The sequence below is a fragment of the Streptomyces sp. TAA040 genome, from assembly GCF_000424845.1.
This window is the reverse complement of sequence record NZ_AUKR01000011.1, coordinates 56,460-114,130: the sequence shown is the minus strand read 5'-3', so window position 1 is coordinate 114,130 and position 57,671 is coordinate 56,460. Positions and strand designations below refer to the sequence as shown.

Here is a 57,671-nt window from a genome sequence, read left to right as displayed (position 1 = left end):
TCGCCGGGGTGCCCGCTCGCTCGCCGCGCGTTCCCGATCCGATGCTGCCTGTGCCGCGGGACGGGGGTGTGCTCCCGGTCGTCGCGCGGCTCCTGAACTGCCGCTTCCTGCCGCCCTCACGGTCACGCCGCCGCCCCAGTCGGCTTTCAGCGCCCCGCTGATTCCCCCGGCGGAAGAAGCCGTGGTGGCCTCTGCCGTCACTTCTGCCACACCTTTCCCTGTTTTTCCGACGAGTACGGGAACCCTTGCCAAGATATTTTGTAGAGATCCTTAACCTGGGGAAGAGCGGCAGATGGCGGCATCGCGTCCTTCGCGAGAGGGAATTCGGTGACCTGATTTCGTCCGCGCGTTGCCGCTGCGGGACACATGCTGTGTGCGCGGTCTGTTTTGCATCCGATCAGCTCCCTACAATCCGTCCACACCTTTGGATCAGGACGCCTGAGCGTGTGCTTGCGCGCGCCCATGTGCCACACGTCAAGGAGGACGAATGGCGGGCCAATCCATCCCCCCACTTCAGGACGGCCACCTGTTGGCCGAGGCAGTGCTCACCTCGGGCAACCGGGTCTGGGTCCTGGTGATCGCCGCGGTCGCCCTGGCGGCCCTGGCGGTGGCCGTGGTGCTCGTGCGCCAGGTGCTCGCGGCCGACGAGGGCACCGCACGGATGAAGGAGATCGCCGGATCGGTGCAGGAGGGCGCGAACGCGTACCTGGCGAGACAGTTGCGCACCCTGGCCATCTTCGCCGTGGTCGTGTTCTTCCTGCTCATGCTGCTCCCGGCGGACGACAACAACCAGCGTATCGGCCGTTCGCTGTTCTTCCTCGTCGGTGCCGGCTTTTCTGCGGCAACGGGGTATATCGGCATGTGGCTGGCTGTGCGCAGCAATGTGCGCGTGGCGGCTGCGGCGCGTGAGGCGAGTTCTTCGGACGGTGAACCGTCGAAGGATCTCACCGCGGTTTCGCACCGGGCGATGAAAATCGCTTTCCGGACCGGAGGCGTGGTCGGCATGTTCACGGTCGGCCTGGGACTGCTCGGTGCGGCCTGCGTCGTCCTGGCCTACGCCGCGGACGCTCCGAAGGTGCTGGAGGGTTTCGGGCTCGGGGCGGCGCTGATCGCGATGTTCATGCGGGTCGGCGGCGGCATCTTCACCAAGGCCGCCGATGTCGGCGCCGACCTGGTCGGCAAGGTCGAGAAGGGGATCCCGGAGGACGACCCGCGCAACGCGGCCACCATCGCCGACAACGTGGGCGACAACGTGGGCGACTGCGCGGGCATGGCAGCGGACCTCTTCGAGTCCTACGCCGTCGTCCTGGTGGCGGGACTCATCCTGGGAACCGTCGCCTTCGGGGACGCCGGGCTGGCCTTTCCGCTGATGGTCCCGGCCATCGGTGTCCTCACCGCGATGATCGGCGTCTTCGTCGTCGCCCCCCGGCGAAGCGACCGCAGCGGGATGACGGCGATCAACCGCGGGTTCTTCGTCTCCGCGGTGATCTCCCTGGCGCTGGTCGCGGTGGCCTCCTTCAGCTACCTTCCCGCGACCTTTGCGGAGCTGGACGGTGTCACCGACGTCGGCATCGCGGCCCACGACGGTGACCCGCGGGTCTTCGCGTTGGTGGCCGTCGCCATCGGCATCGTGCTCGCCGCCCTGATCCAGCAACTCACCGGGTACTTCACCGAGACCAGCCGCAAACCGGTACGGGACGTCGGCCGGAGCTCGCTCACGGGTCCGGCGACGGTGGTGCTCACCGGGATCTCGCTGGGTCTGGAGTCGGCGGTGTACACGGCGCTGCTGATCGGTCTCAGCGTCTACGGGGCCTTCCTCCTGGGCGGCACGTCCATCATGCTGGCGCTGTTCGCGGTGGCGCTGGCCGGCACGGGCCTGCTGACCACCGTCGGCGTCATCGTGGCGATGGACACCTTCGGTCCTGTCTCGGACAACGCCCAGGGGATCGCCGAGATGTCCGGGGACGTGCAGGGTGAGGGCGCGCAGGTGCTCACCGACCTGGACGCCGTCGGCAACACCACCAAGGCGATCACCAAGGGCATCGCCATCGCCACCGCGGTCCTGGCCGCGGCGGCGCTGTTCGGCTCCTATCGGGACGCGGTCGCCACCGCGGTGGCCGACGTCCAAGCCAGGGCGGGGGAGCTGGGTCTGAGCCTGGACATCTCGCAGCCGAACAACCTGGTGGGACTGGTGCTCGGCACCTCCGTGGTCTTCCTCTTCTCCGGCCTGGCCATCAACGCGGTCTCCCGGTCCGCGGGTGCGGTGGTCTACGAGGTGCGGCGGCAGTTCCGCGAGCACCCGGGGATCATGGACTACACGGAGAAGCCCGAGTACGGCAGAGTCGTCGACATCTGCACCAAGGACGCGCTGCGCGAGCTCACCACGCCCGGTCTGCTCGCTGTGATGGCGCCCATCGCGGTCGGCTTCTCGCTGGGAGTCGGCGCACTGGCCTCGTTCCTCGCCGGTGCGATCGGCACCGGTCTGCTGATGGCCGTCTTCCTCGCGAACTCCGGAGGGGCGTGGGACAACGCGAAGAAGCTGGTCGAGGACGGCCACCACGGCGGCAAGGGGAGCGAGGCACACGCCGCCACCGTGATCGGCGACACCGTCGGCGACCCGTTCAAGGACACCGCGGGGCCCGCGATCAACCCGCTGCTGAAGGTGATGAACCTGGTGGCGCTGCTGATCGCACCGGCCGTGGTGACGCTCTCCTACGGGGACGAGGCCCATACCGGCGCCCGCATCGCGGTCGCGGTGCTCGCCTTCGCGGTCATCGTGGGCGCGGTGTACGTCTCGAAGCGCCGGGGCGTGGCCATGGAGGACGGCGGCGGCGACCGCGGCGCGGACCGGGAGGCGGGTTCGCCCGACCCGGCGGTCGCCCCCTGAGCCGTCCCCTCCCGGGTCGGCCGATCCGCGCTTGCGGCTCACCGCCCCGCCTACCGGGCCGTCCGGGCACTCCGCTCGGACGGCCCGGTGTCGTGTGCTGTGTGCCGCGCTGCGCACCGCCCGGGAGTGTGACGTCTGCGGCATTCGCCCGTGACGCAGATGGATGTTTCTGTGCCGAATCGGATCAAAAACCACGAGGTCCCCGTCGCCGCGACGCCTCCTGCGTGTATCTTCCGGGCCGGTAGCCACGAAGGGACGAATCCGGTGAACGAGAAGCTTGCCACGATGCTCTGCGGCGGCGCAGTCCTTGCTCTGGCGCTGACCGGGTGCGGCAGCGACGACAGCGACGAGCAGGCCCAGGAGTGGGCGAAGAAGGTCTGCGACCAGGTCCAGCCCCAGGTGGCCAAGATCCGTGACGCCAACACCAGCATCTCCGAAGCGGGCGGCAAGGACAGCTCCTCGGCGGATGTGCAGGAGGCCGACTCGGCCGCCTTCGAGCAGATCTCCGGTGCCTACGAGTCTCTCGCCCAGGCGGTGGACAAGGCCGGTGAACCGCCCGTCGAGGACGGCGCGCAGCTCCAGAAGGACGCCGTGAAGGAACTGAACGGCATCTCCGAGTCCTACGCGGGACTGAAGGAGAAGATCGATGGCATGGACACCAAGGACCAAGCCGCGTTCGCGGACGGGCTCAAGGAGATCGCCTCGGACCTGGACGAGCTCGGCAAGAGCGGGGACCAGGCGCTGAACACGCTCCAGGCCGGCGACCTCGGGAAGGCCATGGCCGAGCAGGACGGCTGCCGCAGCCCCGAGCAGGGCGAGGCTTCCCCCTCCGCCGCCTGAGTCCGCACGCCGCGTACGGCGGCACCCGCCCCCGCCCCGCCCCGCCGTCCCGCGCGACGGGTGCGGGTGCCCGACGGCGACCGCTGCCGTCCCGGCTGCGGAAGGGTGAGGCTCCCGCCCACGTGGCTTGACCGCGTGAAAGGCGCGCGTGACGGCCGGGTGCGGGGCGAACAGGAACCGCCGAGCGGCAGCGGCCACAATGGAGTGGTGAGTACCGATCTCCCCACCGTCAACAGCGCCGGGACCCCTCGGCTGCGCGAGGCACTGCTGGCCGCCGGCTTCACCGCCGACGGTTTGCTGGAGCTCCTCGGCGCGCCCGCCTATGCTGCTCTGGCCCGCAGCGAGACCGTGCCGGCGCTGCGGGCCACCCGCGGCGCCGGGCCGCTGGAAACACTCGTCCGGCTCTTCCTCCTCCAGTGCCCGGTCTCCCGGGCACGTGCCCACGCGGCCCTCCCGGTGGACGACGCCCTCGTGGACGGCTGGTTGTCCGCGGTTCCCGGCGGCGAGGTGGCGGCGACCGTCGACATCCGGCCGTACAGCGGACCGGAGGGCGAGGACTGGTGGGTGGTCTCCGACCTGGGATGTGCGGTCGGCGGGGCGGCCGGCGCGGCCGACCGCCGTGCGGACGTGGTGCTCGGCGTGGGCGGGGCCTCGACGACCCTGGCCGGGCTGACGGTCCGCACGCCGGTGGGCCGGGCCCTGGACATCGGTTGCGGTTCCGGCATCCAGGCCCTGCACGCCTCCCGGCACGCCACCCAGGTCACCGCCACCGACGTGAACCCGCGGGCGCTCGCCTTCACCGGGCTGACGCTCGCGCTCTCAGGTGCCTCCCGGCCCGACCTCCGGCGCGGCCCTCTCTTCGCCCCGGTCGCGCAGGACGAGCCCTACGACCTGATCGTCTCGAATCCGCCCTTCGTCATCTCCCCCGAGCCGGCGGCCGAGCCCGCCTCGGAACCGGGCGCCGAGGACGCCGCTGCTCCGGCCGCGCCGCGCGCCGGAGGCCCGGTCGAAGGCATCCCGGGGCAGGGCGCCCCCGGTCGGGGCCGCCTGACCTATCGCGACGGCGGCATGCGCGGGGACGACCTGTGCCGCACGCTGGTGCAGAACTCCGTGGACCACCTCGCCGAGGGCGGCCACTGCCACGTGCTCGCCAACTGGGAGCACGTCGCGGGTGAGGACTGGCGGGATCGGCTGCGGTCCTGGGTACCGCGCGACTGCGACGCCTGGATCGTCCAGCGCGAGGTCCAGGACGTCGCGCAGTACACCGAGTTGTGGCTGCGCGACAGCGGGGACCACCTGACGGGTCCGGAGGAGTACCGGGCCCGGTACGAGTCCTGGCTGGACGCCTTCGAGGAGCGCGGCACCGAGGCGATCGGCTTCGGCTGGATCACCCTGCGCAGGTCCGGCGCCGAGGAGCCCTCGGTGGTGGTGGAGGAGTGGACACATCCGGTCGAGCAGCCGCTGGGCGAGGCCGTCCGTGAGCATTTCGCGCGGCAGGACTTTCTGCGGCGGCACGACGACGCCGCGCTGCTGGACACCCGCTTCAGGCTCGCCGAGGGAGTCGTGCAGGAGCAGGTGGGCCCGCCGGGGGCGGAGGATCCGGAGCACGTGGTGCTGCGCCAGCAGCGCGGGATGCTGCGGGCCACCCGGGTGGACACCGTCGGGGCCGGCTTCGCCGGGGTGTGCGACGGCTCCCTGCCGGCCGGCCGGATTTTGGACGCGATCGCCCAACTGGTGGGCGAGGACGCCGTGCAGTTGCGGGACCGGACGCCGCAGGCGATCCGGTTGCTGGTCGAGCAGGGTTTCCTGCTGCCGGACGTCCCGCACTGATCCCGTCCGGAACCGCCGAGGTTCTCCCCGTCCCCCGCCCGGGCGGGGGACGGGGAGAACCTCGGCGGTCGTTCACCCGGCGTTCGCCCGCCCGCGGCCGCCCTTTGGCAGGCTCGGGGCCATGGACAGCACTCCCGCCGTTTTCGCCGGTGTCGTCTGCGTGCTCTTCGGCGCGGCACTGCTGAGTTGGACGACGGTGCGCGTCCGGCACGGCCGTTCGGTGGCGGTCGTCGCGCACCCGGGCACCGCCGTGCTGCTCGCCGTCGTGTTCGGGGTGGCGTCACTGGGCTGCGGGCTCTGGCTGCTCCGGGTGCCGTTTGCCTGATCCGGCCCCGGGTGCCCACCGGGGCCCGTCCCCGGATACCTGCCGGGGCCCGTCACCGAACACCCACCGGGACCCGGGGCACCCGTCTTCGGAGCCGACCACGGCGTGGAGTACCGGAGGCCGGCGGACGGCGGTGGCCCGGGCACCCGGTACCCGGGGGTGCGCGTCCGGCCCGCTGCCGTCCCGCTCCGGAATCAGCCGCGGAGCACACGGCCCTGCGCGTCGGTGCGCTCGTCGCTGGTGAAGAACAGGAAGGCGTCGATCAGGGCCCAGATGCCCAGACCGCCGCAGGTCAGGAGCTGGGCGATGGCCATACCGGTGTGGCCGGTGCAGACCGGCCGATGCCGAGGCCGCCCAGGAAGAGCTGCAACAGGCCCGCGACGACCTAGGACTTGTCGGAGTAGGGCTGACCGTTGGGTGCGGTTCCGGCGGACGACATGCGGGGTGGCTCCTCTTGAGTGGGTGAAGGTTTCTGCCGCCCGTGGACGGTGATCCCTCTGACTCCCCAAAGGGTGTCGAGGGTTGCGCACTCTGGCGAGAAGCAATCGAAAAGTGATCCGAATCAGCCGGTCAGATTGCGCACAACCACCCACGTCGCCGCGACTACCAGCACCGCCGCGACGGCCCGGCCGTCCAGGGCGGGGCGGTAGCGGCGTCCGCGCAGCCCTTCGACCAGCCAGCGCCCGCCGAGGTACGCGGCCAGCGGTGCGCCGAGGGCCAGCAGCACGGAGTTGTCCGCGAACGCGGCGCCGATGTCGCCGTGCATCAGGTCGTACGCCATCCGGGTGCCGCCGCACGCAGGGCAGAGCAGTCCGGTCGCCCAGTTGAAGGGGCAGCGGGGCAGCCACTGCCCGGCGTCGTGCGGGTCGGTCCTCCAGAGGTACGCCGCTCCCGCCGCGCCGGCGGCCAGGACGGCCAGCGGCGCGAGAGCGGGGTGTGCGCGGCGCACGGTGTCGATCACGTCAGCTCTTCAGGACCCGACCCTGGGCGTCGGTCGCGCCGTCCTTGGTGAGCAGGATGATGCCGTCGATCAGGGCCCAGATGCCCAGACCGCCGCAGGTGAGGAGCTGGGCGATGGCCATGCCGATGTGGCCGGTGTAGAAGCGGCCGATGCCGAGGCTGCCGAGCAGGAGCTGGAGCACGCCGGCGACGATCTTCGACTTGTCGGAGTACGGACGGCCGTACGGGTCGTAGCCGTAGGGCGCGTTGGGGTCGCCGGTGTACATGCCCGGCGGCGGGGGCATCGGGGGCGGCGGCGCCTGCGGGTAGCCGTACGCGGGCTGGCCCGCCTGGCCCTGGCCGTAGGGGTTCTGCGGGTCCTGGCCGCCGTAGGGGTTCTGCGGGTCCTTGCTGTACGGGTTCTGGTTCGGATCGGACACGGTGCTTCCCCCGAAGTAGGAGTATGTCGAGCGTTACGCACGACATACTGCCAGCACCCCGGGGCCCGCAGGAATGGCGGTTGTCCGATTGCCCGCCTCGCGGCAGCGCTGGCCGCGCCGACTGCTCGGGGTGTCCGGATTCCTTCCGCCGAGCGGAGCGCTCCGACGCCGGGCGGCAGGAATACCGGTTGTCGGGTTACCGTTCGAGTGGCGTTGCGGAGTTTCGCCGTTTGACACGGCACCGGCAGGTACGGTCACACTCCGCAGCGTCACCGCAGCGCAGAGACTGCCGACCGTCGACCGGAGAAGAGCGAGAAGTTGTCCCCGACCAGCGAAACCTCAGACGGCGGACGCCGACTTGTGATCGTCGAGTCGCCCGCCAAGGCGAAGACGATCAAGGGCTACCTCGGCCCTGGCTACGTCGTCGAGGCGAGCGTCGGGCACATCCGCGACCTGCCGAACGGCGCCGCCGAGGTCCCCGCCAAATACAAGGGCGAGTCCTGGGCGCGTCTCGGCGTGAATGTGGATCACGATTTCGAGCCGCTGTACGTGGTGAACAGCGACAAGCGGGATCAGGTCAGAAAACTCAAGGAGTTGCTGGCCGATTCGGACGAACTCCTCCTCGCCACCGATGAGGACCGGGAGGGCGAGGCGATCGCCTGGCACCTCCGGGAGGTGCTCAAGCCGAAGGTTCCGGTCCGCCGGATGGTCTTCAACGAGATCACCAAGGACGCCATCCGCTCCGCCGTGAACAACACCCGCGATCTGGACCAGAAGCTGGTCGACGCCCAGGAGACCCGGCGCATCCTGGACCGCCTCTACGGCTACGAGGTCTCGCCCGTACTGTGGAAGAAGGTCATGCCGAAGCTCTCGGCGGGCCGGGTCCAGTCGGTGGCGACGCGGCTGGTCGTCGAACGGGAACGCGAGCGGATGGCGTTCCGCTCCGCGGAGTACTGGGACCTGACCGGCGTCTTCCAGACCGGCCGGACCGGCGACGCCTCGGACCCGGGCAGCCTGACCGCCCGGCTGAGCAGCGTCGACGGGCGCCGGATCGCCCAGGGACGCGACTTCGGTGCGGACGGTCGGCTCAAGGAGCGCTCCGAGCAGGTGCTCCACCTCGACGAGGAGAACGCGCGGGCGCTGGCCACCGCGCTGGCCGACACCGACTTCGCGGTGCGTTCGGTGGAATCCAAGCCGTACCGCCGCTCGCCGTACGCGCCGTTCCGCACCACCACCCTCCAGCAGGAGGCGTCGCGCAAGCTCGGCTTCGGCGCGAAGGTGACGATGCAGGTGGCGCAGAAGCTGTACGAGAACGGCTTCATCACCTACATGCGTACCGACTCCACCACGCTCTCCGACACGGCGATCGGCGCGGCACGCGCTCAGGTCACCCAGCTCTACGGGGCCGAGTACCTGCCGGACAAGCCCCGCTCGTACGCCGGCAAGGTGAAGAACGCGCAGGAGGCGCACGAGGCGATCCGCCCCTCCGGCGACCGTTTCCGCACCCCGGCGGAGACCGGTCTCACCGGTGAGCGCTTCAAGCTCTACGAGCTGATCTGGAAGCGGACGGTCGCGTCCCAGATGAAGGACGCCGTCGGCCAGTCCGTGACGGTGAAGGTCGCCGGCCGGTCCGCCGACGGGCGGGACGCCGAGTTCTCCGCCTCGGGCAAGATCATCACCTTCCACGGCTTCATGAAGGCCTACGTCGAGGGCGCGGACGACCCGAACGCCGAACTCGACGACCGCGAGCGCAGGCTGCCGCAGGTGAGCGAGGGCGACGGGCTGCGCGCCGAGGAGCTGACCGTCGACGGCCACGCCACCAAGCCGCCCGCCCGCTACACCGAGGCCACCCTGGTCAAGGAGCTGGAGGAGCGGGAGATCGGTCGGCCGTCCACCTACGCCTCGATCATCAGCACCATCCTCGACCGCCGGTACGTGTTCAAGAAGGGCACCGCCCTCGTCCCGTCCTTCCTCTCCTTCGCGGTCGTCGGCCTGCTGGAGAAGCACTTCGGGCGGCTGGTGGACTACGACTTCACTGCCCAGATGGAGGACGACCTGGACCGCATCGCCCACGGCGACGCGGAGTCCGTGCCCTGGCTGCGCCGGTTCTACTTCGGAGTCGGCGAGGCCACCGGAGCGGCCGAGGCCGGCAACGGCGACGGCGACCACCTGGGCGGTCTCAAGGAGCTGGTCTCCGACCTCGGTGCGATCGACGCCAAGGGCGTCTCCTCCTTCCCGGTCGGCGACGGCATCATGCTGCGGGTCGGCCGCTACGGCCCGTACGTCGAGCGTCCGGGCCCGGAGGGCGAGACCGGCCACCGGGCCGACGTGCCCGACGACCTGCCGCCGGACGAGCTGTCTGTGCAGCTCGCCGGGGAACTCCTGGCCAAGCCCAGCGGCGACTTCGAGCTCGGCACCGACCCGGACACCGGCCGGCCGATCGTTGCCAAGGACGGTCGCTACGGCCCGTACGTCACCGAGGTGCTGCCGGAGGGGACGCCGAAGACGGGCAAGAACGCAGTCAAGCCGCGGACGGCTTCGCTCTTCCAGTCGATGTCGCTGGACACGGTGACGCTGGCGGAGGCGCTGAAGCTGCTCTCGCTGCCGCGCGTGGTGGGCACCGATCCGGAGTCGAACGAGGACATCACCGCGCAGAACGGCCGGTACGGCCCGTACCTCAAGCGGGGCACCGACTCGCGCTCCCTGGAGAGCGAGGAGCAGATCTTCGGCATCACGCTCGAACAGGCGCTGGCCATCTACGCCCAGCCCAAGCAGCGCGGCCGTGCCGCCGCCAAGCCCCCGCTCAAGGAGCTGGGCACCGACCCGTTCAACGACCGTCCGGTGGTGGTGAAGGACGGCAGGTTCGGCCCGTACGTCACCGACGGTGAGACCAACGCCACTCTGCGCCGGGACGACGAGGTGGAGTCCATCACCCCCGAGCGCGCCTTCGAACTGCTCGCCGACAAGCGGGCGAAGGGCCCCGCCAAGAAGACGGCCAAGAAGACGGCCGCGAAGAAGAGCACCGCCAAGAAGGCGCCCGCCAAAAAGGTCGCAGCGAAGAAGACGACGGCGAAGAAGACGACGGCGAAGAAGACGACGGCGAAGAAGACGACGGCGAAGAAGACGACGGGGACCACGGCCACGAAGGCCGCCGGCACCAAGAAGTCCACGGCGACGGCGAAGGCCGCGGCGGAGGCGACCACCGACTGAGGGCTGTCCCGCGATCCCCGCCGTGCGCCCGTCGGGGACTGCGGAACAGCCCTCAGCTTGCCCTCCGCGAGCCGGGCTTGCAGTGCCCATCGGGAGCGGCGCAGGCCCCGCGGGAGCGGTGCCGAGGCGCGACCGCAACAGGGTTACCGGCCAGATGTTCGGGCGTCGGCACCGGGAGTCGGTGCCTCCCTATACGCTGGCCCATATGACCCGTGCAGAGCAGCAACCGGTTGTGCCATCCGCCTCCGACGCACTGGCCGCCGACTCGCGTGAGCGTGCCGTGGGGGCACTGTTGAGGTACGCGCCCCTCCGGCGCCTGTGGAGTGCCCACTGCGTCAGCGGGATCGGTGACGCACTCTCCCTGCTGGTGCTGACCCTGCTGGCGACCCAGGCGACCCTCGCCGTCGCCCTCACCGGCGGCGAACCGGTGTTCGGCGCCGGATACCGCGGCGTAGCGCTGGCCGTGGCCTGCGTCTTCGCCACCCGGGTGCTCGCCACGCTGCTGTTCGGCGCGGTCCTGCTCGGACCCCTGGCCTCACTGGTCGCACCCGGCAATGCCCTCGACCGCCGCTGGACGATGATCGGTGCCGACGGCCTGCGGGTCGCGCTGCTGATCATCGCGCCGTTGTGGATCAACTGGACCCCGGACAACGCCTACGCGTTCCTGCTCATCACCGTCTTCGTGTCCGGCGTGGCCGAACGCTTCTGGACGGTGGCCAAGGACAGCGCCGCGCCCGCGCTGTTGCCTGTACCGCCTCCCGAGGGTTCCGCGGTCCGGCCGCTGCCCGACCACCGGGAGGGGCTGCGTCGGCTCTGGGCCCGCACCGCGTTCCTGGCGGTCCCGGCGGCGGCCGCGCTGCTGCTCGTCGTCACCCTGGTCAGCAACCTCCTCGGCACCGGCATCGTCTGGTTCACCGGGCACCAGGCCGCGCTCGGCTCCTACGTGGCCGCCGGGCTCTTCGCCGCCTCGATCTCGGTGCTGTACTTCCTCCAGCTCCCCGGCGACCCGGCCCCCCGCCCGCACTCGCCCCTGGAGGGGTTGCGCAGGCCCCGCGGCGCGGCGCGGACCAAGAAGGGCCGGCCCGCGCCGGAAAAGGGCCGGACGGGCGCCGTCGCCCTGCTGGTCGCCACCGCTGCCGCGGTCGCCGCGGCTGTCGCGGCCGGTGCGTCCGTCGGGGTCCTGCACGCCATGGACCTGGGCGGCGGACCGGTCACCTTCGCGCTGTTCGTCCTCGCGCTGACCGGGGGCACCGCCGCGGGCATCCGGCTGGCCCCCCGGGTCCTGCCCGCGCTCTCCCGCCGTCGGCTGCTGGCGCTGGCGGTCACCGCCACCGGCCTCGGCCTGCTGCTGACCGGTCCGGCCTTCGACACCAGCACGGTCCTGCTGCTGGCGCTGCTCACCGGCGTCGCGGCCGGCGTCGCCGCCCACACCGCGCACGTCCTTCTCGACCAGGAGGTCGAGGAGGACCGGCGGCTGCGGACCACCGAACACCTGCACGCCGTCGTCCGTCTGACAGTGGCACTGACGGCGGTGCTCGCCCCGACGGCTGCCGCACTCATCGGTGCGCACCGACTGGAGAACGGCAGCTTCGTCATCGACCAGGGCGGTGCCGCCTTCACCCTCATGCTGGTCGGCGCAGCCCTGCTGCCGCTCGCCGCGCTGGTCCTCGTCCGGAGCGACGACCGCGGCAGCACGTCCCTCCGCCGCGACCTGCTGGACGCCGTCCGCGGCGGCGACCCGGCCACGGCACCGGCTGCGGACGGCTACTTCATCGTGCTGGAGGGCGGCGACGGCGCCGGGAAGTCCACCCAGGTCGAGACGCTGGCCGAGTGGATGCGGAACAAGGGCCACGAGGTGGTCGTCACCCGCGAGCCGGGCGCCACGCCGCTGGGCAAGCGACTGCGGTCGATCCTCCTCGACGTCTCCTCCACCGGCCTGTCCGACCGTGCCGAGGCCCTGCTCTACGCGGCAGACCGGGCGGAGCACGTCGAGTCCGTGGTGCGCCCGGCCCTCGAGCGCGGGGCGATCGTCATCTCCGACCGCTACGTCGACTCCTCCGTCGCCTACCAGGGCGCGGGCCGGGAGATGTCGGCCACCGAGATCGCCCGCATCTCCCGCTGGGCCACCCACGGCCTCGTCCCGCACCTCACGGTGCTGCTGGACGTCACCCCGGAGACCGCCAGGGAACGTTTCACCGAGGCACCCGACCGGCTGGAGTCGGAGTCCGCCGACTTCCACAAGCGGGTGCGCGCCGGCTTCCTGGCGCTCGCCGCCGCCGATCCGGCCCGTTACCTCGTGGTGGACGCCGGCCAGGAGGCGGACGCCGTCACCACCGTCGTGCGGCACCGGCTCGACCAGGATCTCCCGCTCTCCGAGCAGGAGATCCAGGCGCGCGAGGAGGCACGTCGCCGTATCGAGGAGGAACGCCGCCGCAAGGAGGCCGAGGAGGCAGCCCGCAAGGCGGAGGAGGAGCGGCTGGAGCGCGAGCGACAGGAGCAGCTCGCCAAGCTCCGGGCCGAGGAGGGGGAGCGCCGACGCCAGGAGGCGGAGGCCGCGCGCCGTGAGGCGGAGGCCCGGCTCGCGGAGGAGACCCGCCGGCGGGCGGAGGAGGCGGCCCGGCAGGCCGAGGAGGAGCGCCACCGCCGGGAGGCCGAGGAGGCAGCCCGCGAGGCGGAGCAGGAGCGCCTGCGCAGGCAGGCGGCCGAGGAGGCCCGGCTGCGTGCCGAGGCCGAGGCGCGCCGGCTGGAGAAGCAGCGGCGTGCCGAGGAGGCGCTGCTGCGTTCCGAGCAGGCCCGGGCCGAGGCGGCGGCAGCGGCCGAGGCCGACCACACGGCCCGTACCTCGGGCACGGACGGCGGAAACGGAAACGGGGCCGAAGCCGGTTCGGACACCGGTTCAGGCACCGCGAAGGGGGCCGTCGCGGGGCCCGCTGCGGAGGGCGCTTCGGAGCCCGGCTCGGGCGAGGGCGAGCAGCGTCCCCGCGCCCGCAAGGGAGTCGAGGAGGACACCCTCCAGGTTCCCCAGGTTCAGCAGCCGACCCGGACGGAGGAAGAGACCGCGGTCATACAGGCGGTCGGCCCGGACGGTTCCGACCGCTCCGGTCGCACAGCCGGGGCCGACCGTGCGGAGGAGCCCGGAGGCCCGGCGGAGACCTCGGTGCTCCCCCGGGCGACGGAGGACGGCCCGCGAGGGCGCGGACGCGAGCAGGGCGCCCCCCGCGAGGACGCAGCCCGAGGCGAGGAGGAGACCTCGGTGCTCCCGCAGGTGCCTCGGAACGACGAGCGGGACGCGCGCACCGGCCGGGGTGACCGTCCGGACCGTACGGCGGAGATGCCGCAGCTCGACTCCGGCGGGCGGCCGCGTCGCCGCTCGGACTGGGCCGAGGAGACCCCGATGGACGACCTTCCCACCCTGGCCGACGAACTGCTCGGCGGCTCCGACCCGGAGGACGACGACCGCCGCCGGCGGCGCTGAGGCCACCGGCGCCCGGCCCGTGATGCCGGCCCGGCGTCCCCCTACGCGGTCCGGCGCTCCGTCTCCTCCCCGTCCCGGCCCCCGCGGCCGGTGTCGGAGCGCGGGATGTGGAACGGTCCGACCTTCGCGCTCTCCCCGGCTGCGACCGTCACCTCCCGGCACGGCTCCGCAGGCAGCCGGTGCTCCGTCGGGACGACCGTGACGCAGATCCGGTACCGCCCGGGGTCGAGGGATTCGAGAGTGCAGGCGCCGGAGGGACCGGTGGCGCAGTCGGTCGCCAGCAGACCGGTGAACGCCGCCTTGGCCCCGGCCTGCCGACCTCCGGTCGGCCCGGTGGTGGCCTTCTGCTGCCCCGGTTCCCCGTCCCCGGGCTTCTCCCTGCCGGCTCCGGAGGCATCCTCCGTCCCCTCCGAGGACACCGCACCCGCCGTCGTGACCTCCGCGTCCTCCGTTTCCCTGGCGTCCTTCGAACCCGCGGTGCCCTCCGCGTCCTTGGCGCCCTCTGCGCTCTTCGCCACGTCCGGCTTCGGGTCCTGCGGTGCGTCTGCCGGCGCCGTGTCCAGGCGGGTCGCCTCCAGGAACACCTCGCTCAGCGGCTCGTCCGAGGTGGCGTCGCGGACGGTGGCCTCCACGGTTGCCTCGTCCACCTCGCCCGCGTCACAGTGCACCGAAGCGACCGTCAGGCCGCCGGTCCACGGGGCGGTGCCCCGGTGGCGCGGTCCCGTGCCGCCGGTCACCGTGCCGCTTCCTGCCCCGCCCGGCTCCTCTGCCAGCTCCAGCCGGAGTGCGTTCACCGTGAGTGAGCCGTTCTCGTCCTCGTGCTGCTCGTTGAGGAAGACGGTGCCGAGTCCGCCGGGCAGCGGGACGAGGGTGTCGGGTGCGGGCTCGGACGCCAGTTTCACGGTGGGCAGTCCGGCCACGGTGAAGGTGCCCTCGGTGATCTTCACGGATGCCGTAGGCCGCTTTCCCGGCTCGGCCTCGCAGGAGGCGCGCACCGCTTCGGTGCGCAGCCGGGAGACACCGGAGTCGAGGTCGAGGAGGTCGAGCGAAGCGGCCGAGCGGGTGGTGCCGAGCGGGTCGGCGCCGGAGGCGTCTGCCCGCAGTCCCGCCGCCCTGCCCGCGTCGCCGAGCCGGGCGGACGGCACTCCGACCTTCGTGGTGCTGCCGGGGTGCCGGGCCTCGGCGGCGGTCACCCGAATGTGCTCGCCGCCCGTGGTCAGCCGGGCGGTGAGCCCGGTCGCGGTCGCGCTGCCGGGCACCGCCTGGGCGGGTGCCGCGCTGCCGAGCGTGCCGGCGCCGGCGAGCACGGCGACGGACACCAGCCCGCAGAGGCGACGCATGGGGTCGACGTTCATGGCCGGCCTTTCGCTGGTCCCGGGCGGGCGAGCCCGGTGTCGGGGGAGGCCGCCGGGGCGGCCCGCTTTGCGATGAACGTGACATATGACGAACAGGCGCCGGTCCCGACGCGCGCACCCCGTGGCCCGCGACCCCACGAACGGACCAAGCACCGGCCGCCCGACGCGGCTGCCTCTCACCTCCGTGCCCGTACCCGCCCCCGTGCCCGTACCCGCCCCCGTGTCCGGGGTGCGGATCGGAGTGCCGGACCGGAGTGTCACTGCCGTCGCGGACAATGGAGCGGTATGACACGAGCCCGTACGGTGGGGCGGTCGACGCCCGGCACGGGTGGACAGTGAGAGGACAACCATGGCGGTGTGGGACGACCTGGTCGGACAGGACCAGGTGGCGGCGCAGCTCACCGCGGCCGCCCGGGATGCGGACGCCTACGTGACGGCTGCCGCCGCAGGGCTGCCCCCGCAGACCACCGGCTCTGCCATGACCCACGCCTGGCTCTTCACCGGGCCGCCCGGGTCCGGCCGGTCCACCGCCGCCCGTGCCTTCGCCGCCGCCCTCCAGTGCGTCAGCCCCGACCGCGCGTTGGGCGCCGCGCCCGGCTGCGGCTTCTGCGACGGCTGCCACACCGCCCTGATCGGCACCCACGCCGACGTCGAGGTCATCAGGACGGACCTGCTCTCCATCGGCGTCAAGGAGACCCGGGACCAGGTCCGCCGGGCCCAGCTCTCGCCGTCCGCCGGCCGGTGGCAGTCCATCGTGCTGGAGGACGCCGACCGGCTCACCGAGGGCGCCGGCAACGTCCTGCTCAAGGCGATCGAGGAGCCCGCCCCGCGTACCGTCTGGCTGCTCTGCGCGCCCTCCACCGAGGACGTGCTGCCTACGGTCCGGTCCCGCTGCCGCCACCTCTCGCTCCGCACCCCGCCGGTGGGGGCGGTGGCCGACATTCTGACGCGCAGGGACGGTGTCGCCCCCGACCTCGCCAGGGAATGCGCCCGGGCCACCCAGGGCCACATCGGACGGGCCCGCAGACTCGCCACCGACGAGCGCGCCCGCGCCCGGCGCACGGCCGTACTCACACTGCCGCTGCGGGTGGACAGCGTCGGGGGGTGCCTCAAGGCCGCCCAGGAACTCATCGACGCCGCAGCCGAGGACGCCAAGCAGGTCGCCGAGGAGCTGGACGTCAAGGAGACGGACGAACTGCGCACCGCCCTCGGCGGGACCCAGGGCAAGCGGATGCCGCGCGGAACGGCGGGAGCCATGAAGGAGCTGGAGGACCGGCAGAAGCGCCGCTCCACCCGTACCCAGCGGGACTCGCTCGATCTGGCCCTCACCGAGCTGACCGCCTTCTACCGCGACGTGCTGGCCCGCCAGTTGGGCACCCAGGTGGGCACCGGAGGCGGCGGCGAGGCGGCCGTCGCCCGGCTCGCCGACCAGACCCGTCCGGAGCAGACCCTGCGGCGAATGGAGTCCATCCTCGACTGCCGACGCGCCCTCGACCGCAACGTCGCCCCGCTGCTGGCAGTGGAGGCCATGACGATGTCCCTCCGCGCCGGCTGAGGCCCGCCACCCGTCGGTCGCCCCTCCGTCCCACCTGCTCGCCCTGCTGCCGTCGCTCCTCCGCCGGCGACACCCGGGCGGGTTCCCGCCCCCCGCGCAGGGTGCCCGCTATACGCTGCACTGACCGTTTGCATCCTCGTGCACTGTCGCGACGGCCGTACGCCTCCCGCGGGCGCGACGTCCCCGCACCGGCGCATCCGTGCATCGGCACCGACCCGCTCGTACCGACCCGGCAGTGAGGCCCCCACGATGGACACCCGGCGGCTGTTCCGCACCTCAGGCGTCTTCCTCGGAGCGGCGGTGCTGCTCGTCGCCGGCTGCACGTCCGGGGGCTCCGACGGGGACGGCGGCACCGCGCCGAGCGCGTCGCCCGGACGCGGCACCGACGAGGCGCTCCAGGCCCTCCCCACCGAGGTGCCCGAGGAGCTGAACCGGTACTACGAGCAGGAACTGCGCTGGCGGGACTGCGGCGTTCCCGGCTTCCAGTGCGCCACCCTCCGGGCCCCGCTCGACTACGAGGAGCCGGACCCGGAACAGGACCTGGAACTCGAGGTCGTCCGCAAACGGGCCGAGGAACCCGGCGAGCGCATCGGCTCGCTGATGGTCAACCCCGGCGGCCCCGGAAGCTCCGCGGTAGAGTTCGTGCAGATGGCCGCAGGCATCAGCTTTCCCGAAGAGGTCCGCGCACGCTACGACATCGTCGGCATGGACCCGCGCGGCGTCGCCGGGAGCGAGCCCGTCGAGTGCCTCACCGACAGCGAGATGGACGCGTACACACAGGTCGACATCACCCCGGACAGCCAGGGAGAGGTGCGGGAACTCGTCTCCTCCAACAAGGAGTTCGCCCAAGGGTGCCAGGAGCGGTCCGGCGAACTGCTCGGCCACGTCTCCACGGTCGAGGCCGCACGGGACATGGACGTCCTGCGCGAGGTCCTCGGGGACGACAAGCTCGACTACGTCGGGTTCTCCTACGGCACCTTTCTCGGCGCCACCTACGCCGCGCTCTACCCCTCCCGCTCCGGGCGGCTCGTCCTGGACGGCGCGCTCGACCCCTCGCTCTCCTCCGAGCAGATCAACCGCGACCAGACGGCCGGTTTCGAGACCGCCTTCACCGCCTTCGCCGAGGACTGCACCGCCCGCAGCAGCTGCCCGCTGGGCACCGAGGGCGCCGCGGACGCCGCCGACCGGCTGATCGCCTTCTTCGAGCAACTCGACGAGGAGCCCGTGGAGACCGGTGAGGAGCGCCCACTGAACGAGGCGCTGGCCACCACCGGTGTGATCAACGCCATGTACGCCGAGGGGAGCTGGTCCCTGCTGCGCGACGGCCTGACCGAGGCCATGGACGGCGACGGCTCCACGCTGCTTTCCATGGCGTCGGACTACTACCAGCGGGACCCCGACGGCAGTTACAGCAACATCATGTACGCCAACGCCGCGATCAACTGCCTCGACCAGCCGGCCGCCTTCAGCGGTCCGGACGAGGCGCAGGAGGCCGTCCCGTCCTTCGAGAAGGCCTCCCGGGTCTTCGGCCGCGGCTTCGCCTACGCCTCCCTGAGCTGCTCCACCTGGCCGGTCGAGGCGACCGGTGAGGCCGCCCGCACCGAGGCGGAGGACGCCGACCCGATCCTCGTCATCGGCACCACCCGCGACCCGGCCACCCCGTACGTCTGGTCCCAGGGGCTCGCCGAGCAGCTCGACACCGCCTCGCTGCTCACCTACGAGGGCGACGGCCACACGGCCTACCTCCGCGGCGACGCCTGCGTCGACGATGCCGTGAACACCTACCTCCTGTCCGGCGAGCCCCCCGAGGACGGCAAGCGCTGCTCCGCCTCCTGACCCCGCCCGGCGCCCCCGCCTCCGCGGCCCCCGGCCCTCCTCGGCTCGGTCGCGCCCGACTCGTCGCGCCGGTCGCCGTCCAGCCGGGGAGCCCCGGCCCGGGCGTGCGGAGTACCCGCCGAAACTGTGTAGACTTGTCCGCGCTGCGGCTGCCGGTCAGGCTGCCGCCGTGCACGTGCCGCCTTAGCTCAGTCGGCCAGAGCGACGCACTCGTAATGCGTAGGTCAGGGGTTCGACTCCCCTAGGCGGCTCACCTGAAACCCCAGGTCACATCTCGTGTGACCTGGGGTTTCGTCGTCAGCGGATACGCCGATGGCGTCGTGCGCGGGCGGTGCGGGAGTCGGCGGTCTCAGTTGCGGTCTCAGTCGGGGCCTGCGGGCGCGGGCGGAAGGCGTCTCCCATGCGGCGCATGGCCTCCTTCGAGAGGTGGGACCGCCCCTTGACGTAGCGGCGAGTCTGGCTGATCTGGGTGTGCCGCAAGATCTCCATGATGGTGGGCATGTCGACGCCCAGCTCGTTGAGGATCGTGCCGGCGGTGTGGCGGCTGCCGTCGTAGAGACGGCGGTAGTCGATCCCGGCCTCGGTGAGCAGCTCCTTGAACTCCTCCCAGTCGTGTCGTGGGTCGATGGGACGGCCGTCGGGTCGGGCGAACACCACGTCGTGCTCTTCCCACAGGTCTTCCGCGGCTTCCCGCTGGGCTCCCTGCTCCGCCTTGAGGTCGCTCAACAGCGGAAGGAAGGCCGGGGGGATGGGCACGGCGTTCCGGCTCTTCTTGGTCTTGGGACGGGTGAATACCAGCCCGCCGCCCTTGCGATCCGGGCAGACGCTCGCGTGGCGGGTGCAGCCCCTCGGGCAGGGTCTCGGGCAGCCCCGCTTGTACCCTGCGTGCTGGGTGCAGTCGGTGAGGCAGGGTTCAAAACGGTGCAGACGTTCGCCGCATGCATGCGGGTCCGTGCAGCCGTGGCGCCAGGTGAGGCGCTGGAGCTGCCACTCCGGGTGGAAGAGGCCGTTGTCCAGGTCCACGTAGGACCAGCGCAGTCCGAGCGATTCGCCTTGCCGGAAGCCCATCCCGACTCCGATCACCCAGCGGACGAAGGTGGGCCGTCGCAGGGCGGCTTCGAGAAAGGCTTTTGCCTCTTCCTGGGTGAAGGGGTGTAACTGTTTACGGCCGCCGGTGACCTGCGGTGACGTGGAATTGAGGCTGGTGATAGCCGCGCAGGCCGCGACGATTGAGCGACTTGAAGCTCGGATCGTTGAGCAGGACGCCGAGATCGCGGAGTTGAAGCGGCGGCTGGCTGCTGATTCGCGCAACTCCTCCAAGCCGCCGTCCAGTGACGGGCTGGGCAAGAGGCCCACACCGAAGTCGCTGCGCAAGGCGTCGGGGCGCCGGCCGGGCCAAGGGCGATCCCGGTGGCCGACTGGAGCAGGTCACCGACCCGGACGTGATAGTCGATCATCATCCCGCCGCGTGCGGCGGCTGTGGGGGCGGTCTGTCCGACGCGTCGGGTTCGGGCTTCCGGGCCCGGCAGGTCTTCGATCTGCCCGAGATCCGCCCTCAGGTGATCGAGCACCGGCTGAACCGGGCGGTGTGCGGATGCGGGTACACCACCACGGCGACGGCTCCGGACCTGATCACGGCGGCCGCCGTGTACGGACCCGGCGTCCGAGCCGCGATCGTCTACCTGCCGGCCTATCAGCACCTGCCGGCCAAACGCCTCGCCGAGGCCATGGACTGCCTGTTCAGCCTGCCGATCTCCACCGGCACCGTCTTGTCCGTCCTGGCTCGCGCCCACGACGGGCTCGAATCCTTCGAGGCCCACGTCAAGGACCACCTGGCCACCGAGCCAGTCGCGCATGCGGACGAGTCCGGGGTCCGGGTCGCGGGGAAGCTGAGGATGTGGGAGGGGGCGCGGCCGGCGTCGAGCATTCTGCGGTACATCCGCTCCAGGTGTTCGGGAGCGAGCTTGTCGAGCCGGTGCTGGCCGATGCCCGGGACGATGTCGTTCCGCGTTTTCGACCAGTAGTCGTCCAGAGAGCGGGGTCGCAATTTGAGGCTGGCGATGTCCGTGAGGTACGTCGTCATCCACTGCTCGACAGTGGCCGCGCGGCCGGCCTTGGGCGCGTGACCGGCGTCGCGCTGCTTCTCCAAGGCGCGCACCTTGCGCCGGATTTCGGGTTCTGAGCCGGCACGACGGTGACGACGGTCCGGACTTCCGTCCTCTTTGATGCCCATCGTGACGCGGCCGTGCCACCAGCCGTCCGCCCCGAGGTAGATGCTCGATTCCATGTTGGCCTTGCGTGGGCTCACGTGCAGGTTCCTCCATGCGCAAGGGGCGGCCCCCAGCGGGGCCGCCCCTTGCAGATGAGTGGTGGTGTTCAGCGGGTCACGAGCGTCAGATTGGCGACGTAGCGTTCGAGGTCGCTGCGGCGGATGCGCAGAGAACCGCGGACCTACGTGGACTTCAAGGCGCCTTCCGCCATCAGTTCGTAGACCGTGGACCGGCCGACGCTGAGCCCCGATCCACCGGCTTGATTCCGGAGTGATCATTTCGGGGGTTTCGGGGCCTGGCTGACGATCTGACCGATGATGGACGTGTGGTATCCGCTGGTCTGCCCAGTTCAACCACCGCCCCATCCCACCATCCATCCCCCACCAGGCATGGATCAACGACCCCACCAAGCGACACCAAAAAGAACAACAGATCTCATAGCAAAACATTCGTTTCATTTGACTTGACAGGCACCGGCGCCAGGCAGTCGGCCAGGCGTTTGCAGTCGTCGAGGTCCGTGCCCTGCTGTCCCAAACGGTCGCCCAGCTCGTCGACGCCGACGCCGAGGAGTTCCCTGGGCTTGGGCCCGAGGTGGTTCAAGTGCCGACAGTCCGGTGCCCACGTCCAGGAACTGGCCTACCCGAGCCCGGTCAGGTAGCGGACCGCTCGGGCCTGGAAGGGGCGTGAGGCCTTGGCTATGTCGACAATCTGCGGGTAGGTCGAGGCAACCGCTTCCGCCAGTTCCCGGTCGGCGACGTAGTTTTCCCTTCCGCCGAACGAGGCGTTCCACACCCGCGGCGAGTGCGGGATGTCCGACCGGACCCGCTTGCGGAACCCGACGTCGTCAGAGGTACCGAAATCGTACTCGTACCGTAGGCAGCACGGTTGGTCAGCCGGCCGGCCAGTCGCACCCACGACACGACCGTACCTCCACCGCGGCCGGAAGTCTCCGGTGGAGGTACGGTTCACGGTCCGGCCGCCGTCCCAGGACGGGGAGTCACAGGCCGAGGTCGCCCGGGCTCGGAGCGGGGGCTGGGGGTTCGGGACAGAGGCGCCGCACGGCTGAGTCCAGTTCACGGTGGCAGAGGTGCAGGGAGAGATCGGGCACCGTGAGCGCCTCCCGCATTCGCCGGGAAACCTCCGGGGCGGCCAGGTAGTTAGCGATGGCAGGGGAGGTGTCTGCCTCCCGGCATAGCAGAGTGAGCAATGCGGGGTTCGCCTCGTCGGCCGTACGCCAGTGGTCCGCGAGCGGACTATCCGCCGGCAGCAGGCCCGCCCGCGCGGCGGCAATGAGGGCCATGCAGGTGTCCTGGGCGTGCCACTGCTGGGTGCTGCCGCTCACGTCGTACGCATGCACCGCCCGCTCAACCACGGCGGTGGACCACTCCGAGCGCGGCACCCACACGGCGGCCCACGCGATGGCGGCGGGGTCGGCCGCGGTGTTGGGTTCCAGCGCGGGGACGGCGGGCGGTAGGAGGGCCGGGCGAGCGCACTCGGTGACCGCTTGGGCCGCCCAGCCGATGCCCTTCCAATGCGCTTCGGCGTCCACCGCCAACGGGCGGGCCGCGATCCGTCCGACGAGCCGTCCCAGAGCCTCAGCCAGGGAGTCGACGGAGCCGTGTGCCTGGCCAACCACCTTCAGCAGCAGGCTGGCCTGGTGCGGCCCCACCGCGTGCACCAAAGCGTCGGCCGGCAGCGTGAGCAGATGGTCGACGATGGCATCGTAGGCGTCGCGGCGGCCGGTCAACGACAGCGCCTGGAGCAGACGTGGTGTCAGTTGCAGGTCCGCCCGGAGGTTGAGTCGCAGCCTGCTGAGCAGGCGGGCTGTGTTGACGCTTGCGGCCAGCTGCTCGCCCCACTGCGGCTCCCAGGTATGAGCGAGGTTCAGCATCTCGGTCACCGCCCGCGGGCTGGCCAGCAGGTGCATGGTCGATTCCCACCGGCCGGTGACCAGGAGCCGCATCCAGTCGCTCTCCTCGGTCCTGTTGGTCACGCCGAGACGAGCCAGCTGACGACCCACCACGCCTTGGGTCACCGGATCCTGCTCGAACTTAAGCTCCTCGACGAGCGTGCGCCAGCGGCCCCGGTTGCTGCTCCGCAGCGCCTCGAGCTCCTTTTTGCCGAGTCCGGGCAGGCAGCGCTCCAGCTCGCTCAGCAGCTCGGCGGTGAGCGAGGGACGGACCACGCTGCGGACGACGAGTTCCCGCAGGTGGGACAGGTCCAGGCCAGCGTGCGGCTGGCTCAGGCTCTGCACCGCCGTCGCCGCGCTGCTCGGGTCCATCTTCCGCAGCTGGCCGAGGGCGGTGGTGAAGGCCCCGACTCGGCGGTCCGCCCTTAGCCGCTCCGCCCAGTCCCACCGCGGGTTCTGCTCCTTGAAGTGCTGCAGGACCAGGGCGGTCGGCGCGGGCTGCCCGCTTGCCCGCAGCGTATTCGCCAGCACCTGCAGCTTCTGCGCCGCATGGCTCGCGGTGCTGAGGAACTCCCTGCGCACCGCCCGGTCCGGGCGCAGCTTTCTGGCGAAGTCCCTCCCGATGTCCGGGAACACCGCTAGCCCCAGCCGGTGGGTCTGCACCATGCTCTCCGGGGCAAGGTCGACCCGGAGCATCCGGTTGAGCAGCAACCTGCGGTCCAGCCGCTGCTCCAGGGACCGCAGGAACCGCTGGCCGAAGTAGTCGTCCTGAATCAGCAGCATGGCCAGGCGCGGGCCCCAGGGCCGGGCCGAACCGCGCTGTGCGTGAATGCTGGAGACGACGAGGTCCAGCGCCGTCTGTTCCATGTCCTCCCGGTAGTCCGCCCCAGCCTCCCATAGTCCGCGCAGCAGGTAGTAGACGATCGCGGGCCGGCGCTCCCGCCTCATCGCCATTTCGGTGAACTCTCGGCCCAGCTCGCAGGCCAGCCGGTAGCTGAACCGCTCCTCGGTGTCGCAGTACAGGTCGTCGACATCGGCGACGCTCTTGAGCAGCATGCCTGCGCCGCGGGCGTCGCGGAGGTCGTCGGCCGTCTTGGCCAATTCGCGGGCCAGGCCGGCGTCGGCGACCAGTTTGCCCTCGTGGTTCTCCTGGTAGAGCAGGGTACGCAGGCTACCGGCGTGGATGTTGCGCACAGTCGAGATGAGGATGGAGGCATCCGCCGGCGTCGCCGCCTTCACCACGGGGACCAGGGTGCGGCCGAACTTCAGGTGGTTGAGTAGCCGGTTGCTGAGTCCGCGGTTGTTCCGCGCCAGGTCCTTGAGGGCCTGGCTAATCTGGGTGGCGTCCGAGTACGCCAGCGCGGCCTGGAGCTGCGCCCGGTACTGCTCGATGTCCGTGTCCCAGTCCCGGCTACCGTCAAAGTGCAGCCGCAGTGACAGCCAGGACAGGATGGCGGCCAAGGGTGTGCTCCGGGTGGGGCGCCGGTTCAGCAGGACCTGCGCCGGCCGGAGCAGCGGCCGCAGCACCGCGCGCGGGTCGTCCTTCCGGGCCTCCACCGCCCGGTTGAAGATGACCTCGTCCATGCGTCGGATGGCGATGAGGTCTCGGTGGCGGTGCGGGTCGGCGTCGCGGACCAGGTCCTCGGCCCGCTTCTCCAACCACTCGCAGACCCTGGCAGTGGGTGTGGTGCCCTCACCGGCCAGCCTGAGCAGGGCACTGACCATGCGCTGGCGGTCCTGGAGGCTGGAGGAGCGGGCGAGGACGGCGTCCAAACCACCGTCTGGCTCCCCGGCCCAGGCGACCAGGTCTGCCACGGCATCCTGCGACAGCCGCTGCTCGTGGTCCCACAGTGCGGTGAGTACGACGGTGAGGTCGCGCACCGCCAGGTCTGAGGTCTTTGGGATGCGCCTGAGCACGGGCGGAAGCGCGGCGGCGATCCAGTGCGACTCGCTGTGGCGCTGGCACAACCGCAGCAGGGAAAGGGCGGTTCGCGGGTGTGCGCGGGCCGACCAGTCGGTGATCGCAACACGGACCTCTCCGCGGTCCAGGAGCGCCGCAAGCTGCTCCGGCGCGTAGGCGGCGCAGCTGCGCAGCAGGGAACGCACCCGCTCGTTATCGTCCTCCATGAGGAGGGCGACCGCGTACGCCTCCAGAAGGTCGGGCAAAGCGTCGCGGGCGGTCGTCTCCTTGAAGCTCGCGCAGGCGAGCACTGCCTCGGCCTGCACCGTGCTGGGAATCCACGCGTCCCCCTGGCGGAGGTTGACATCCAGCGCCCGTCGGACTTCCTCCGGGACAGCCGCCACATACGCGGACGGAACCCCCTCGTCCAACCACGACACGGCGGCCAGCAGAGACAGCTCGGATCGGACTTCAATGGTAAGGGCGTCCCAGACCTCCTGTGCCCGGGCCAGCAACAGCTCCGTACCCGAGCCCCCCTTCGCCGCAACGGTCCGGCCGGTGCCTCCCTCCCGCAGCAGGTCGGCCAAAACACGGAGGTCACCCTGGCAGGCTTCGGCGGCCAGCTCGACCGCCGCCGTATCCTCGGACTTCACCACGTACGCCGCAGGGTTGCGCCCGAGCATGGCGTGAGCCAGGTCAGGGACTTGCTCCGGCAGGACCACCGTGACATAGGCGGTCACCCCGCTGTTGTCCCAGTGATTGGCGGCCCCGTCGACGAAGCGGGTCAATGCGAGCACACCCACCTTGAGTTCGCCCAGGGACTCCAGCGCCTCGCCGACGTTGCCATCCTCCAAGGCGTGCAGGTCCTCCAGCACCACCAGCACCTTGCGGCGGGCCTTGTCGACGGCGGTGGCGGTGAGTGCGGCCCGGACCACGGCGAGCAGTCCGCCGTCTGGGGGTGCCTGGCGGTTGCTGGGGGACAGCACCACCGTCTGCCAGCCGGCGGCCTCCACCTTCCGCACCACCTGCTGGGCGCAGACCGTCTTCCCGCTGTTGCGGACCCCCGACTGAATCACCCGGGACAGCGGCCGCTGATAGAACTGGCGGAACAGGAAGGACGACCGTTTAAAGTCGACCATGTGCCGGTCCTGCGCACCGGACCAGTCCAGGTCGGCGCCAGCCACGCCGTTCGAGTGGAGGATCCGCCACTCGTGGGCGTCCAGAGTTTGGCGTGCCCAGCGGCGCACGGCCTCGTGCCAGCTCTCGCCCCACAGCAGCCGGGCCGCTCCCAGCAGCGTCGGGTCTGGATCGGCCTCGACGGTGCCGGCCCGGCGCATCCGCCAGCCGTCCACATCTCGCCAGAGCACGTCGAATCCCGTCTCGGCGGCCCCTGCCAGTGCCCTCTCGGTTTCGGACGGCGGTAGCCACAGGCCCTCCTCCGAGACGTTTGCCAGGGTGAGCACACCGAGCTGCCCGGGGTCCGGCAGACCGCCCTCAGCAGCGATCCAGCAGAGCGCGACAGCCGGGGCACAGGAGTCCACGGTGACCAGGGAGGGATTGAGCACGCACCGCACGTCGACCCGGGTGCGGACATCGGTGGGACGGATCCGTCCTGCGGACACCACAAACTGCCTTGCGGACACCACAAACTGCCTTGCGGAGAGCAACCCTTGTTCAATCGCGGAAGTGTCAGGCAAGGGGGACCAGGTCGCCTGGACGGTGCCGCGGGCGCCACCAGGTCCCGCCGCGACCGGACGGGGATCGAACGCGATGTCCGCGCCCGCGATGACATGCCAGTCGTGCACCGGTGCCAGCAGTACGGGTACTGCGTCCACCGTCCTGCCCCAGGTCGGTGCCTCCTGGCCCACCGGCAGAGAGTCCGCCCTGGTCACCAGTTGGTCCAGCTCGACCACTAGGTCGCTATCGAGCTCGGCCAGCAGGTCGCCCAGGCCGGTGACGCCCGGCGATAGGTATTCCAGCAGCAGGGCGCCCGGCCCGAGGGGTATGGCATCAGGTATGGCATCCCCCGAGTAGTCGAACGGCCGCCGGGGGAGAGGGATTCTATTGTCCAGGGTCCGGTGACCGAGGCCGATGACCAGCCGCAGCCGCGACTCCACGCGGGCCAGATCTACTGGCTCGGTCACTAGGTCCTGAGCCAGCGCGTGAATCGTCATGGCCAGTTCGTAGGCGAGCGATCCCGTTCGGCCGGCAACGGGCGGCATCCGGTCCTCGTGGTTCACGCGCGGACTCCTCGACTCTCTCGTACTCACGTGTGGCGGAAGCTGAACCCGGGTCAGGACTCAAGTCTCGATGCGGACCAGGCCCTCACTGGTGCCCACGACGATCGCGCCATCGCGGTGCAGGTCCAGCGCATGCACGTCGAGCCCGATATCGAACCGACGGGACCTACCTCCAGTCGGCGGCGTCAGCCGGATGTCTCCGTGCCCGTCCGCGCTGACTAGGACCGGCTCGCCCCCGACGGTGCACAGCCGCAACTCGCTGATCCCGCTGCTGTGCTGGACGATCGGCCTGTGCTCCCGGCTGTCCCAGGGCGTCCACCAGACCGAGCCGTCGCCGGCCCCGGTCCAGATGCCCTGATCAGATGAGATGATCTCGACGAGTCCTCGGACCTGGGGCGGGGTGAAAGTATCCAGCGGCTCCCCGTCGCCGCGCCAGACGGCGACCTGCGACGCCGTACGCCCGGCCACCCTGACCTCCCCCCGGTGCCTTGCGGCGGTGACGCCGCCCAACCGCAGTCCCGGCTTCTCAACGAGTCCCCCAGTCTTCCTGCCGCTGCGCCACTGCCACCCCTCGGTCCCGGCGATGAGCAGGGTGTCCCCCACCTGGGCACAGGTGACCAGCTGGCAGGCCAGGTCCAGCGGCACGATCTTCTGCTCCAGGCCGTCGTCGAGGCGCCGGATCCAGGCCAGCCCGCCGATCTCGCCCGCGAACAGGGCGAACCGCCCACCCAGGTCAATCACCGAGGAGGCGGTAATCCGCGGCGGGTGCGCCACCTCTCTGAACGACTGCCAGGAGGTGTCGTCCGCTCCTCCCGGCCGCAGGAAGATCCGCCCGCATCCGGTCAGGACCAGTTCTCCGCCGTCGGGCAGGCAGTGCACCGCGGCGATCCGGGCATCCCGGACCTCCGTGTAACGGTCCTGGATCGGACGGCGGTAGTCCACCACCGCGGCCTGCCAGCCCGCCGCGTGGGCACTGGCCCGTCGGGCGAGCTCGTCGAGCCCTCGCACCTGGGCATGCAGGGCCATTCGGGGGAGCGTGTGCCCGTCGGACAGCCGCTGCGCGCCCAGTAGCCGGTGGCACAACGACCGTACCCGGGCGGCCCGATCGTCCGTGGTCCTCTGTGCTAGGCCGAGGGCCCGGTACAGGGACTCGCCGTTCATCGCCAGCAGGAACTCGGGGTCGTCCAGGTACTCGTCCAGCAGCCCGGCGAGCCGGGCGTGGTGGGGGAAATGGTCCCGGGTGTACCGGTCGGCGCTCGACCAGTCCCGCTGTCCGCTCGACAGCACGGGCAGTTGTTCGGTCATAGCAACCACGAACCACTCATGGCCAGCGCGCTCATCGGCCGGACCCGTCAGGTAGCCAGCCATCGGAGGGTGTGTGAACCTCCACCCGTGACTGTTCATACCGTCCTCTGGGGCATCAAGGTAGTCCCTCGCCTCTCTGCACACACGGTCTATATCCGCGGGGTCCGTGTCCGCCCGTCCGGCCGCCCGTACCACTGCGGCCCATAGCCTCCCGTCCGGCGGCAGACCGGCCCCCTGCGCCAGGGCCACCGGCCTCAGCAGGTCCCGCGCCCACAGCGGATCGTCGTCGTCCAGCCTGCGGCTGAGTCGGCTGAGCCGGTCCAGGAAAAGATCGGCGTTGGACCGCTCGGCCTGCACCCGCGCCGTCCTGGGGTCGTGGTCGCTCATGTCGACCGCGAAGAGATAGGCACGGAGCCAGGACCGGTCCGCGGCCTCGGCTGTGTCCCGGGCGATGTCGTCGATCCACCGGGGGTCCGCGTCAGCCCAGGTGGTGCCCCTGCGGTTGCGGAGCACGTGCCCGACCAGTGCGGCGATCTCGGTGGCGCGGTGCCGGTTTGGTACGTCGAGGTCTATCAGGGGCCCTTCGAAGCCGGCCTGGACCTCGCGGGTCGCCAGCACCACCCGGGTCTGCGGCTGAGTGGCGAGCGGCGCCAACAGCGCGCCGTACAGCGCCTCCGGCTCGGTGCAAGCGTCCGCCGAGTCGAAGACCAGCCGCAGCCCTCGGCCACCGAGGGCCTGTACCAGCGCCGCCGGGTCGTCCGGGGCGGTGCCGGTCTCGTAGTGGTTGGCCATCTTCGAGACCACGAAGGACATCGACCGGCCGCGCACGTCCAGCAGCAGGTCGACGCAACCCTCTGGCACTGGGCCGGGCGCCCCGGGTCCGGCCGGCAGCGGCTGCCGCCGGGACGAGGCATGCACCCAGTCCAGCAGGACCGACTTGCCCGAGCCGGCCCCCCCGACGACCACCAGCGGTTCATCGGCGTCCGCGTCCGCGGCGCCTTCCACAGCCTCGGCCGACAGGCCGACGGCCAAGTGGTGAACCACCTTCCGCACGGCCTCGGCACGGCCGCAGAAGGCCCAGCCGCTCCAGTCGTTCGCCTCCGGGGGCCGCCGTACCGAACGGGCCTGGTATTGAGGGTTAGGGAAGGCCCGGATCGGCTCCTTGGGCGGTACGTTGTCCGGCAGCTGGGGAGCGCTGGAGTCCTCGGCTCCCGCCTGCATCCTGGCCTTCAGCTGCTCGAAGACCGCTCCGAAGTCGAGGTACTCGGAGTCCTCGTCCGCCCGTGTACCGCGCACGGCCGCCGCGAAGGAGTCAGCGAAATGGAGCTGCTGCGCGTCGGTGACCCGGTCGGTGGAACTGATCATGCCAAGCAGCGGGAGCGGCACCCCCTTGCTCCGCTGGTCGGTCGCGGCCCGCTCCAACTGGTGCAGCATGAGCCCTGACTGGCAGGCGTCGAGCAGGATTACCACCTCGGACGGCCGCGGGGTGCGGGCGTCCGGGACGATCAACGACATCAGCTTGCCCATGTCCAGCATGGACGCCCGCTCGGTCCGGGCGTTGCGGTGCGTGGCGAGCAGGGCATCGCCGTCTCCGTACGCGACCCCGTGGCCGGAGTAGTAGAAGAGCAGAACGTCAGGCGGCACCCCGTCGACACCGTCCAGCGCCTGCTCCAGGCCGCGGGCCACCTCTTCAGCGGTCGGGTTGATCCGCGGCTCGGGATGGATCGCGTACCCGGCCTCCGCCAGGACGGCCCGCATCATCCGCAGCTCGTCGTGCACCTGGGGCAGCGGCTCGAGGCCCTCCCCAAAGTCACTGGCTCCGCAGACGAGCGCCACCCGGACCGGGCCCGCCGCCCGGGTCGCCGGGTGCGGCGCCACCGTTACCGCTCCTCGGCGCGGAGCGCGCCCGCCACCGCTTCGGCCACCTCCGCGGTGGTGAGGTAGTGCAGGACCGAGTGGCTCCCGAAGGCGTACTTCCGGCCGTTGTACCAGGGGAGGTTGACGACGGGCCGGTCCTCCACCTCCTCGCCGAACACCGGGCTTAGGTGCTTCACCAGTGCGATGGGGTCGTCCTTGGCCGCCACGTTGACCCAGCGGGACACCGACGGGAACCCGTCACCCGCGGCGGGAGAGGACGGCAGCAGCGGGTCGTACACCGCCCGGATACCCAGGGGCGAGCCGACGCTGACGAAGGTGTGGACGTTCCACTCCGGGCGGGCGCGGAGCGCCTCGTAGCCGACTACCGAGCCGAGCGAATGGCCGATGACCACCCGGGTCTCCGGGGTCACCACCCGCTCGAACCGCTGCTGCGCGCAGGCCCGCACGGTGTCGTTCGCGTCCAGGTAGCGGCGCACCTGGCGGATCATCCACAGGACAGAGCGACCCGCAGGCTGCCCGAGCCGCTCGCTCCGCTCAAGTCGGCGCAGTGCCATCTGCCCGAGCCCCTTGCCGCCCGCCGCCGGCACCTCGGTGCCCTCGGCGAACGCCTCCAAGAGCTCCAGTTCCAGTGGATCGTTCAGGTCCCCGATCCGCAGCGGCGGGATGTCAGCCAGCTCGTCGTCCACGTTGCCCTTCCCGCCCCGGGCGCGGTAGCAGCTGCCGTAGTACACGGCGGAGACGTCCCCAGCCTCAGGCACCGGCAACGCCGCGTCTGTCAGGCCGACCCGCAGGGCGTCATACCACTCGGCCAGCCAGGTCTCGCGGTGCTTGTACTGATAGCCGATACCATGGCAAACTACCACTCGCGACATGTGCGCCCCCTGTTCCCGCCGACCCGTGACGGGCTGGACCCCGCGGACCCGAATGTCTGAGGACCGGGCTCGGAACATCCGGTCTCATCATGCCGCAGAACCCGACGGCCCGTCGGCCGCTTGCCCGGATCCGTCAGCATCGACCGCCACCGCCGACCGCACCACGCGTCGGATGCCCGGTGTGGCCCGTGCGGCAGACGACCTGTACCGGCCGGAGGCGTTCGCGGCGACTCAGCCCCGAAACCCCCGAAATGATCACTCCAGAATCAAGCCGGTGGATCGGGGCTGAGGATCCGGCCACGCCAGCCGAGCAGGTCGAGCAGCACGCGGGTGAAGGTCTCCGCGATCGCCGCGGTCCGCCCTGTGGCGAAGGAATCCAACACCGGGTTCAGGGCCTGGGCGAGGGAGAGCCAGTGCGGGCTGGTTCCGAAGGTCTGCCGCAGTATTCCAGCGGTTCTTCGGCAGGCGAGTTCGACGTCGTCAATCAGCGCGTCTCGGATGAGGATGGATCGCCCGCTCGGGAGGTGGGTGGGGATGGAGAGCCACTGCTTGCGGTCTGGTTCGTCGATGGCGGCGAGGCGCGCTCGGTGCTGGTAGTCGCGGCGGGTGAACTGCACATCGTCCAGGACGATCCAGTAGTCCGCCGCGAACAGCTTGGCCAGCGTCGTCAGCCTCGGGAACAGATTGGGCTGGTGGATCGCGCACAGTCCGCCGGGAGCAGGCTGCTCACGAGGAGATGAGGCGGCTGGTGAAGCCGGAGCGAATGAGAGATTCGTACGCTGCATGTGCGTCCTCGGGGACTTCCTGCTCGATGGCGAATCCGAGCTTCGGATACTCGATGACCCGCTGGAGGTCGCCGGCGAGCATGTCCAGAACGAGCTTCTCGTCCCCGATGCTCTTCAGATAGTCGTCGAACTCCAGCGGCTCCGACGCGCAGAGAAACTCGATGTCGGGCCACAACTTGCGGGCAGTCGCGAACGATCGCCGTTCCATGTACGGCTTGGAGACCAGCAGCACCGTCGTCGGATGGATGCCGGAGGCGGCGAGGACCTCACGGGAGAGCGTGATGTTCTGTCCGGTGTTTGCCGCGTGGGGCTCCAGCAGAATGGCGTCGGCGGGGACACCGAGGTCGATGGCGTGCTCACGGAAGTGGACTGCCTCCCCGCGAGGGAAGACCTTGGCGGTGGTGGGGCTGTTGCCGCCGGTGAACACCAGGGTCTGGAACAGCCCGGCGCGGTACAGCTCGGCGGAGCGGGTTGCGACGCCGAGGTCGTGGCTGCCCAGTCCGATTGCCACGTCGACGGGGCGCAGCTCGTGCTGCATCTGGTGGTAGTCCCAGATCAGCTTGGCCTGGTGCCACTGGTTCTCGGTGATGCCCTGATGGTCGTTGCGCACGCGTTCTCCCTGGTCACCGTTGCCGGGGGCCGGTCAGCCCCTCGCTCATGGCCTTGACGCCCTCGATGCTGCGCAGTTGGTGCACGAGTCCGTACTGCGCGGCCACCTTGGCGGCCTGGTCGAGGACGAGGATTCCATCATCCTGGGTCGCTGTATCGGAGAGCAGGATGTGGCCGTGAGCGGTGTCCAGACGTACGCGTTGCATTGGTGAGTCGGTCGTTCCGCTGCTTCGAGCGATGTCGATGAAGTGCAGGGCTTGAGAGAGATCGCCGGCGCCGCGGCGGGCCAGAGCGAGCTTCTGGTGGGCCACCGACCAGTCGTCCGGTTCGGTGAGGTCCTCGAACTCGCGGGTCGCTGCCTGCATGACGCGGGTCGCGTAGTCGTGCTTGCCGTCCTTGCTCAGCGCCGTCCCCACCCACAGCCTTGCGCGAGCCCGGTCGCGGCGAGAGAGCCGGTCGTCGACGGCGAGACTCTCGTAGTTGCGGGCGGCGACTTCCAGCTTGCCGGACATCTCGGTGACGACTGCGAGCGACAGATCGAGCTGGGCGACGCGTCGAGGGATGTCGAGCTGGGTGAAGACCGTCCGGGCACCGGCGTAGGAATGCTGGGCCGAGAGCGGGCCCAGGACAACGCCTTGGTCGCGTTTGAGGTCACCAAGTAAGGCCGTGGAGCGGGCAAAGAGGTACAGGCCCTTCTCTCCCAGTTCATGGGCCTTGAATCGGCACAGCCACCGAGTGAGAAGGCTGTCGGCGAAGGCGAAGTTCTGCCGGAACAGGGAGACCACGACCCGGTCGAGGTCATCGGCCCATGACTCGTACTCCCACGCTCTGGGGCCGGACGAGGCGACACGTCTGCCGATGGTCGCGACGCTGCCGGCCATTTCCGACAGGAGCGTCTCGAAGCGCAGGTGAACCCCGGCGTCCGCTCGTCCGAGGGCGGTGTCGAGGATGGCCTGGGTATCGGGTCTCGGCTCGGTGGCGGCGAGCTTGCTCTCCCACTTGGACACGGTCGCGACCGCCAGGCCCAGACGCTCGGCGTAGGCCCGCACGCTCAGCCGCAGGGCGAGCCGCAATGCCTTGGCCTCAAGCCCGGTCCAGTGGTGCACGGTCGCCACGCGTCACTCCCTTCCACCAGCCATCGAAGCAGACGCGACGACGCGGCGGGACGGAAGTGGAACGGAAGTAGAACAGGCGGTGATTTGCAACGAGGTGGTCCGCCGACATGCTCGAAGTGTCACCACGTGTCGAGCCATTGGATGGTCCCGAGCATGGAACCCCTCACGGAACATCGCCTGGTCAGCGGCCCGGTCGTCTACGGTTTCCTGCGGCTGGTACGCGTGCCCCGAGCACGGCAGGACGCGCTGGTCGCCTCGCTGGCCGAGTACTGCCGCAGCCACGAGCTGCAACTGTCCGGCCTCTTCACCGACCGTGTCGCTGCCGGGTCCTCCTCGGCGGCATTCACCGGTCTCCTTGACGTGCTCGCGCTGCCGGACGCCTACGGCGTCGTCGCCCCCGCCATGTCCCACCTGGGCCCGAAGACCATAGCGGCCGAACGCGGGCGACAGATCGAATCGGCCGGTGCCCGGCTGCTGCTGGTCCGGTGCCCGCGCCCCAAACCCTCAACCGTCTCTCGACGTGCCCCCGTCCACCGCACACGCTCCGGCACCACCCGTGTCGTGGACGCCGATTCGTGAGGACCATCGCGATGACCAAGACGATCCAGAAGTTCTTCGAGTCCCGGCCCGAATCGGTCAGCGAGGCGCGGGCCTTCACCACCGAGGCCCTGACCATCTGGGGTGTGCTGGACCGAGGCGACGACGTCCGACTCTGCGTCTCCGAACTCGCCACTAACGCCGTGCTCCACGGGACTGATCCCGGCTGCGGCTTTCTCGTCAGACTCGACGTCGACGACGAAGTCGTGCGCCTGGAAGTACACGACAGCCGCCGCCAGCACCCCCACCCCCGTCATCCCGGCGACACGGACACCGCCGGCCGCGGGCTGCTCCTGGTGACCGCGCTTGCCGACGGCTGGGGCGTGGAGGACCGCACCCCGTTCGGGAAGATCGTCTGGTCGTGCTTCAAAGCCCCGGGTGGGACGTCAGCATGAGCGTCGCTCTCACCCCGCCGGGCCCTGATCTACGCCTACTGGTGTCGCTCGCAGCCTGGACTTGGCAGGGTGCAGGACCGGACGGCCGGGAGATCGCGCACATCCTGATCACGCACACCCCGGTCCTGACTGATGGCGGCACCGCCGTGCCGGCCGAGGACCGAATGCGGCGACTGTCCGCGCGCCTCGGTGGCCTGACCGGAGCCCTTGAAGTCATCCCGGAGCTGGAGAGCTGCCTACAACTCGTCGGCGACCGCGTGCTGCTGCACATCCCTGAGGCTTCCCGGCGACTGCAGCTACCCACTCGCCGTACCTGGACCGAACTGGTCACCCGCACCGACCAGGCGATCCTCCTGCTCGGTCTCGACCCGCTGCCGCAGTCCGCGGGCGCCGCTCGCCTCGACACCTACCTGGACGCCGCCCTTGCAGGCGACCGACTGCTGTTCGGGCGCGTCCAGCTCCCGCCGCCAACCCCGAGCGCTGACGTCTGCTCGACCTGCGGCGGCAGCGGCACCGACCCGATCTCGGGCCGCGCATGCCCGGACTGCTCCCTGCACTGCCGACTCGAACCATGAAGGGCACGCCATGCATCAGCTCATCGCCGCCCCGTTTCTCGACGGCCACCTCCTGCTGCGCCCCGGAGCACGATCCGGCGCCCGAATCCCGGCCACCCACTACGAGCAGCTCCACGTCGCCGATGGCGCGCAGCCCCCGCCGGATTGGGCGGTCGACCTGGCGGCCGAAGCCTGGGGCCTCGATGTCGCCGGCGCCCCGACCGCGGACACGATCCTGATCCGCGAGCCGTCTACGTACGGATACTGCCGGGCCTCCTGGGAGATCAACCTCGGATGCAACTTCGGCTGCAAGCACTGCTATCTCGGCGAACGTCCCTTCTCCAACCTTACCTGGGAGGACAAGGTCAAGCTCCTGGACATCATGCGCGAAGCCGGCGTCATCTGGCTCCAGATCACCGGCGGCGAACCGACCATGGACCCGCACTTCCAGAACGCCTACCGGTACGCCTGGCTGGCCGGAATGATGCTCACGATTTCCACCAACGGCTCCCTGCTGTTCCGCCCCGACCTGCTCCAGCTTTTCCAGGAGTGCCCGCCGTACCGCCTCGTCGTCAGCATGTACGGCGCGAGCGAGGAGTCCTTCGACGCCCTCACCCAGCGGCGCGGAGCGTGGAAGGCGTTCCGGCGCGGCATGGACGCCGCTCGCGCCGCAGGGCTGCCGCTGCGCATCAACATCGTGGTCACAGAGGACAACGCGAGCGAAGCCGACGAAGTGGCCGCGCTCGCACAGGAGTGGGGCGTGGAGCACCACGCGTACACCAACATGACCCCGACGATCTACGGCGGCGGCGAACCCCTCCTCGCCCAGTCGGCAGACCACCTGCGCCAGCGCAAGCCGTTCGCCGGATGCAACGCGGGCCACACCTTCTTCCACGCCGACCCGCACGCCAAGGTCTCGATCTGCAAGGTCGGCCGCGACGACCAGATCGACCTCATGGCCGAAGGCATCGAAGGACTGCGACGGCTCGGCACGATCGCCGACCGTCTGATGCTTCGCACCGGAGGGTGCGAGGGCTGCGCCCTGTCCGGCACCTGCCGGGTCTGCCGTCCCCTGGCCAAGCACTACCAGGAGGCGAAGGCGCCGCTGCACAGCTACTGCCAGCACGGAGACAAGGAGAAGGTGACCTCATGACCGGACCCGTACCGGTGCAGATCCTGACAGGCTCGCCCCCCAGTGCGCGCCGCGCAGCGCCGCCGGTGGCATCGGCCGCTGTGACGCTCGTCGCGGACCTGGATGACGTCGTCGAGAGCGCCGAATGCTCCTGCGACGCCGGCGACGACAACCCCCACTAATTCCGGCCCGACCGATGTGCTCCGGCCTGTCCCACCGACGGGCCGGAGCACCCTCATGTACAGCGCTAAGGTGCCCGCATGCTCTTCCGCTGGGACTGGCTCCGCCCCGTGCTCACCGCACCGGTCGTGCCCACCCTCGGCCCCGTCCACCCGCACGCCCTGACCGTGGACCTCTTCGAAGCCACCCTCCTCGTGGCCGCCGACCGGCGCTTCCTGCCGTACGACAAGGACCGCCGCTGGGGCAACGAGAAGCAGGAGGTCGTTCTTCCTGGCGACGTGGTCCACCACCCTGACCACACACTCATCCCGACTCTGCTGACGCGCGGCCGACGAGCGGTGAAGGTCTTCGCCTACGGTCACCGGAGCGACGTCCTGTACCAGGCCGCCGAACTCGCAGCGAAGCTCGCGGCCCTTCACGGAGCAGCCTCTGCTCGTGTTGTCCGGCCACTGGGCCCGGAGACGACTCATACACATGGCGTCCGCATCCAACTCAAGGACTTTACGGCGCGGTACTGTCCCCCCTCCGCCGGCCCCGTCCGTCGGCTCGAAGACTGGCCCCTCCACATCCGCGGCACCTTTACCGCCTTCGCCCAGACCATGGCTGCCGACGGCTTCGCCTTCCTAGACCGTCAGATGAAGACCAAGGGATGCGGCCCGGTCCTCGCGGCCGTGGTGGAGGATCGTGTTGTCGGTGCCATCGGCCCCATGGAGATCTGTCCCGACCCCACGGGTGCCGACCAGCTCATGCCGCAATACTTCGCCGTGCACCCAGAGGCTCGCGGCCACGGACTCGGTCGGCACCTGTGGCGGGCGGCCATGCACTGGGGCCAGAGTTACGGCGCGGTTTACCAGCTCGTCCAGACCGAAGTCCGGGGAGCCTCGGATCACCTCTGTCGCAGCGAAGGGCTCGCCACGCTGGGTTTTCTCCACAACAGGAGGGTCTGACGCAAGCTTGGTACGTTCCTGCTAACGATCAGGCCGCCAGGTGTCAGTGAGCCTTTCCCAGTAATGGATCGTGCCGTTGCGTGATCGTTCAGATGGTGCGGCCGTACTCGAGCTGGAGCAGGACGAGGGCTGCGGCGGCGATCTTCGTGATGCGGCTGGGGTCGAGGCTGACCCTGCGCAGGGCCTTGAAGGTGGTTTTGAGCAGGGAGTTGGCGCGTTCACAGACCCCGTGGATGCCGCGGATGACCTTGTTGTAGGTCTGTTGGGCTTCGGTCAGCTCGCCTCCGGTGGGCTTCTTGCGTGGGTGGCGGAAGCCGTCGCCGGCGTTCTCGTAGCCGAGGTCGACCAGGGTGGGCATGTCCAGCTCGGCGGCGATCCCGTTGAGGGCGTCGATCAGGCCGTGGTGGCGGGCGCAGGTGGTGTCGTGCTCCCTGCCCGGGCGTACCGGTGAGACCCAGATCGGCCAGCCGTCCGGGGTGGCGATGACCTGCACGTTCCCGCCGTGGTGCTTGTGTTTTCCGGACCACCAGAGGTCTGCGCCGTTGGGGCCGGGGGCGGCGACGCGGTCGGTGCGGATGACGGTCCCGTCCAAGTTCAGGTGTGTCAGCCCGGCCGCCTTCGCGCGCTCCAGCGCGGTCGCGAGGTCCGGTGCCCCGGCTGCCAGAACGGTCAGCCCCTCGTGGAGGTAGCGGTAGGCGGTGGGGGCCGACAGGCCGTTGTCGCAGGCGAGTTGGGGAAGGCGGGTGTCGTCGATGAACCAACGCAGGATCAACACCGCCTGACGGAAGCAGCCCAGCGCACGACGACCCTTGCGAGTCCTGGCTGCGACGCGGTGATCGCGCAGCAGCAGGGCCAGGTGCTCGGCGGTGGACCGCTTCACATCGAGCACGGCGGTGTATGTAACACTGATCGACACGTGAGGCCCCTCGGTCAGAACTATCCTTCGCAAGATCGTTCCTACCAGGGGCCTCACATCTGCCCGGACTTAGGGAGCTCACGGGCCGCAGCGCCAGCATCGTGATCACGCCGAGCGACGGGCGCTTACTGGGAAAGGCTCACTAGGCGGCTCACCTAGACCCCAGGTCACACCTCGTGTGACCTGGGGTTTTTCCTGTTCCGGAGTCGGATGGAGCGCTGGCTGGGCGATCGTCTTATGTCTGCGTGAGCCCTGATGGGACAAGGGTTGGACGAGCGTGCAGCGTGTGTGCCCGTGGTTGGACACGGTGTGGTTGGGTGGTTGCTCTCCGGCGCGACGGCTCTTGTGGAACCCTGACAAGAAACCGTCCGTTCCCGCTCTGTTGGTCCGAAGCCGGGAAGCCGGGAAGCCGGGAAGCCGGGTGGCACCGGCCCGTACGGACCGGAGGAGGCGAACGAGCCGGGCAGAACAACTGCAGGACCAGCTCGCGACCGACCTTGCCTGGATGGTGGGGGGCGCCGTCTACGGCCTACTGGTCGCGCCGACGTTGGTGCGGTGGGCCTATATGGCGTGTGTGTGGGTGGTGCTGGGGTGGCGATGTCGCCGTGGTGTTCCGCGTGCACGCGGAGGCCGGTTGCGGATGCGGCCCCGGCTGGAGGAGGCTATGGCGGAGTTCCGGCTACCCTTCGTTCTTCGCGCGGCGCTGTGGGAGCGGTTGCTGAGGGCACAGGTGCTCGCTGTGGCGACAGTCGTCATCATCGGCTGTCCCGCCGCTCATTCTCTTCAACCTCGCCATCGTGGACGCGTCTGCCGCGGACGGGGAGATCCCGGGGCTGACCGCGCTGGTCACGGCCGTGGCCGCAGTGCTGCTCTTCGCTCTGACTGCCGTCGGTGGCGCTGTGCGCGTCCGTGGACCGTGCCTGGGCTGCCGGTGACCAGGATGGTGTGCAACGCGCTGATCACCGCGCACCGGGTCCGGCGCCGGGAGGCGAGCCCGTCCCGGCTCGCCGGTGCGGTTCAGGTGGCGTGCATCGAGCGGTTACGTGTGCTTCCGGGGCCTGTCCTGCTCCGGCCGGTCTGGGTGGTGCTGCTCGCGCCAGTCCCGCGGCGACATGCCGTACTCCTGTTTGAACACCCTGCTGAAGTGCGACGCGTCGACAAAGCCCCAGCTCCGTCCGATTCCCTCGACAGTCCGGAACCGGGCGTTTGGTTCGGCGAGTTCGCGCCTGCATTCGGCCAGGCGGTGCGAGCGGATCCAGTCTCCGAGGCTGATGCCGGAGCGGGCGAGCACGGCATAGAGATGGCGGGTCGAGATGCCTTGGGCGTTGGCGATGCGCGCGGCCGACAACGCGGGGTCGGCCAGATGCGCCCGGATGTGCTGGGTGATCCGCAGACTGAGAGGTACGTCCCCCCGCGATTCTGCGCCGGTGTAGGAGGCGCCGAATTGGCAGCTCACCACGGCACGCAGGAGCTCGATGCTGGGTGCCACCAGGGCCTCGGCGTGGGCTCCGTGATGGAGGTCCGCACTTGTTGCCAGCTTGGTGAAGTACGTGAAGGCAATGAGAGCTGTGGGGTTCTCGGGACCGAGGGGAGTTGCCGCGATCTCGCGCAGGGCCTTGTCCGGAAGTGCGAGGACCCGGCGCGGGATGCGCAGGGAGTGATACCCGATGCCTTGGTCGAAACGGAGGGTGTACGGAACGTGCGACTCCAGGAGCACCAGGTGGCCCGGTCCGACCAGCCCCTGACGACCGTACTGCGTCACCATATTGGTGCCCGTCATCTGAAGGCCCAGGAAGACCGCTCGTTCTTCGTCCTCACAGGCCAGCCGCGCCGTACGGTGGACGGTCAACGGGGTCCCGTGTGCGGAGCAGACCCTGAGGGGACCCACTCTGCCGACCTTCATGCGCCCGGAGACCAGCCCCGTGGGGGAATGGTGTTCGATCTCGACCCGCGAGTAGGACTCCCACAGGGCGTGCCGAACCGTGTCCTCACGCTCGTTCGGCAGCACGGTCGACGTGTCCACCACCACGTGTCGCGGTTCGGTGTCCGAATACCCGGGGCCGGCTGACGGCGTGGTGCCCCGATGGTTCGATCCCCCCACGCGACCGCTCCTCAGTTTGGTTCCCGTACGCGCAGATCAGGATGGGCCCGCCGTGACCCGGTGCGCAAGAGCCGCGGGACCGTCGGCCGGTCCGGGCGTGCACAACTGGCACAGGCCTGTACACGTACAGCACAGTCGGGTCCGCACTCGCCCACTAGCCTCCTAATCACCCGCGCTCCATGGGGGAGTGCGGGAAACCTGCACACGCCCGTGGGAGAGCAGCCCTGGAACGGAGCACATCGGTTGATACGTCGTGGCGAGAGGAGTCACGTGTCGAGGAGCACACCACGCAGTTTGTCGACTGTGCTGAACGGTAGTGGCGCCGCGCGCACCGCACGGAAACCGTGGGCGCGTATGTAGGCGCCGGTCCGCCACTCCTCGGGCGGCACACGACGACAGCTACGGCAGCTCGACGCGTGGTCGGAACATCCTCGTACGACCATCGTGGGGACCTTCTTCCGCCTTGCGGTGCACCGCCTCCCACGCCGTGCGCTTGTCCACAGGGTCGCAGGACAGAGCAGCTCGACTCAGGCAAGCGGGCAGCCTCGGGGCTGGACGAGCGCCTCTTCGGGGCAAACGACCAGCACACCCAGTGGCCAGGTCTGGCCACCGTCTCCGGTGCCCATGAGCAGCACCCGCCATGCGTTTTCACCAGCCCAGGTCTGGTTCCCTCACGAACATGAAAGGGCGACCTCGTACATGCAGCGAGCGCGAAGATGCCCGGAATGCTTACCAACGAGAGGAGGTGAAATAAATGGATGCAGAGGAAACCCAACTCTCGGAAGCCGAGTTCGACTCGCTCTTCGATCTCTCGGTAACCGAGGTAGGTGAGGGCGCGACTCCCTTTGTCATCATCGGTGACGGCTGTGTGGGCTGCTACACATTCTGCGTAGCAGGCTGCAAGTAGGCTCGGAATGAGTTGAGCCGGTGGCTGTCGATGACGGCCTGTACGTCGTCGACAGCCACGCCGCCCTGCAGACCATTGGACTCGACTTCCGGCCGGTACATTGTGGAAGGTTCTCGTGACTAGCTCGCCGTTCTCGGCAATCGGCTCCAGTGCTTGGCCAGGCGTTCTCCCCGACGAGGGAGCGCTGGCCGCCCACTGGGGACGTGACTGCCTCTACACGCCAAGCGCCCCTCAGGGTTTCCTCTTCGGCCTCCGGGACGTGCGCGATGTGCTGTGCGATGCCCGGACCACTCCCGGGTATGTTGCCATCTCCACCGCGGACTACCGAAACGTAGACGCCTCCGAGTACACGGTGGACCCAAAGGCGGGAGAGAATCTGCCAGGCCATCCGAAGGACAGGCTCGATCTGGCGAGGATCGCCGAGTTCCTGGCCGGCGGATCCAGTCTGATGTTGCTCGACGTGCAGGCCTACCACAGTGGTGTGAGGGAGATCTGTCGGAGCTTGCAGGACCGTACAGGCCGCCCGGTGAAAGCCATCGTGTTCCTGAGCCCTCCCGGCAGAGGAGCTCTGCCGCTCCATCAGGACCGAGTGGACGTCGTGGTGATCCAGACACACGGAACCAAGAACTGGCAGATATTCGAGCACTTCCCGGGGCAGGACACGTTCGGTCCGGTGATGAAACCGGCCGGGGCGTCGCCGGCGCATCGCATCACTCTCACCCCGGGGGACAGCTGCTACATCCCGGCGGGACGCCCCCATCAGACACGAAGCGCTGATGACTGGTCGGTCCACATCTCGCTCACCATCTCCCCGATCCGGCCGACCCAAGTTCTCGAAGAGTGCTTTCAGCGCGTCCTCCCGAACATCTCGGATGTCGACGTCTATCCCGGTTGGGACGGGAGTATCTCTGACCGCGCCGCTATGGAACGAGCCGCGGAAATGATGTCGCGTTCGATGGCATCGGCGTTTGACTGCTGGAAAGCCCCTCTGTCCGATGAGTATCGACTCCACGATCAGGTTGCAGCAATCCTTGAAGTGCCGGGAACTGAAGAATAACCGTTCTCCAGATGTACACGCTTTGTCCCCATGTACGGAGGTCGAAATAAATGACTCTTATGGATGCTTCAGTTCTTCAGCTGGCACCGGCGATGGCATGCTTTTTCCAAGAAAATTCGGCCACGCTTCGCTCTGGCGGCCGCAACCTGCGGTACGAGGGTCGAATAGTGAGCGTGCTCGGAAATATGCTTCCCTTGGTCGACGGAGAGCGAAACATTGCCGGCATAGTCGATGAGATGGGCGAACGGTGGCGGCCCGTCGTGTTTCGCCTCTGTTCGCAGTTGCTGGCAGACGGTATGGTGATGGACATTGCGAACCCTGATCTGTCCAACTATCCGGGTGGATTGCTCGGGGAATGGTCGTCGCAGGAACAGGAGTCCGGGACGGACGGGGCCGGTAGCGATGACCGGCATCCCATTCGTGTGATGCGGGTGGCGGGCAGCCCTGGCGAGGTTGAAGCGATCTCGCGCGTGAGCCCCGCGCACTGGGAAATCCGAGCGGTGAACCTGTCCGAGATCGTCGGCGTCCCGACGCCGAGCGGAGTCTGCACCACGGTATGGGTGAAGGACCCCAACGACGAGCTTCTCGCCGAATGGAACGAGACGGCCTATCACAATCGGCAGCCCTGGTTGCCGATCAGCCACTACGACGGTGAGGCTGCGGTCGTCGGCCCGTATGTGTATCCCAAATCCACTCCGTGCTTCGAGTGCTATCGCCGTCGGCGGGCATCCCGCAACGCGCTGGGTTCGGATTTCCTGGAACTCCGCAATCTCGACGAGCGGCCACTTGGCTCCGCTGCACTGACCACGGTATTGGCCGGGCTGGGTGTGGCGCAGCTCCAGGAGTGGGAGAACCGTGCGAACCCCTACGTCCCGGGTGGGGTCCGCACGGTGACCTTCGAGCGCGGTGTGGTCGTCAGCTCCGAGTTGGTGCTCCGTGTTCCCCGGTGCTCGGCGTGCCGGCCGGGGTCCTCCGTCGCGAGGCCGACCTTGTGGACCGAGTACTTCTCCCCCGAGGAGTCCACGGATTCCGATGCGGCCGAGCCGACCGAGAAGTCAGTGGTGGTATGACCTCGCTGACCATGCTGACCGGATCCGTGGTCAGTCTTGCCGGACGGCTGGCAGCCACCCGACATCACCCGGACGAGCCCTCGGTGGGTCAGGTCATCTGCAAGGACGTGACCTACGCGCAGGTGCTGGGGAACGGACGACCGTGGTTCTGCGGGGCCGGGCGGGACCTCGTCGCCCGGGTGGCGTCCGACGCGGCAGTGGGTGAGGCTTTCGAGCGGTACGGGCTCCGGGACCTCGACGCGTCCCGGACCCTCTCGGTGTCCATGTCCGAACTCCGGGCGCAGCGCCGACGGTATCTGGACCCTTCAGAGCTCGCCCCGGCCCACGGCACGAACCCCGTGGGAAGCGCAACGGCCTTTCACCCACCGCCCGGGGCCGACACGGCGGTCCGCTGGATGACCGCGGTCGACCTGGTGTCCGGAGAGGACGTCCTGGTGCCGGCCCAGTACTGCATCTTCGTCGAACCGCATTGCGGAACGCCCGGCTGCCTGACCTGTGCGGGGGATCCGGGAGAACCGCAGTGGTGCGCTGCCACGTCCCAGGGGACGGCGGCCGGGACGAACCCTGCGGAGGCTTGCCTTTCCGCCTTGTTGGAGCTGTTCGAGCGGGACGCGTTCATGCTCATGTGGTACCACCGCCTGCGGTTTCCCTACCTGCGCGTCGATCGGCACCAGCGGCTCGGCCAGCGGATCAGCGCCGTCTTCGATCCGGCACGGATCGATGTCCGGTTCATCGACCTCACCGAGGTACACGGTGTGCCAGTCGTGGTGGGGGTCGCCCGGGGGCGGCTGCACGACCGTGAGGTGTTGGTCGTCAGCGCCGGTTCGGCGCTCGATCCGGAAACCGCGGTCTGGAAGGCGGCCAGGGAGCTGGCCGGCCTCTACCCGCTGGCCCGCCACGATGTGCTGCGTGGCGGCGCGAGGATCGAACCGGAGGACATCCTCACCCTCACCGACCGGTTGCGCTATTACACGAATCCGGCGCACCGTCACGAGCTGGATTTCCTGTTCGAACAGCGTGAGTCGATTGCCGTGCCAAAGGCGCAAGCGGTCCCGGGCGGGACGCCGGCCAAGGAACTACGGAAGTTGACCCGACGGCTTCACCGGCGGGGCATCCACACGTATGCGGTGGATCTGACCCCTGCCGGGATGCCGCCCGACCTCCATTCTTTCAAGGTGGTCTCGCCGGAGCTGATTCCGCTCGACAACGATCACCAGAATCGTCACGTCAATCGAACGCGGTTGATCACCGAGCCCACCGACCGCGGCTGGAGACCGGATCGGCCGACTCTCGGGCAACTCAACCACGCCCCGCACCCGTTTCCGTAGGAGTACGAGCCCTATGCCAGACAGTGGAAGTGCTTCGGTCGAGCTTGAGCGCCTGGCCGGTCCTGTAGTGGCGCTGTGCCGGCGCCCGCTCCGTGGTCTTCGGGCTCCGGGCGAGCCGAAGGTGGGAAACCTGGTACTCAAGGAGACGGAACTGGGACCGATCGGAATGGAGGCAGCATTCCGAGGACAAGGCTTCGACATCGACCGTGCCGGCCTTCGCACGAGCACCTTCGGCGAGGCTGTCGAGCGATACAGCATCATGGATGTCGATGGTCGTCCGACGCGCCGGGCTTCGGTGGCGGAGCTCAAAAGTACGGGAGTGCCCCATCTTCCGCCCGCACAACTGCTCTCTCTGCCGCCGGGTGTGAGCCGCCTGGGAAACCTCGCGCATATTCCCGCGAGTGGCAAGAAGATCCAGTGGGTCGAAGGGGTCGATCTGGCCACCGGAACAGCCACCCTGTTGCCGGCGATCCACTGCATCTGCTTCGGCAACGATCCGGGGAACCCCCTGCAGGATGAGGGGCGATGGTGCATCGCCACTTCCAACGGAGCGGCTACGGGCCCGGGTCCGACCGAGGCGTGCCTTTCCGGCCTCTACGAGTTGCTCGAACGAGACGCGTTCATGCTGATGTGGTACCACAAGCTCCGTTTCCCCTATATCACCTGGGAACCGTCATCCCGCCTCGCGCACCGCGCCGAGTCGATACTGACGGGCTGTCGGCTGGACTACCGGCTCATCGACCTCTCCGAGATCAACGAGGTGCCCACGGTCGTCGGAGTCGTTCGTGGCACCGTCGCGGGGGAGGTTCAGTACGCCGTCGGAGGAGGATCGGGCGGGCGCCTGACCGACGCCGTCTGGCGGGCGCTCAGGGAGGCGCTCTCCTTCTATTCGATGCAGCGCAGGGACCTGCTCGCCATCGGGGTCCAGGATATTTCTCCCGAGCAGATACGCGGTTTCTCTGAGCACGGCCGTTACTACACGACCGTCGACAACCAGAGAGAGCTTGAGTTCCTCTTCGAGGACCGGCCTTCCCGAACGCTTCCGGTCGACCGGTACGACCGGCCTGGTGATTCACCGCAGCGGGAACTCCGGAGACTGGTGGAACACCTGTCGGCCAGGCGGTTCGATCTGTATGCGACGGATCTCACGCCTCCGGAGCTCGCGGAGGCGGGACTGTTCACGTACAAGGTTGTATCCCCGCAGTTGATGCCGCTCGACGCTGATCACCAGGCCCGGCATCTGACCAACGAACGGCTGCTCAACGAGCCGACCCGGCGCGGCTGGCGAACCGACCGGCCGGAGCTCGCGGATCTCAACCACGCACCCCATCCCTTTCCGTAGGAGTCATCGGTCATGCCAGAAGCACCGTCGATTTTCACGCCACGCTACTGGGAGTTCCTCGGGGACGACGACCCCCCGGAGTACGACCTTGCCGAGGAGTTCCACGAGGCGTCGAAGTTCCAGCGGGTCACCATGGGGCGGGAGACCAACGGCCGTCGCTTGAAAAGCGACCCCGAACTCCGCGCAAGTGCGGCCATCGGCGCGCGTTCGCTGCCGCATCTTCCCCGAGTCGAACTGCCTGCGATCGACGTCGGGCGTGAGCGCACCCACCATCCGTCGCTGTTCCGGAACGCTTCGTGCCGCGACTTCGTCGCGGAACCACTGCCCGTCGACCAGCTCGGCCGCGCCCTGTGGCTGAGCTACGGGGCCCATCCTGAGCGGCATCCGGCAGACACATGGCGACCGCGACCGGTCGCCTCGGGTGGTGCCCTCTACCCGCTTGAGCTCTACCTGCTCGCCGATGTCGCCGGTTCCGGCAGTAAAGGTCTCTACCACTACAACATCCATGATCACGCCTTGGAGGAAGTGCGCCCCGTGGTCGACGACGAGATCGTCGGGGGCCTGGGGAGCCAGCCGGACCTGTTGGCGTCCGTGCCGGCGATCGTGCTGATCAACGGGTTGTTCTGGCGCAGCCGCTTCAAGTACAAGCTCCGCGGCTATCGCCTCGCCATGATGGAAGCAGGGGCCGTCATTCAGCAGCTGACCCTGGCGGCACAGGCGTTCGGCTGGGGCGTGGTGCCGTTCGCCGGGCTGTGGGACGCCGAGGTGGAAGAGCTCTGCGAGATCGACGGAGTCGACGAGTCCTTCCTCAACGCCGTACTGCTGGGGCGTCCACGATGACCACCATGCCACCGCTGGCCATGCAGGACGTCTCCAAGTTCTACGGAGGCGTCACGGCCGTTGACAGCGTCACGGTGGACATCGAAGCCGGTCAGAGCGTGGCCCTGCTCGGTCGCAACGGCGTCGGCAAGTCCACCCTGCTGCGACTGGCGCTGGGCCTCACGCGCCCGAGCGCCGGCTCGTGCCGCCTCTTCGGCCAGCTACCGAGCGCGTACGACGTCCGCCGGGCCGTGGGCTACGCTCCCCAGCTCAGTGCCCTTCCCGACGGGCTCCGGGTCCGCGAGACCATCCGCTTCGTACGTGACGTCAAGGGTGCGCCGCAGCCGGACGGGCTGATCGACAGACTTCAACTGGGGCCACTGCTCGACCGCTCCGCCTCCGTTCTGTCACTCGGTCAGAAACGGCGACTCGCCCTACTGCTCGCCTTTCTCGGCCATCCGCGATTCGTGATCCTCGACGAACCCACCGTCAGTCTCGACACGGAGAGCCGGTTGGCCTCCTGGGAACTGATCACGGAGTTCTGTGACGCGGGAGGCACTCTGTTGTTGGCGACCCATGACTTCGCCGAGGTCTCGACGATCGCACAGCGGGTGCTCGTGCTCGCCAATGGGCGGGTCAAAGCGGACAGCACTGTTTCCGACCTGGTGCTCGGTACCGGGCTGGTGGTGCTCGAAACAGCCCGCCGCGCCGATCTTCCGCTGCTCGATGGCGTATACGTGCAGCACAGCGGAGAACGGACTCTTCTCATCACCCGGAGGCCCGACGAGGTGCTGGAGCAACTGGGAGCGTGCGCCGACGGGCACATCGTCCAGCGGCGGCCGACCGTCGAGGAGGTCTGCACGGCACTGAGCGGGGGCATCGCTCCACGGGGACGCCGTCACCCCGACGCCGTCCCCGCGAGGGCAGCAGGCGAGTCAACGCAGGTGGGGCAGTGATGGCCGAGTACACCAGTGGCAACCTGTTCCGACAGATCATGGCCTTCGTCCGGGTGGACCTGATCTTCTTCGTGCGGTTCTGGTACATTTCGCTGTTCACTCTGGGGATGACGGTCTTCTACTTCCTCATGCTGACCCGGTACGCCGACGGAGTGCCCTACGTCGACGTGACCTTGGTGTTCGTCACCTTGGGCGTGCTGGCGGTGGTGCTCTTCCAGTGCGGCGGTCGCGTCGCGATGGAGCGGTTGGACCGCTGGAGCCCGTTTCTGCGAACGCTTCCCGTCCCCGTGTGGGCGAGGCTCGGGGCCCGCCTGATCCTGGTCGTGCTGGCCGGCGGGCTCGCCGCCGCTCTCATCATGGTCGCGGGAATGATTCGTTTCGACGTCGTGTACGACCTGTCCGCGATCCTCAGGGCGGCCGTCTCGGTGCCCTTGGCAGTGGCGGTGTTCGCACCGGCCAGCGCGTGTGTCGGAGCCCGGGCGCACCCCAACTTCGCTCCGGCGTTGACCACGGTCCTCTTCCTCGCGATCACCTGGTCATCCGGAGTGTGGACCCGTAGTGCCGTGCCGCTCATCCTGGCACCCGTTGACTTCCTCCTGCCGGTGCAGGCTGTTCAGCGCGTCGCCGCTGCGGTGACCAGCGCCGAGTGGTCAGACCTTCTGTCCGGGGTCGCAGTGGTCGCCCTCTGGTCGCTGCCCGCGTCGCTGCTCGCCCACCGGCTCGCCTCACGTTCCGAGGCACGGCAGTGAGGGCGACCGAAGGAGAACAGGTCCCTCAACCCAACGAGAAGGAACTCTGATGAATTTCACGGCCCCGACGGTTGTGCCTGACGGTTGGCCCGAATCGCTGCCGAACAAGGCCGACCTCGCCGCGCACTGGGGGCGCAGCTGTTTTCCCACGTCACGCCCCCAGGCAACCGCTCTGTTCACGCTCCAGGATCTGTACGAGGTGCTCTGCGACAGTCGGACTACCTCCGAGTACGTGGCAGTTTCCACCAAGGAACACCGAATGGCTCATGCCACTGAGTACACGGTGCGTGACGGCAGTCTGAGTGAGCGGGTTGCCGCCCCCACCATCGGCCGACTGGATCTGAGACGAGTCGAGGACTTTCTGTCCGACGGGGCGAGTCTGATTCTCTATCGAGTCCACGAGTACAACCGGGCACTGAGGCATGTCTGTCGCATGCTGCAAGAAGCGACCGGTCGAATAGCGGAAGCCGTGGTTTTCCTGAGCCCGCCGAGCAGGGGGGCACTTCCGCTTCACCAGGACAAGGTGGACGTCATCGTCGTACAGTCCTCCGGTACCAAGCACTGGCGCATTTTCGACCCGTTCGACGGGCAGAGCGAGCCTGGTCTCGTGACCGTACCCGAAGGGGTCGAGCCAGCACACCGTCTTACTCTGACCCCGGGCGACGTCTGTTACATGCCGGCTGGGCGGCCCCATCAAGCCCGGAGTTCCGACGACTGGTCCCTTCACATCTCCATCACCACGAGACCGATCGACCCGGAATGGGTCATCCACGAGCATCTCCATCGAATCCTTCCTGATCTGCCGAAGACGAGAATCTACCCCGGATGGGACGGATCGTTCGGAGAGCAAACCTCGCTGGAGGAAGCAGCGGATATCGCCTCTCGCGGAATAGCGCAAGCACACCACAAGTGGCGGACGTCCGTCACCGATACGTACGGGGAGCAGGATCGACTCGCCGGAGTCCTCGGCCTCCGAGAAATATCCAGATAACCGGCAGAACTGCCGATTCCATCATTCCTGTCGATGGGTCGGCACCCACGACCAGTATGCGGACGTCCGTCCGCCTTTCCGATGCACGCACCCGGCACCGTGCGCTCATCAGCGCCTCGGCCGGCACCTTGTCCGGGTCGGCGTCCTTACGGCACCGCGGGCGCTGGTCGCCGGACTTCCGTCGCCACGGCTCACGGACGGGTGAGAGCACAGGCCGGGTGCGGGGCCGGTCCACATGTCTCAGAGGGGATCGTCTCCTCCAGGTAACCTGCGAGAACAGGAGTGGAAGATTGCGCCTGACGTCCGGAAAACTGGCAGACGTACCGCGGACGCCGGCTCGTGACGGCTTCTCGTTCGGAGCGGTCGGCGACGTGATGTATCTGCGCCCGATGTCGGCGACGCTTCGGGCAACGCAGGCAGATCTGCTCGCCGTGCTGAAGGAGCCGGACGTGCTGTTCGGCAATCTTGAGTGCTGCCTCATCGACCTGAACACCTTCAGTGGTTCGCCGGCGGCGGAGGCCGCAGGGCCATGGCTGCATGCTGACCCGAGCATCGCCCACGACCTTCGCGCGTTGGGGTTCAATCTGCTGAGCCTTGCGAACAACCATTCCCTGGACTGGGGAAGCCAGGGGCTGCTCGATACTCTGACCGCGGTGAACAGTGCCGGGTTGACAGGCGCTGGCACGGGGCGCAACCTCGCTGCGGCCCGTGCTCCGCGCTACCTCGATACCGCCCACGGCCGCGTGGCGCTCATAGCGGCCACCACCACGTTCCCGGCGCAGGCGCGTGCCGGGAACCCCCTGGGGGAGATCCCCGGTCGACCCGGCGTATCAGCTGTTCGCAGTACTCCGGTAGCGCGTGTACCGAGAGAGATCTGGGAGCGTCTCCGCGAGCTGGCCGCATCTCATCCGAACATGCTCAACAACGTCGAGGTACCCGAACGCGACACCATCTACTTCATGGGAAACGTCTTCCAGCCGGTCGAACGGGGTCAACTGGAGGACGAACCCGTTGTGGCGTACAAGGTTCAAGAGGGAGACGTGCGGGAGATGTTGTTGACCGTACGCCAGGCCCGACAGAACAGCAATTTCGTTGCCTTCTCGCTTCATTCACACGAGCCCACCAACTATTCGGAGTCCCCGGCCGGTTTCGTGACCGACATTTGTCGCCGTGTCGTCGAAGCGGGTGCGGATATCGTGATCGGTCACGGACCGCATCAGCTTCGGGGGGTGGAGTTGTACCAGGGTGTGCCGATCCTGTACTCCCTCGGTGACTTCGCGATGATGTCCAACAGTATGGACGCAGTGCCCCGGGAAACGTGGATCTCTGCTGGAGTTCCGTATGGCGCGGCCACGGTTCCGGAGGTTCTGACTGCCCAGCATCGCAGCATCTTCGGGAATCCGAACTTTTCTGAGTCCGCTGCTGCCTTTTTGCGGTTGCGGGAGGGAGGTTATGACCTCAGCCTCCGTCCCCTGGTTCTCGGCGATCACAGCGATGGGGCAGCGTGGGGAGTGCCCCGTCTCGCCCAAGGCGCGGCCGGTGAGCGGATCCTGTCTCGGATGCAAAGGCTGAGCGCAGACCTGGGAACCGAGTTGGCCATCGAGGAGGGCGTGGCAGTGGTGCGGGTCGGGTCGGAGGAGAAGCTGTCGACCACCCGGCCTCAGGCGTCGTCTCCGCAGGTGAGTCCGCAGTAGCAGACGAGGGTGGAGATGGGCTTGCCACGGTTCGACGCACGTATGGGACGAGGGGTCCGTCGCCGGGAGGGTGCCCTTGCGGAGAGCTTGGAGGGCCTCACCCGCGCCCTCGCCTGTATGCGGGAACCCCTTCAGCCGCCGTCGCGCCAGTGCCTTGAGCGGGCCGACCGGTGAGCCGTGCTGCCTCGTGCTGTCCGCAGCGGTTGCCGGAATGCGCCTGGGCCCGGCGAGCGGGACAGTGGAAGGAGTATCAACCACCGTGGGGGCGATCCGGCGGGAGTGAACGGACCATGGGCAAGAAGGAGCTCGCCAACGGCTACCGCGTCACCTGGAGCAGCACGAGCAGAGCGTTCCGGGGAAGGTGAAGAAGAAGATCACGAGACGCACGGAGACTGCGGGACGCACCGTCGACGCCTCGAAGGACGGACCGCAGTACGAGGTCGAGAGCGAGGAGTCGGGTCGCAGGGCGGTGCACAAGCCGGAGTCCCTGCGGAGGAAGGGCACCGACTCGTGAGCGGCGGGGACGGTGGGAATGGCGCCGGCCGCGGGAAGGCCGGCGCCGGGGGCCGTGACGAGGACATCGTCGGCGAGTTCGGCAAGGTCGTGAACACGACTCCGCGCGGCCTTGAGAAGTGGCTGGCCACGGACGAGTCGAAGAGTGTGGGTCAGTCGAGCGACGGGAGTGAGGGCGTGGGCCACGCGTCCGGGCGGCGCATCGTGGCACTGCTGGGGAAGAAGGACTCGGAACTCACTGACGACGACCTCGCGCACATGCGCACGGTCGTCGGATACGTGCACCGGCACGTCGAGCAGCGGCCCACCGGGGATGTGACGGACACCCCGTGGCGCTACTCCCTCATGAACTGCGGTCACGACCCCACGTCGTGACGCGTCGGGGGCGGGGCGGTACGGCAGCACCGGCACGGGAGGGCCGGACGCCGTCTTCGGCGCGGGAGAGCGGGAGCAGGGCACAGGGCGCACAGGGGTGCCGGGCGCCGGTGCGGTGGGTGCGTGCCTACGGCCGGGGCGGGGCGGCGGCCCGGACGAGGGCCCGTGCCAGGTGGGTGCTCGCCGCGAGGGTGTCGAGCGGGAGTGGTTGGGTGGCGAGTGCCCCCTCGTGCAGGACGAGGAGTTGGGTGGCGAGGGTGGCGGGGTCCGGGCATCCGGCGGCGCCGGCGAGTTCCTCGAACAGGTTCCGCAGCCAGAGCTTCTGGTCCGCGGCGATGCGGTGCGCGGGATGCGAGGGGTCCGGGAGTTCGGCCAGCGCGTTGAGGAACGCGCATCCGCGGCTGTTCTCCTCGCTCCAGGTCCGCAGTGCGTCGAAGGGCGCGCCGACGGCCTCGACGGCGTCGTCGCCGACGCCGACGGTGTCGCGGACGAGCGAGCGCCAGCGCCGGTCGCGTTCCGTGAGGTAGGTCGCCACGAGGTGGTCCTTCGAACCGAAGCGGTTGTACAGGGTCCGCTTGGTCACGCCGGAGTGCTCGGCGATCAGGTCCACGCCGACCGGGGTGATGCCGCGGTGGTAGAAGAGCTCCTCGGCGGCGGCCAGGATGCGGCGGCCGGCCGGTGTCATGGGCTGGGTTTCCTGCACGGGAGGCTTACCTTTACCGATCGGTGTACCTTGGAGCGAATTCACCGACCAGTGTACCCCTGTGGGGGTGAGGAGGAGGTTGCGAGATGGACGTGCCCGAGACCATGCGCGCCGTGCGGCTCGTGGAGCACGGAGGCCCGGAGGCGCTGGAGGCGGTGCAGACGCCCGTACCCGTACCGCAGGCGGGAGAGGTGCTGGTGCGGGTCGCCGCGGTGGCGCTGAACAACACCGACCTGTGGACGCGGGAGGGCGCCTACGGCCTCCCGGGCGACCCGGAGGCGCTGTCCGGCTGGCGGGGTCCGATCGGCTTCCCGCGCGTCCAGGGTGCGGACGTGGCCGGCTGGGTGGCGGCCGTCGGCGACGGTGCGGACGAGGGCCTCGTCGGCCGCCGCGTGGTCGTCGATCCGGCGCTCTACGACGGCGACGGGCCGCACGCGAACCCGGTGGGCCTGATGGGGAGCGAACGCGACGGCGGCTACGCCGAGTACGTGACCGCGCCGGTGGAGCGTGTGCACGACATGACCGAATCCCCGCTCACGGACGAGCAGCTCGCGGCGTTGCCCACCGCCTACGGCACTGCCCTGGGCATGATCGAGCGGGGCCGCCTGCGGGCGGGGGAGACGGTCCTGGTCTCCGGAGCGTCCGGCGGTGTGGGTCTCGCGCTGGTGCAGATCGCCCGGGCACGCGGAGCGCGGGTGCTCGCCCTCAGCAGCGGGTCCAAGATCGGGGCGGTGCGCGAGGCGGGCGCCCACGAAGTCCTCGACCGCGCCCGGGACGTCCCGGAGCAGCTCCGCGCCGTCGCACCGGAGGGCATCGACGTCGCGCTCGACGTCGTCGCCGGGGCTCTGGTGGGCGAGGCGCTCCCACTACTGCGCGAAGGCGGCCGGTGGGTCGTCGCCGGTGCGCTCGGCGGTTACGGCCTGAGCTTCGACGTGCGCCGCCTCTACCTGCACAACGCGCAGGTGATCGGCTCCTCGATGCACACGCCCACGCACTTCGACCTCCTCATGGAGCTCGCCCGCCGGGACGGGGTCCGGCCGGTCGTCGCCGCGGCCTTCCCCCTGGACCAGGCCGCGCGGGCACAGGAGGAGCTCGCCCGCCGGGGGCACGTGGGCAAGATCGTTCTGAACCCGTGAGGGGCATTCCGCTGTTTCGGCGGCGGGTGCGGGAGTCCTGTCGGTCTGGTGCGTCGACAGGACCCCGCCCCCGAGATTCACCCCGAGCGTGAGGTCACTCCTTCGCGAACGCCAGCAGGTCCTGGTTCAGTCGATCCGCATGCGAGGCGAAGAGGCCGTGCGGCGCGTTCGCGTAGCAGACCAGCGTGCTGCCCGGGATCAACGCGGCCGTGCGGCGGGCGCACAGGTCGTAGGGCGCGGCGAGATCGCCGCTGCCGTGGATGATCAGGGTGGGCAGCGTGAGCGCGGTCGCCTCGGCCCGCTGGTCGGTGTGGAAAAGGGTGCGGTACAGCTCCGTGCCGGCTCGTGGCGAGGTGCTCAGCGCGGTGTTCATGAACCAGTCGGCGAGTTCGGGGGAGACCGCTCGACCGGTCGGTATCCCGGTGCCCGACGCGGTGCCCGCCTCCGCATCCGGGGCGGGCCGGGCTCCCCCGAAGAACGGTCCGGTGAGCTGGCCGAGCCACTGGGCCCGGTCGTGCCGGATCGCCGCGGTCATCTCGTCCAGCACGGCGGGGTCGAGGCCCTCCGGGTGGTCGTCGGTACGCGCCATCAACGGGGTGGTGGATGCGACGAGCGCCAGCCGGGAGAACCGTTCGGTGCCGTAGCGGCTGAGGTGGCGCACGGCCTCGCCCCCGCCGATCGCGTAACCCACGAGAACCGCATCTCGCAGGTCGAGATGATCGGCGAGGTCGGCCAGGTCATCGGCGAGCGTGTCGTAGTCGTAGCCCGTCCACGGCACGTCCGAGCGGCCGCAGCCGCGCCGGTCGTAGGCGATGCAGCGCAATCCCTGCCCGGCCAGGAAGGGTGCCTGGAACTCCCACATCCGGGAGTCGAGCATGGCGGTGCCGAGCAGGACGACCGGTCGACCCGTGCCCCAGTCCTGGTAGTACAGCCGGGTACCGTCACTCGTGGTCAGATGGGGCATGGCGTGCCTTCCTGGAGTGCGGGTAAGTGCGGGTAAGTGCGGGTAAGCGAGGGGCGCTGGGGAGCGCGGATGGGCCCGCCCCGGCTGCCGGTGCGAGCCCTTCAGCGGCGGGGTCAGCGGGTGTCGGCGGTGGCGCCGCTCTCGGTGGGCCCACCACCGGCAGGCGTCGCTCGGGCGGGCGAGGCCAGCACGATCGTGGCGGCCGCGGCGCAGAAGAGGATCAGGGGGAGCAAGGTGACGGCGAAGGCCGACGCGTAGTCGTCCGTGAAGTTCGCCGCGTCGGCGAGTACGGGGTAGAACACCAGGCCAGCGATCGCCACCCCGACCACGGCCCCGCCCTCCTGCGCGGTGTTCAGCAAGCCCGAGGCGGAGGCGGCGTGGTCGGGGGAGGCGGACCCCAGCACGAAGTTGGTCAACGGGCCGGTGGTCATGCCCATCCCGACGCCGGCAACCACCAGCGCAGGCAGCATCCACGCGATCTGTCCGGAAACGCCGAGTTGGGTCGCGGCGAGAGCGGCGCCGGCATATCCGACCGCGAGGACGACCGGCCCGCGGGCCACGCTCCGGGCGGTCACCGTAGTCGCCCGGGCGGCTACCAGCGAGGCCCCGAAGTAACCGGCACCCAGGGCCAGGAAGGCCAGGCCGGACTGGAACGCCGTCATTCCGCGGCCCAGTTGGAGGTAGAGGGCGAGGATGAAGAAGAAGGAACCCATGGCCAGGAAATAGGTCAGAGTGGCCAGCAGCCCCATCGAGAAGGTGCGGACCCTGAAGAGGGCCGGTTCGATCAGAGGGCTGTTCCCCCGTGCTCCCTGCTTCCGCATGTACTGCGCGGACGCTGCCAGGAGCGCGACGGAGGCGCTCAGGCCCAGCCAGCTCCACACGGGCCAGTCCTGGTGGCCGCCCTCGACGAGGGTGAAGACGGTGACTCCCAGGGCAGCGGTGACCAGGAGGGTGCCGGGGAGGTCCAGGCGGACGTGGGCAGCCCCTCGTGATTCGGGGACCGTGCGGTGCACGAAGGCCAGGGCGGCCAGGCAGATCGGGATGTTGATCAGAAAGATGGTCCGCCAGCCAAGTCCTCCCACGTCCAGTGTGATCAGGGCGCCGCCGATGACCTGGGCGAAGACACTCGCCATCCCGATGACCAGACCGTAGACGGTGAAGGCCTTGGCCCGGCTGGGGCCGGTGTACACGGTGCCGATGATGCCGAGCACCTGCGGGACGAGCAGGGCTCCGGCCGCTCCCTGCACGATGCGGGCGATGACCAGAGTGGTGACGTCCGGTGCGATTCCGCAGGCCAGGGAGGAGACCATGAACAGTGCCATGCCGGTCACGAACATGCGGCGGCGGCCGAACATGTCGCCGAGCCGGCCCGCGGTGATCAGTCCTGCGGTGAACGTGACTCCGTAGCCGACGATGACCGCCTGCGCCTGGGCGGATCCCGCGCCGAGGTCGGTCTGAATCGCCGGCACCGCCACGTTGGCGATGAAGTAGTCGAGGACGGTGATGAAGGTGCCCACCAGAACGACTGCCAGCGCCGCCAGGGACGGCCGGTCCTTCGGGGCCCCGTCGGCGGCCGGGGGGTGCGGACTTGCTTCTGAGGTCATCGGGGGCTGCGCTCCTGGTGTTCGTCACTGGCGGCCCCGGGCGTCCGGAGCCTGTGGGCGGCACCGCCGGATCACGGCGGAACCTGCGGGCGTACGGGGTGCCGGTCCTGGTCCCGGGACCGCGGACGCACGGAAACAGAGTGATCCCCGGGCCGACGACGGGCAATTACGTGCGGGGTAATGAGGGTCTTCGTCGAGGGCGGGCGGCGCGCAGCGGACGGAGAGGGATTTCCGTCGTGTTGCTTTTGCCGACAGTTTTCGGGTGGTTCATGCCGCATGACTTCGAGTAGCGACTGATGCCGTTCTGACGTCGGTCTGACGGTTTCTGGGTGGAGGACGTACCTCTTTCGCGAACGTGTCCGGGCTGTTGTAATGACGAGAGACCGACAGGTCGCCGTAAGTTCCGGGGGTGGTGCGAAGTTTTTTGTCGTCCGCTCATCCCTTTATGTCGGAATTTCCAAACGTTCCGTACTCCCCGTGTCGCCGCGCTCCCGTGATGGTGATTTCGAGGATTTATCCGGTGTACTCGAGTGCTATTCGGTCCAGCAGATTCGTCCGATTCCTTCGGACCGCCCCGGCCCCGCCCGGCCGTTCCCCTCGGGAGTTGACATGTCACAGCGCAGGCACGAGCGCGAGACCCTCCGGCACGCGTGGGTGCAGTTCCTCACGGTGTTCCTGGGCGCGCCGGGGGAGGAGGAGGTCCGCCTCCTGCGGCAGGAGGCGGAACAGGAGCGCGGCGCCGGTCCATCGGGTGCCCCGCAGGCTGCGGAGCCGCGTCGGGCCGCCTGACGGGGCTCGACGCGGAGGGGCGGCGCCTACCAGGTCACGGGCAGACGGGTCACTCCGTGGAAGACGGTGCCCCGTCGCATGATGTCCCGCGGCTCGGCGGCTAGCCGGAGCGTGGGGAAACGGCGCAGCAGGGTGCGCAGCGAGATGTCCATCTCCAGCCGGGCCAGGGGTGCGCCCTGGCAGTAGTGCGGACCGTAGCCCCACTGCAGATGGCCGGAGGTGTCCCGCTCCGCGTCGATCCGCTGCGGGCAGCCGAAGACCGCTTCGTCGTGGTTGC

Annotated in this window: 44 protein-coding genes, 1 tRNA gene and 6 pseudogenes (1 of these 51 only partly in view); 31 read left to right on the top strand and 20 right to left on the bottom strand. The window is 69.5% G+C overall.

Annotation, left to right across the window (positions count from 1 at the left end):
- Positions 1-487 precede the first annotated feature (487 nt).
- The 4 genes from H300_RS26415 to H300_RS0111600 all read left to right on the top strand — a co-directional run bounded on the left by H300_RS26415 (position 488) and on the right by H300_RS0111600 (position 5,882).
- Positions 488-2,887, top strand: coding sequence for a sodium-translocating pyrophosphatase (locus H300_RS26415; RefSeq protein ID WP_037980026.1), 2,400 nt, complete (start codon positions 488-490; stop codon positions 2,885-2,887).
- Between the two features lie 264 nt (positions 2,888-3,151).
- Entirely contained in the window at positions 3,152-3,727 is a 576-nt protein-coding gene (locus H300_RS26410) for a hypothetical protein (protein WP_037980023.1), read from the top strand.
- A 207-nt stretch (positions 3,728-3,934) separates the two neighbouring features.
- Entirely contained in the window at positions 3,935-5,557 is a 1,623-nt protein-coding gene (locus tag H300_RS0111605) for a DUF7059 domain-containing protein (protein ID WP_028427560.1), read from the top strand.
- Positions 5,558-5,678: 121 nt separating this feature from the next.
- Positions 5,679-5,882 (top strand): hypothetical protein, encoded by a 204-nt coding sequence (locus H300_RS0111600; protein WP_028427559.1) that lies wholly within the window; start codon positions 5,679-5,681, stop codon positions 5,880-5,882.
- Between the two features lie 194 nt (positions 5,883-6,076).
- Here H300_RS0111600 and H300_RS26405 read toward each other — a convergent pair.
- The 3 genes and pseudogenes from H300_RS26405 to H300_RS0111585 form a co-directional block, all read right to left on the bottom strand.
- Positions 6,077-6,321: pseudogene (locus tag H300_RS26405) on the bottom strand (TM2 domain-containing protein).
- A gap of 123 nt (positions 6,322-6,444) precedes the next feature.
- The gene (locus tag H300_RS0111590) at positions 6,445-6,843 is read right to left on the bottom strand and encodes a DUF2752 domain-containing protein (RefSeq protein WP_028427558.1); all 399 of its coding nucleotides are present in this window, start codon (positions 6,841-6,843) and stop codon (positions 6,445-6,447) included.
- Between the two features lies 1 nt (position 6,844).
- Positions 6,845-7,261 (bottom strand): TM2 domain-containing protein, encoded by a 417-nt coding sequence (locus H300_RS0111585; RefSeq protein ID WP_028427557.1) that lies wholly within the window; start codon positions 7,259-7,261, stop codon positions 6,845-6,847.
- A 318-nt stretch (positions 7,262-7,579) separates the two neighbouring features.
- Here H300_RS0111585 and topA point away from each other — a divergent pair, with 318 nt between their 5' ends.
- Positions 7,580-10,471, top strand: a complete 2,892-nt coding sequence (gene topA / locus H300_RS0111580; RefSeq protein ID WP_037980021.1) for a type I DNA topoisomerase — start codon at positions 7,580-7,582, stop codon at positions 10,469-10,471.
- 205 nt (positions 10,472-10,676) lie between these two features.
- Positions 10,677-13,946 (top strand): dTMP kinase, encoded by a 3,270-nt coding sequence (tmk, locus tag H300_RS0111575; protein WP_028427555.1) that lies wholly within the window; start codon positions 10,677-10,679, stop codon positions 13,944-13,946.
- Between the two features lie 41 nt (positions 13,947-13,987).
- On the opposite strand, the gene H300_RS0111570 is transcribed toward tmk, so the two are convergent.
- Complete coding sequence (locus tag H300_RS0111570) at positions 13,988-15,301, bottom strand: hypothetical protein (protein ID WP_028427554.1); 1,314 nt, start codon at positions 15,299-15,301, stop codon at positions 13,988-13,990.
- 349 nt (positions 15,302-15,650) lie between these two features.
- On the opposite strand from H300_RS0111570, the gene H300_RS0111565 reads away from it, so the two are divergent.
- The 3 genes from H300_RS0111565 (at position 15,651) to H300_RS0111555 (ending at position 18,943) form a co-directional block, all read left to right on the top strand.
- On the top strand, positions 15,651-16,856 hold the full coding sequence (locus H300_RS0111565; protein WP_028427553.1) for a DNA polymerase III subunit delta': 1,206 nt from the start codon (positions 15,651-15,653) through the stop codon (positions 16,854-16,856).
- A 249-nt stretch (positions 16,857-17,105) separates the two neighbouring features.
- The gene (locus tag H300_RS0111560; protein ID WP_028427552.1) at positions 17,106-18,692 is read left to right on the top strand and encodes an alpha/beta hydrolase; all 1,587 of its coding nucleotides are present in this window, start codon (positions 17,106-17,108) and stop codon (positions 18,690-18,692) included.
- Positions 18,693-18,869: 177 nt separating this feature from the next.
- Positions 18,870-18,943 (top strand) — tRNA-Thr (locus H300_RS0111555).
- A 46-nt stretch (positions 18,944-18,989) separates the two neighbouring features.
- Here the strand turns inward: H300_RS0111555 and H300_RS26400 are convergent.
- Positions 18,990-19,853: pseudogene (locus tag H300_RS26400) on the bottom strand (tyrosine-type recombinase/integrase); the annotation flags it as partial.
- On the opposite strand from H300_RS26400, the pseudogene H300_RS32360 reads away from it, so the two are divergent.
- Positions 19,789-20,031 (top strand): annotated as a pseudogene (locus H300_RS32360) (DUF6444 domain-containing protein); the annotation flags it as partial. The pseudogenes H300_RS26400 and H300_RS32360 overlap by 65 nt on opposite strands.
- Positions 20,024-20,518 (top strand): annotated as a pseudogene (locus tag H300_RS26395) (IS66 family transposase zinc-finger binding domain-containing protein); the annotation flags it as partial. The pseudogenes H300_RS32360 and H300_RS26395, both read left to right, overlap by 8 nt.
- Positions 20,519-20,583: 65 nt before the next feature.
- Here H300_RS26395 and H300_RS30100 read toward each other — a convergent pair.
- The 9 genes and pseudogenes from H300_RS30100 to H300_RS0111515 all read right to left on the bottom strand — a co-directional run.
- Positions 20,584-21,000 (bottom strand): annotated as a pseudogene (locus H300_RS30100) (tyrosine-type recombinase/integrase); the annotation flags it as partial.
- 397 nt (positions 21,001-21,397) lie between these two features.
- A complete protein-coding gene (locus tag H300_RS32355) occupies positions 21,398-21,562 on the bottom strand; it encodes a hypothetical protein (protein WP_486583704.1) in 165 nt (54 codons plus the stop codon).
- Positions 21,563-21,598: 36 nt separating this feature from the next.
- On the bottom strand, positions 21,599-21,877 hold the full coding sequence (locus H300_RS32350; protein ID WP_051269959.1) for an SAM-dependent methyltransferase: 279 nt from the start codon (positions 21,875-21,877) through the stop codon (positions 21,599-21,601).
- Positions 21,878-21,959: 82 nt separating this feature from the next.
- Positions 21,960-27,011: a hypothetical protein gene (locus H300_RS26385; RefSeq protein ID WP_037980018.1), complete on the bottom strand. Its 5,052-nt coding sequence runs from the start codon at positions 27,009-27,011 to the stop codon at positions 21,960-21,962.
- A gap of 60 nt (positions 27,012-27,071) precedes the next feature.
- Positions 27,072-30,194, bottom strand: a complete 3,123-nt coding sequence (locus tag H300_RS0111535; protein WP_028427551.1) for a caspase family protein — start codon at positions 30,192-30,194, stop codon at positions 27,072-27,074.
- 2 nt (positions 30,195-30,196) lie between these two features.
- Positions 30,197-31,057 carry a hypothetical protein gene (locus H300_RS0111530; protein WP_051269958.1) on the bottom strand — a complete coding sequence of 287 codons (861 nt, stop codon included), beginning with the start codon at positions 31,055-31,057 and terminating at the stop codon, positions 30,197-30,199.
- Positions 31,058-31,332: 275 nt separating this feature from the next.
- On the bottom strand, positions 31,333-31,851 hold the full coding sequence (locus tag H300_RS30090) for a WbqC family protein (protein ID WP_486583703.1): 519 nt from the start codon (positions 31,849-31,851) through the stop codon (positions 31,333-31,335).
- On the bottom strand, positions 31,793-32,461 hold the full coding sequence (locus H300_RS0111520; RefSeq protein ID WP_028427549.1) for a YdcF family protein: 669 nt from the start codon (positions 32,459-32,461) through the stop codon (positions 31,793-31,795). The genes H300_RS30090 and H300_RS0111520 overlap by 59 nt, the downstream gene beginning before the upstream one ends.
- A gap of 13 nt (positions 32,462-32,474) precedes the next feature.
- Positions 32,475-33,575 (bottom strand): transcriptional regulator, encoded by a 1,101-nt coding sequence (locus H300_RS0111515; RefSeq protein WP_028427548.1) that lies wholly within the window; start codon positions 33,573-33,575, stop codon positions 32,475-32,477.
- A 153-nt stretch (positions 33,576-33,728) separates the two neighbouring features.
- Here H300_RS0111515 and H300_RS0111510 point away from each other — a divergent pair, with 153 nt between their 5' ends.
- The 6 genes from H300_RS0111510 (at position 33,729) to H300_RS0111485 (ending at position 37,380) form a co-directional block, all read left to right on the top strand.
- Entirely contained in the window at positions 33,729-34,154 is a 426-nt protein-coding gene (locus H300_RS0111510; RefSeq protein ID WP_028427547.1) for a hypothetical protein, read from the top strand.
- A gap of 11 nt (positions 34,155-34,165) precedes the next feature.
- Positions 34,166-34,567 carry an ATP-binding protein gene (locus H300_RS0111505; protein ID WP_028427546.1) on the top strand — a complete coding sequence of 134 codons (402 nt, stop codon included), beginning with the start codon at positions 34,166-34,168 and terminating at the stop codon, positions 34,565-34,567.
- Positions 34,564-35,142, top strand: coding sequence for a hypothetical protein (locus H300_RS0111500; protein ID WP_028427545.1), 579 nt, complete (start codon positions 34,564-34,566; stop codon positions 35,140-35,142). Before H300_RS0111505 ends, H300_RS0111500 begins: the two co-directional genes overlap by 4 nt.
- A gap of 10 nt (positions 35,143-35,152) precedes the next feature.
- Entirely contained in the window at positions 35,153-36,274 is a 1,122-nt protein-coding gene (locus tag H300_RS0111495) for a radical SAM protein (protein WP_028427544.1), read from the top strand.
- Positions 36,271-36,435, top strand: a complete 165-nt coding sequence (locus H300_RS31840; RefSeq protein WP_169749684.1) for a hypothetical protein — start codon at positions 36,271-36,273, stop codon at positions 36,433-36,435. Before H300_RS0111495 ends, H300_RS31840 begins: the two co-directional genes overlap by 4 nt.
- A 78-nt stretch (positions 36,436-36,513) precedes the next feature.
- Complete coding sequence (locus H300_RS0111485; protein ID WP_028427543.1) at positions 36,514-37,380, top strand: GNAT family N-acetyltransferase; 867 nt, start codon at positions 36,514-36,516, stop codon at positions 37,378-37,380.
- An 88-nt stretch (positions 37,381-37,468) separates the two neighbouring features.
- On the opposite strand, the gene H300_RS0111480 is transcribed toward H300_RS0111485, so the two are convergent.
- The gene (locus tag H300_RS0111480; protein WP_486583720.1) at positions 37,469-38,290 is read right to left on the bottom strand and encodes an HARBI1 family protein; all 822 of its coding nucleotides are present in this window, start codon (positions 38,288-38,290) and stop codon (positions 37,469-37,471) included.
- Positions 38,291-39,093: 803 nt separating this feature from the next.
- Here H300_RS0111480 and H300_RS31480 point away from each other — a divergent pair.
- Positions 39,094-39,231, top strand: a complete 138-nt coding sequence (locus H300_RS31480; protein ID WP_158678356.1) for a hypothetical protein — start codon at positions 39,094-39,096, stop codon at positions 39,229-39,231.
- A 104-nt stretch (positions 39,232-39,335) separates the two neighbouring features.
- Here H300_RS31480 and H300_RS26375 read toward each other — a convergent pair whose 3' ends face one another.
- Positions 39,336-40,325: a helix-turn-helix domain-containing protein gene (locus H300_RS26375; RefSeq protein ID WP_486583702.1), complete on the bottom strand. Its 990-nt coding sequence runs from the start codon at positions 40,323-40,325 to the stop codon at positions 39,336-39,338.
- A gap of 1,094 nt (positions 40,326-41,419) precedes the next feature.
- Here H300_RS26375 and H300_RS29255 point away from each other — a divergent pair.
- The 11 genes and pseudogenes from H300_RS29255 (at position 41,420) to H300_RS0111415 (ending at position 52,198) form a co-directional block, all read left to right on the top strand.
- Positions 41,420-42,361 (top strand): JmjC domain-containing protein, encoded by a 942-nt coding sequence (locus H300_RS29255; protein WP_028427541.1) that lies wholly within the window; start codon positions 41,420-41,422, stop codon positions 42,359-42,361.
- Between the two features lie 167 nt (positions 42,362-42,528).
- Positions 42,529-43,431, top strand: a complete 903-nt coding sequence (locus H300_RS0111460) for a TOMM precursor leader peptide-binding protein (RefSeq protein ID WP_158678355.1) — start codon at positions 42,529-42,531, stop codon at positions 43,429-43,431.
- Positions 43,428-44,759 carry a YcaO-like family protein gene (locus tag H300_RS0111455; RefSeq protein WP_028427539.1) on the top strand — a complete coding sequence of 444 codons (1,332 nt, stop codon included), beginning with the start codon at positions 43,428-43,430 and terminating at the stop codon, positions 44,757-44,759. The genes H300_RS0111460 and H300_RS0111455 overlap by 4 nt, the downstream gene beginning before the upstream one ends.
- Positions 44,760-44,772: 13 nt before the next feature.
- Positions 44,773-46,101, top strand: coding sequence for a YcaO-like family protein (locus tag H300_RS0111450; protein ID WP_078515914.1), 1,329 nt, complete (start codon positions 44,773-44,775; stop codon positions 46,099-46,101).
- Between the two features lie 12 nt (positions 46,102-46,113).
- Positions 46,114-46,941: a SagB/ThcOx family dehydrogenase gene (locus H300_RS0111445; protein ID WP_028427537.1), complete on the top strand. Its 828-nt coding sequence runs from the start codon at positions 46,114-46,116 to the stop codon at positions 46,939-46,941.
- The gene (locus H300_RS26365) at positions 46,938-47,876 is read left to right on the top strand and encodes an ABC transporter ATP-binding protein (protein WP_078515913.1); all 939 of its coding nucleotides are present in this window, start codon (positions 46,938-46,940) and stop codon (positions 47,874-47,876) included. The genes H300_RS0111445 and H300_RS26365 overlap by 4 nt, the downstream gene beginning before the upstream one ends.
- A complete protein-coding gene (locus H300_RS0111435) occupies positions 47,876-48,625 on the top strand; it encodes a hypothetical protein (RefSeq protein ID WP_158678354.1) in 750 nt (249 codons plus the stop codon). Before H300_RS26365 ends, H300_RS0111435 begins: the two co-directional genes overlap by 1 nt.
- 49 nt (positions 48,626-48,674) lie before the next feature.
- On the top strand, positions 48,675-49,616 hold the full coding sequence (locus tag H300_RS29250; protein ID WP_051269955.1) for a JmjC domain-containing protein: 942 nt from the start codon (positions 48,675-48,677) through the stop codon (positions 49,614-49,616).
- Between the two features lie 290 nt (positions 49,617-49,906).
- Entirely contained in the window at positions 49,907-51,310 is a 1,404-nt protein-coding gene (locus tag H300_RS26355) for a CapA family protein (RefSeq protein ID WP_158678353.1), read from the top strand.
- A gap of 290 nt (positions 51,311-51,600) precedes the next feature.
- Positions 51,601-51,824: pseudogene (locus H300_RS26350) on the top strand (hypervirulence associated TUDOR domain-containing protein).
- A gap of 65 nt (positions 51,825-51,889) precedes the next feature.
- On the top strand, positions 51,890-52,198 hold the full coding sequence (locus tag H300_RS0111415) for a DUF3140 domain-containing protein (RefSeq protein ID WP_028427535.1): 309 nt from the start codon (positions 51,890-51,892) through the stop codon (positions 52,196-52,198).
- Positions 52,199-52,325: 127 nt separating this feature from the next.
- Here the strand turns inward: H300_RS0111415 and H300_RS0111410 are convergent, their stop codons facing one another.
- Positions 52,326-52,883, bottom strand: a complete 558-nt coding sequence (locus H300_RS0111410; protein ID WP_037980012.1) for a TetR/AcrR family transcriptional regulator — start codon at positions 52,881-52,883, stop codon at positions 52,326-52,328.
- A gap of 104 nt (positions 52,884-52,987) precedes the next feature.
- Between H300_RS0111410 and H300_RS0111405 the strand changes: the two genes are divergently transcribed.
- Positions 52,988-54,037, top strand: coding sequence for a zinc-binding dehydrogenase (locus tag H300_RS0111405; protein ID WP_028427533.1), 1,050 nt, complete (start codon positions 52,988-52,990; stop codon positions 54,035-54,037).
- A 94-nt stretch (positions 54,038-54,131) separates the two neighbouring features.
- Here H300_RS0111405 and H300_RS0111400 read toward each other — a convergent pair whose 3' ends face one another.
- On the bottom strand, positions 54,132-55,001 hold the full coding sequence (locus H300_RS0111400) for an alpha/beta fold hydrolase (RefSeq protein ID WP_028427532.1): 870 nt from the start codon (positions 54,999-55,001) through the stop codon (positions 54,132-54,134).
- Between the two features lie 113 nt (positions 55,002-55,114).
- Complete coding sequence (locus tag H300_RS26345; protein WP_051269953.1) at positions 55,115-56,605, bottom strand: MFS transporter; 1,491 nt, start codon at positions 56,603-56,605, stop codon at positions 55,115-55,117.
- Between the two features lie 609 nt (positions 56,606-57,214).
- Here H300_RS26345 and H300_RS0111390 point away from each other — a divergent pair.
- Positions 57,215-57,394: a hypothetical protein gene (locus H300_RS0111390; RefSeq protein ID WP_028427531.1), complete on the top strand. Its 180-nt coding sequence runs from the start codon at positions 57,215-57,217 to the stop codon at positions 57,392-57,394.
- Positions 57,395-57,420: 26 nt separating this feature from the next.
- Here H300_RS0111390 and H300_RS0111385 read toward each other — a convergent pair whose 3' ends face one another.
- Positions 57,421-57,671: the 3' portion of a cytochrome P450 gene (locus H300_RS0111385; RefSeq protein ID WP_028427530.1), read on the bottom strand. It continues 958 nt past the right edge of the window; 251 of the gene's 1,209 nt are visible here — the last part of the coding sequence; the start codon falls outside the window, past its right edge; its stop codon occupies positions 57,421-57,423.

Excerpts from the sequence above, each read along its gene's own strand:
- H300_RS26415 (WP_037980026.1), top strand. The coding sequence starts at position 488 with ATGGCGGGCCAATCCATCCCCCCACTTCAGGACGGCCACCTGTTGGCC.
- H300_RS0111600 (WP_028427559.1), top strand. The coding sequence starts at position 5,679 with ATGGACAGCACTCCCGCCGTTTTCGCCGGTGTCGTCTGCGTGCTCTTC.
- tmk (WP_028427555.1), top strand. The coding sequence starts at position 10,677 with ATGACCCGTGCAGAGCAGCAACCGGTTGTGCCATCCGCCTCCGACGCA.
- H300_RS0111570 (WP_028427554.1), bottom strand. The coding sequence starts at position 15,301 with ATGAACGTCGACCCCATGCGTCGCCTCTGCGGGCTGGTGTCCGTCGCC.
- H300_RS0111565 (WP_028427553.1), top strand. The coding sequence starts at position 15,651 with ATGGCGGTGTGGGACGACCTGGTCGGACAGGACCAGGTGGCGGCGCAG.
- H300_RS0111560 (WP_028427552.1), top strand. The coding sequence starts at position 17,106 with ATGGACACCCGGCGGCTGTTCCGCACCTCAGGCGTCTTCCTCGGAGCG.
- H300_RS30090 (WP_486583703.1), bottom strand. The coding sequence starts at position 31,851 with ATGCAGCGTACGAATCTCTCATTCGCTCCGGCTTCACCAGCCGCCTCA.
- H300_RS0111510 (WP_028427547.1), top strand. The coding sequence starts at position 33,729 with ATGGAACCCCTCACGGAACATCGCCTGGTCAGCGGCCCGGTCGTCTAC.
- H300_RS0111505 (WP_028427546.1), top strand. The coding sequence starts at position 34,166 with ATGACCAAGACGATCCAGAAGTTCTTCGAGTCCCGGCCCGAATCGGTC.
- H300_RS0111500 (WP_028427545.1), top strand. The coding sequence starts at position 34,564 with ATGAGCGTCGCTCTCACCCCGCCGGGCCCTGATCTACGCCTACTGGTG.
- H300_RS0111495 (WP_028427544.1), top strand. The coding sequence starts at position 35,153 with ATGCATCAGCTCATCGCCGCCCCGTTTCTCGACGGCCACCTCCTGCTG.
- H300_RS31840 (WP_169749684.1), top strand. The coding sequence starts at position 36,271 with ATGACCGGACCCGTACCGGTGCAGATCCTGACAGGCTCGCCCCCCAGT.
- H300_RS0111485 (WP_028427543.1), top strand. The coding sequence starts at position 36,514 with ATGCTCTTCCGCTGGGACTGGCTCCGCCCCGTGCTCACCGCACCGGTC.
- H300_RS0111455 (WP_028427539.1), top strand. The coding sequence starts at position 43,428 with ATGACCTCGCTGACCATGCTGACCGGATCCGTGGTCAGTCTTGCCGGA.
- H300_RS0111450 (WP_078515914.1), top strand. The coding sequence starts at position 44,773 with ATGCCAGACAGTGGAAGTGCTTCGGTCGAGCTTGAGCGCCTGGCCGGT.
- H300_RS0111445 (WP_028427537.1), top strand. The coding sequence starts at position 46,114 with ATGCCAGAAGCACCGTCGATTTTCACGCCACGCTACTGGGAGTTCCTC.
- H300_RS26365 (WP_078515913.1), top strand. The coding sequence starts at position 46,938 with ATGACCACCATGCCACCGCTGGCCATGCAGGACGTCTCCAAGTTCTAC.
- H300_RS0111435 (WP_158678354.1), top strand. The coding sequence starts at position 47,876 with ATGGCCGAGTACACCAGTGGCAACCTGTTCCGACAGATCATGGCCTTC.
- H300_RS29250 (WP_051269955.1), top strand. The coding sequence starts at position 48,675 with ATGAATTTCACGGCCCCGACGGTTGTGCCTGACGGTTGGCCCGAATCG.
- H300_RS0111410 (WP_037980012.1), bottom strand. The coding sequence starts at position 52,883 with ATGACACCGGCCGGCCGCCGCATCCTGGCCGCCGCCGAGGAGCTCTTC.
- H300_RS0111405 (WP_028427533.1), top strand. The coding sequence starts at position 52,988 with ATGGACGTGCCCGAGACCATGCGCGCCGTGCGGCTCGTGGAGCACGGA.
- H300_RS0111400 (WP_028427532.1), bottom strand. The coding sequence starts at position 55,001 with ATGCCCCATCTGACCACGAGTGACGGTACCCGGCTGTACTACCAGGAC.
- H300_RS26345 (WP_051269953.1), bottom strand. The coding sequence starts at position 56,605 with ATGACCTCAGAAGCAAGTCCGCACCCCCCGGCCGCCGACGGGGCCCCG.
- H300_RS0111390 (WP_028427531.1), top strand. The coding sequence starts at position 57,215 with ATGTCACAGCGCAGGCACGAGCGCGAGACCCTCCGGCACGCGTGGGTG.